This is a genomic window from Streptomyces sp. NPDC002845 (assembly GCF_053591955.1).
Window position 1 is genome coordinate 146,101 of sequence record NZ_JBSFUU010000006.1, and the last position, 56,874, is coordinate 202,974.

Here is a 56,874-nt window from a genome sequence, read left to right on the forward strand (position 1 = left end):
TCACGCCGAGGGGCTGGTCGGTGGTGTGGCGCAGGCGGGTGGTCGTACCGAGGGGCCCGGTGGCGGAGTGGCGCAGGTGGGCGGTCACGCCGAGGGGCTGGTCGGTGGTGTGGCGCAGGCGGGTGGTCGTACCGAGGGGCCCGGTGGCGGAGTGGCGCAGGTGGGCGGTCACGCCGAGGGGGCGGTCGGTGGTGTGGCGCAGGCGGGCGGTCGTGTCGAGGGGCCCGGCGGTGGGGTGGCTCAGGCGGGTGGCCAGGGCGCGGCGCCCGGCGGTGGCGTAGTCCCGCAGGGTGGTCGGACTGGGGAAACGTACGCGGCGGGCGCGGCCGACGGTGAGGCGGCGGGCGGTGGATTCGCCGACGGGCGGGACTCTTCCGGTGATTCCTGGGTCGGCGGGCCCGCCGAGGGGCAGGGGATCTCCGGCGTACCTCAGGGGTCGGGCGTCGACGGGTCGGTGCCTGCGGCAGGCGCGGTGCCGTACGGCGGTTCGGGTGTTGAGCGGGATTCTTCCGGTGGGGCTCGCGTTGGGGTGCCTGCCGATGGGCAGGGTGTCCCCGGTGAGCCCCGGCAGGCGGGTGTCGATGGGTTGGTGTTCCCGGCGGGGACGGCGGCGTCGTACGGCGGTTCGGGTGTTGCGCGGGAGCCTTTCGGCGAGGCTCGCGTGGGTTTGTACGCCGATGGGCAAGGCACCCCCGGTGCGCCCCGGCAGCACGGCACCGATGGGGCCGATGGGGCGCCGTTCGCGGGTGGCGGGCTTGCGGACGAGGCTGCTGCTGGGCGGGGTGCTCATGGAGTGCTGGGGCGAGCGCGGGCCGATGGGTCCCCCTTCGCCGCCGACCTCGTCCGAGCCCCAGCCGAACTCATGCCCGCCGTACGCCGGTTGCTGCGCGGGATTGTCGTGGTCGGCACCCTGGAGGACGCGGAGGACCTCGTCTACGCGCGGCCCGACCTCACCGCGGTCACCGCCGAAGGCGACCTGCTCGGGGCGCACTTCGCGCACGGCGGGTCGGCCGGGGCACCGAGCCTGCTCGAAGTGCAGGCGTCCGTCGACGAGGCGGCCTCCGAGCTGGAAGAACTCGCCGTGCGGTGCGAGGAGCTGACCGGGGCGCAGGAGCGGGCTGTCGAGCTGCGCAGGGAACGGGCGGCGCTTGTTGAGGAGCTGGGGGAACGGCGGCGCGCGGCCGAGCGGGAGAAGTCGGCGGTCGCGCAGCAGCTCGGGCGACTCGCCGGGCAGGCCAGGGGTGCCGCGGGCGAGGCCGAGCGCAGCACCGCCGCCGCCGCGCGGGCGCAGGAGGCGCTCGACAAGGCCGTGGAGGAAGTCGAGGAGCTCGCTGAACGGCTCGCTGTCGCCGAGGAACTGCCCGTGGAGGAGGAGCCCGACACCTCCGTACGGGACCGGCTCGCCGCCGATGGGGCCAACGCGCGGCAGACCGAGATGGAGGCCCGGCTCCAGGTGCGCACGCACGAGGAGCGGGTCAAGGGGCTTGCCGGGCGGGCCGATTCGCTGGACCGGGCTGCGCGCGCCGAACGAGAGGCGCGGGCGCGGGCCGAGCAGCGCAGGGCGCGGTTGCGGCACGAGGCCGCAGTCGCCGAGGCCGTCGGGAACGGCGCCCGGCAGCTGCTCGCCCACGTCGAGGTCTCCCTCGTACGCGCCGACGAGGAGCGCACCGCCGCCGAGGCCGCCAAGGCGCGCCGGGAGCAGGAACTCACCCAGGCCCGCAACGAAGGGCGTGACCTCAAGACCGAGCTCGACAAGCTGACCGACTCGGTCCACCGCGGCGAGGTGCTCGGCGCAGAGAAGCGGCTGCGGATCGAGCAACTGGAGACCAAGGCGCTGGAAGAGCTGGGCGTGGAACCGGCGGGGCTCATCGCGGACTACGGCCCCGACCAGCTCGTACCGCCGTCACCGCCCGCCGAGGGCGAGGAACTGCCCGAGGACCCGGAGCATCCGCGCAATCAGCCCAAGCCGTTCGTCCGTGCCGAGCAGGAGAAGCGGCTCAGGTCGGCCGAGCGGGCGTACCAACAGCTGGGCAAGGTCAATCCGCTCGCGCTGGAGGAGTTCGCGGCGTTGGAGGAACGGCACAAGTTCCTCAGCGAGCAGCTCGAAGACCTGAAGAAGACCCGCGCCGATCTCCTCCAGGTGGTGAAGGAGGTCGACGAACGCGTCGAGCAGGTCTTCACGGAGGCGTACCGGGACACGGCCCGGGAGTTCGAGGGGGTCTTCAGCCGACTGTTCCCGGGCGGGGAAGGGCGGCTCGTACTGACCGATCCCGACAGCATGCTCACCACCGGTGTCGATGTCGAGGCACGGCCCCCGGGCAAGAAGGTCAAGCGGCTGAGCCTGCTCTCGGGCGGTGAGCGCTCACTCACCGCCGTCGCGATGCTCGTGTCGATCTTCAAGGCCCGGCCCAGCCCGTTCTACGTCATGGACGAGGTCGAGGCCGCGCTCGACGACACCAACCTGCAACGGCTGATCCGGATCATGCAGGAACTCCAGGAGGCCTCGCAGCTCATCGTCATCACCCACCAGAAGCGGACGATGGAGGTCGCCGACGCGCTGTACGGCGTCTCCATGCAGGGCGACGGGGTGTCGAAGGTCATCAGCCAGAGGCTCCGCTGACGGCGAGCGCTTCGCGGCTTCTCTTCATACCGCGAGCTTCCCGTCGCTCGGGATAAGCCAGCGGCGGTTTCAGTCCGTGAGCCGGGGCAGCACCCGTTCCGCGAACAGACGCAGGCTCCGCCACCCCTCCTCGACCGGCATCCCGCCCGACAGCGGATGCAGTACGTAGTTGTCGAGCCCCTGCATCACGCACTCGTCCGGCGTGAGGATCCGGTACACGCCCTCCGCACGCAACTCGTCCACCGACGCGGCCGCCGACTTCACGGCCGACCGTACGTCCCCCGACTGCCAGGAGGCGTACGTCCGGGCCTCGTGCAGGAAGTGCTCGCCGTACTCGGCCCAGGCCCGGTCCGGATCCTCGGCGATGTGCAGCAGCGGGGTCTCGGCGGCGGGCATCATGGTCCAGCCCTCGGTGCCGTACTCGACGAGCCGCTCCTTGTAGTACGCCTCCAGCTCCGGCAGATGCGCGCTGGGAAAGAAGGGGAGCCCGAGGCGCGCCGCCCGGCGGGCCGCGGCTTTCGACGAACCGCCGACCAGGAGGAGGGGGTGCGGCTCGGTGAACGGGCGCGGGGTGACGCGGACCGTGCGCCCCCGGTACGTGAACGGCTCGCCGGTCCATGCCTCGATCACCGTCTCCAGCAGCTCGTCCTGCAACCGGCCGCGCCGCTTCCAGTCCACGTCGAAGAGGGCGTACTCCTCCGGCCGGTACCCGATCCCGACGACCGTGACCAGCCGCCCGCCGCTCAGCAGATCGAGTACGGCGATGTCCTCGGCCAGCCGCAACGGGTCGTGCAACGGGCCGATCACCGCCGAGACGGTCACCGCGATCCGCCCGCCCGTCGCCCGACCACCACCCCTCAACGAGGCGCTGCGCGCCGCCGAATCTCCTTGTGTCGCCCCGAACACCGCGCCCGCGAAGGCGAACGGCGAGGGCAGCCAGTTGTTGGCGACCCCGTGGTGCTCCTCGGTCTGCACGGTGGTGATCCCGCGGTCGTCGGCGTACGCGGCCATCTCGACGGCGGCCCGGTAGCGGGCGCTGAGCGAGGCGGGGGTGGCGTCGGGCTCGACGAGGTTGAAACGGACGACCGTGACGGGCATGAGGACCCCCTTCGGGCGGGTGTGGAGGGGGACGTTAGCTGACGGCTCGTCAGACATCCAGAGGCGCGGCGAGGCCGTGTCACGGTCCACCTCATGGGCCGTGACACGGCCTGGGGACGCTGCTCCACGTACCCGACGAGTCCAGCCGCATACTGGACGCGTTTTGAACCCTCCCCCTCGTAAGAGGGATTCCTGGCTCACGCCGCTCGGCCGCTCAGCGAGTGATCGAGTCTTACGCGATCGACACCAGCTGGGTTGGGACCAGCCCGGTGGGGTCTGTAGCCCCACGTGTACAACGAACGCCCGAGAGGGAGGTCACGCCATACTGGACCCGTTATGGAACTCATCCTTGCTCTAGTCATCGCCGTGGTCGTGCTCGGTGTGCTCGGCGGGCTTGTCGTCGGCAGCCGCAGGAAGAAGCCGCTGCCCCCGGCACCGCCCACGACGCCCGACATCACCGCCCCTCCGGCCGAGCCGCACATCGGCGACGAGGCCGAGACGCCGCGCGAAGAACCGCGCAGAACGATCGAGGAGGTGGACCTTCCCGACGCCACGGCGACCGCGCCGGCGGCTGTCGAGGAACTCCCCCCCATCGAGATCGAGGTCCCCGAGCCGACCGCCGGCCGTCTCGTGCGGCTGCGCGCCCGGCTCTCCCGCTCGCAGAACGCGCTCGGCAAGGGGCTGCTCACGCTGCTCTCGCGCGAGCACCTCGACGACGACACCTGGGAGGAGATCGAGGACACCCTCCTCACCGCCGACGTCGGCGTGCGGCCCACCCAGGAACTGGTCGAGCGGCTGCGCGAGCGTGTGAAGGTGCTCGGCACCCGTACGCCCGACGAGCTGCGCGGACTGCTGCGCGAAGAACTGCTCAACCTGGTCGGCACCGACCTGGACCGCACCGTGAAGACGGAGCCCGAGTCCAGCAAGCCGGGAATCGTGATGGTCGTCGGTGTCAACGGCACCGGCAAGACGACCACCACGGGCAAGCTCGCGCGTGTCCTCGTGGCCGACGGCCGCAGTGTCGTCCTGGGCGCGGCCGACACCTTCCGCGCCGCCGCCGCCGACCAGCTGCAGACCTGGGGCGAGCGGGTCGGTGCCTACACCGTGCGCGGTCCCGAGGCCGGCGACCCCGCCTCCGTGGCCTTCGACGCGGTCAAGGAAGGCAAGGAGATGGGCGCCGACGTCGTTCTCATCGACACCGCCGGGCGCCTGCACACCAAGACCGGCCTCATGGACGAGCTCGGCAAGGTCAAGCGGGTCGTGGAGAAGCAGGCGCCGCTCGACGAGGTCCTGCTCGTCCTGGACGCCACCACCGGGCAGAACGGGCTCGTCCAGGCCCGGGTCTTCGCCGAGGTCGTCGACATCACCGGCATCGCCCTGACCAAGCTGGACGGCACGGCCAAGGGCGGCATCGTGATCGCCGTACAGCGCGAGCTGGGTGTGCCGGTCAAGTTGGTCGGGCTGGGCGAGGGCGCCGACGACCTGGCCCCCTTCGAGCCGGAGGCGTTCGTGGATGCCCTTATCGGCGACTGAGCGCGCGTACGAGAGGTACGCCAGTGGAGTATGCGAGAAGGGTCCCGCCCCAGGTGCAGAGATGCTGTTGGTACCAACAGCATCGGTGCAGAGGGAGCGGGGCCCTTTCGTATCGACCGTCTTCTTCGTATCGACAGTCTTCGTTTCGTCGACGGTCTTCGTATCGGCGGATCTACGCCCGCGACCGGTGCGCCACGTAAGCCAGCGTGCCCAGCAGCAGGCGGGCCTGCGGGGGCCTGGTCGCCGAGTCCAGGGCGGGGGAGCGGAGCCAGCGGGCCGGGCCGAGGCCGGCGCGGTCGGAGGGTGGGGCCGTGATGTGGTCGCCCGGGCCCAGGGCGTGCAGGTCGAGGTACGGGTCGTCCCAGCCCAGGCGGTAGAGCAGCTCGGGGAGCTCGGCCGCCGCGCCCGGGGCGACGAAGAAGTGGGCGCGGCCCTCGGGGGTGGCGATGACGGGGCCCAGGGGGAGGCCCATGCGTTCGAGGCGGACCAGGGCGCGGCGCCCGGCGGCCTCGGCGACCTCGATCACATCGAAGGCCCGTCCCACCGGGAGCATGATGGAGGCGCCCGGGAACTGCGCCCACGCCTCGGTCACCTCGTCCAGCGTCGCGCCGGCGCGCACGGTGGCCGCGAAGTCGAGTGGATGCGCGCCGGGCGCGGAACAGTCGGCCTTGCCGCATGAACACGCGCCTGCGGCCGCCCGTGCGCCGGGCACCACGTCCCAGCCCCACAGCCCGGTGAACTCGGCCACGGTCGTGCACTCCGACGGACGGCCGCGCCGACGCGCGCCGGATCGCATGTCCCGAATGCCGCCGATCGTGAAGCCCATGCCCCCTCCAACGGGTCCCGCGCGCCGGTGGTTACGAGGCGGAAGCGGATAGTGACTCTGTGTTCCCGTCATCTGCCCGTTCATCCATGAGTACCGCCGGGCTGTGGCGGCGCTCAGGAGTACTCCGGGTCGTGCACTCGGCGACGCGCGCCCCTGTGTGCATCACTCCGCCCGTTCCCGGCCGTCATGTGTCAAGTGAATCGCGTACGGGCGACCGGGAGTTCATTCGAAGGGGTGGCGAATGGTGGCGTTTCCGGAATCGCCATGGCTGGAGCGGTGATCGTGGGATTACCGTGAGTGCACGAGTCCTGGGGACGCATGCACTTGTGGGTATGCCGGAGGCAAGTCGGCTTCCCGTTCGACGGCTGAGAACTGCCGGACGAGCAGCGGTGAGTACCGGCATTCTGGTAGGGCTTGGCGCACACAGCGCACAAGTGGGTTTCAGGGATGGGGGCGTTCCAGTGGGCGGCAACGGCGGAGGCGGGACGAACGCTGACAAGCGCCCCAATGGGCTGCTGAGCTCGTGGTTCGCACGCAGCGGCTGGTCGAAGGGCGAGCTCGCACGCCAAGTGAACCGCCGGGCCCGCCAGCTGGGCGCCAACCACATCTCCACGGACACCTCGCGCGTCCGCCGCTGGCTCGACGGCGAGAACCCGCGCGAGCCGATCCCGAGGATTCTCTCCGAGCTGTTCTCCGAGCGGTTCGGCTGCGTCGTCGCCGTCGAGGACCTGGGACTGCGTGCCGCCCACCAGTCACCGTCCGCCGCCGGCGTCGACCTGCCCTGGACGGGCCCGCAGACCGTGGCGCTGATCAGCGAGTTCTCGCGCAGCGACCTGATGCTGGCGCGGCGCGGCTTCCTCGGGACCTCGCTGGCCCTCTCCGCGGGCCCGTCCCTCATCGAGCCCATGCAGCGCTGGCTCGTGCCCTCGCCCACCCCGCCGCGCGAGGACCCCGAGCCCGCACCCGCCGCCCGCCGCCCCGGACGGCTCTCCACGCCCGAGCTGGAACTCCTCGAATCCACCACCGTGATGTTCCGGCGGTGGGACGCCGAGTGCGGCGGAGGTCTGCGCCGCAAGGCGGTCGTCGGCCAGCTCCACGAGGTGACCGACCTCCTCCAGGAGCCCCAGCCCGAGGCCACCACCAGGCGCCTGTTCAAGGTCGCCGCCGAACTCGCCGAGCTGGCCGGATGGATGAGCTACGACATCGGGCTCCAGCCGACCGCGCAGAAGTACTTCGTCCTCGCCCTGCACGCCGCCAAGGAAGCGGGCGACAAGCCGCTCGGCTCGTACGTCCTCTCCAGCATGAGCCGCCAGATGATCCACCTCGGCCGCCCCGAGGACGCGCTGGAGCTCATCCACCTCGCCCAGTACGGCAGCCGTGACTGCGCCAGTCCGCGCACACAGTCCATGCTGTATGCGATGGAGGCCCGGGCCTACGCCAATATGGGCCAGCCCGGGAAGTGCAAGAGGGCCGTCCGGATGGCCGAGGACATCTTCACCGAGGCCGAGGAATGGGACGCCCCGGACCCCGACTGGATCCGTTTCTTCAACGAGGCCGAGCTGCACGGCGAGAACTCCCACTCCTACCGCGACCTCGCCTATGTAGCGGGCCGCAGCCCCACCTACGCCTCCATGGCCGAACCCGTGATGCGGCGCGCCGTCGAGCTGTTCTCGCACGACACCGAGCACCAGCGGTCGTACGCACTCAACCTCATCGGCATGGCCACCGTGCACCTGCTGCAGCGCGAGCCCGAGCAGAGCGCGGTGCTGGCCAAACGGGCCATGGAGACTGCCAGGAAAGTGCGCTCCGAGCGCGTCAACACTCGTATCCGAAAGACCGTGGACACGGCCGTACGCGATTTCGGTGACCTCGCCGAGGTCGTGGACCTCACCGACCACCTCGCCGTGCACCTGCCCGAGACCGCCGAAGTGGTCTGAACCGCCCCCACACGGGGCCACCGGACCCCGGCCGCGGCCGGCCGACCCGACTGCCCGACTCGGCTCCCCCATGCCAGGTCATCGGTCGGCCGACCGCGTCCGGATCGCTTCCGTCGACGAAGGTTGCGCCACGATAACGATCGCGGCGCCCGACATCCGGCGGTTCATCGACCCGTAACACGCACAGGCCCTTCGTCATCTCCCCGCAACATATCGGCGCGTCCCGTGAAACGGGGCTGCGCCAATCTCCTTGGCACAGTCGGCCCTCCCCACAGCATCAGCATCCGCACGGGCCGTTCCGACGACGAGGAGATACCGGCATTGAACGGCACAGATACCGGATTCGTATTGATCAGTGCAGCGCTCGTCATGTTGATGACGCCCGGCCTGGCGCTCTTCTACGGCGGCATGGTGCGGTCCAAGAGCGTGCTGAACATGCTGATGATGTCTTTCATCTCGCTGGGCATCGTCAGCATCCTGTGGGTGTTGTACGGACACTCGCTCGCCTTCAGCGGCGGCGCCGAGGGCTTCATCGGAAACCTCGACATGATCGGGCTGAAGGGCGTCGACGTCGACACGACGATGGAGAGCTTCACCGGTAACGAGATCTCCGTCTTCGCCTTCTCTCTCTTCCAGATGCTGTTTGCCGTCATCACCGCGGCGCTCATGAGCGGCGCGCTCGCCGACCGCGTCAAGTTCGGCTCCTGGATGATCTTCATCGGCGTCTGGGTCACCGTGGTGTACTTCCCGGTCGCCCACTGGGTCTGGGGAGACGGCTGGCTCGCCAACCTCTCGCCGGGCGTCATCGACTTCGCCGGCGGTACCGCGGTCCACATCAACGCCGGTGTCGGCGCCCTCGCCGCGGTCCTGGTCGTGGGCAAGCGGGTCGGCTTCAAGAAGGACCCGATGCGGCCGCACAACATGCCGCTGGTCATGCTCGGCACCGCCCTGCTGTGGTTCGGCTGGTTCGGCTTCAACGCCGGTTCCGAGCTCGGCGTCGACGGCACCACCGCCCTGATGGCCATCAACACCCAGATCGCCACCGCCGCCGCCATCCTCGGCTGGCTGATCTACGAGCGCATCCGCCACGGCGCGTTCACCACGCTCGGCGCCTGCTCCGGTGCCATCGCCGGTCTCGTCGCGATCACCCCGGCCGGCGGCAACGTCAACGCCTTCGGCGCCATGCTCATCGGTGTCGTAGCGGGCGCGGTCTGCTCCTGGGCCGTCAGCCTCAAGTACAAGCTGGGCTACGACGACTCCCTCGACGTCGTCGGCGTCCACCTCGTCGGCGGTGTCATCGGCACCCTGATGGTCGGCTTCCTGGCCACCGGCGGGACCGGCGGCGGGGACCAGTTCCTGTCGCAGGCCATCGGTGCCTTCTCGGTCATGGGCTACACCTTCGTCGTGACCTACATCCTGGCCTTCCTCATCCAGAAGACGATCGGCTTCCGCGCCTCCGAGGAGGACGAGGTCGCCGGTATCGACCAGGCCTCCCACGCCGAGACTGCATACGACTTCAGCTCCGCGGCCTCCTCGCACATGGCCGCAGCCGCCCCCGCGCAGAGCAGCGCCGCTGCCAAGAGCAAGAAGGTTGAGGCATGAAGCTCATCACCGCAGTCGTCAAGCCCCACCGGCTCGACGAGATCAAGGAAGCCCTCCAGGCCTTCGGGGTCCACGGTCTGACGGTCACCGAGGCCAGCGGCTACGGTCGACAGAGGGGACACACCGAGGTCTACCGCGGTGCCGAGTACACGGTCGACCTGGTCCCCAAGATCCGTATTGAGGTGCTGGCCGAGGACGACGACGCCGAAGGGCTGATCGACGTCATCGTCAAGGCCGCCCGCACCGGCAAGATCGGTGACGGCAAGGTCTGGTCCATCCCGGTCGAGACGGCCGTACGGGTCCGGACCGGCGAGCGCGGCCCCGACGCGCTCTGACAGAGAGAAGAACAGGAGTCGCTGGGTGACGAGTACGGGCGTACGTACGGAAGCAGAGGACTCGGGACCCAGCGGCTACGCGGCGGCCCGGCTGCGCCTCCTCCAGGAGGGGGCGCGGTCCGGGCCGCCACGCCGTGCGGCTCTCGCCGAACTCACGGACGACTGGCTGTCGGGACTCTTCGACGCCGGAGCCGAGGGGCTGAGGGGAGTCTCCCTCGTCGCCGTCGGCGGCTACGGCCGCGGTGAACTCTCCCCACGCAGCGACGTCGACCTGCTCCTCCTGCACGACGACAGTGACACCGACGCGGTCGCCGCCCTCGCCGACCGCATCTGGTACCCGGTGTGGGACCTCGGCCTCGCCCTGGACCACTCCGTCCGCACCCCCGCCGAGGCCCGCAAGGTCGCGGGCGAGGACCTCAAGGTCCAGCTCGGCCTGCTCGACGCCCGGCACCTCGCCGGCGACCTGGGCCTCACCGCCGGGCTGCGCACGGCCGTCCTGGCCGACTGGCGCAACCAGGCGCCCAAACGCCTCCCCGAACTCCAGGAGCTGTGCGCCGAACGGGCCGAACGGCAGGGCGAGCTGCAGTACCTGCTGGAGCCCGACCTCAAGGAGGCCCGCGGCGGCCTGCGGGACGCCACCGCCCTGCGCGCGGTCGCCGCGTCCTGGCTCGCCGACGCCCCGCGTGAGGGACTCGACGACGCCCGGCGTAGCCTCCTCGACGTACGGGACGCACTGCACCTCACCACCGGCCGCGCCACCGACCGGCTCGCCCTCCAGGAACAGGACCAGGTCGCCGCCGAACTCGGCCTGCTGGATGCCGACACGCTGCTGCGCCAGGTGTACGAGGCCGCCCGCGTCGTGTCGTACGCCAGCGACGTCACCTGGCGCGAAGTGGGGCGCGTACTGCGGTCCCGCGCCGTGCGGCCGCGGCTGCGCGCCATGCTGGGGGGAGGGAAGCCGACCGCCGAGCGCTCCCCGCTCGCCGAGGGTGTGGTGGAGCAGGACGGCGAGGTGGTGCTCGCACGGGCCGCACGCCCCGACCGCGACGCCGTACTGCCCTTGCGCGCCGCAGCCGCGGCGGCCCAGGCCGGGCTCCCGCTGTCGCTGCACGCGGTACGCCGCATGGCGGCCGCCGCCCGCCCGCTGCCGACCCCCTGGCCCGCCGAGGCCCGCGAACAGCTGGTCACCCTCCTCGGCTCCGGCCGCCCCACCGTCGACGTCTGGGAGGCGCTGGAGGCCGAGGGCCTGATCACCCAGCTGCTGCCCGACTGGGAGCGCGTCCGCTGCCGCCCCCAGCGCAACGCCGTGCACATCTGGACCGTCGACCGCCACCTGATCGAGACGGCGGTAGGGGCCTCCGAGTTCACCCGCCGCGTCCACCGCCCCGACCTCCTCCTGGTCGCCGCGCTGCTGCACGACATCGGCAAGGGCTGGCCCGGCGACCACTCCGTCGCGGGCGAGATCATCGCCAAGGACGTCGCCGCGCGCATCGGCTTCGACCGCGAGGACGTCGCCGTACTCGCCACCCTCGTACGTCATCACCTGCTGCTGGTGGACACGGCCACCCGCCGTGACCTGGAGGACCCGGCCACCGTCCGTTCGGTCGCCGAGGCCGTCGGCTCGCAGGGCACCCTGGAGCTGCTGCACGCCCTCACCGAGGCGGACGCGCTGGCCACCGGGCCCGCAGCCTGGTCGTCCTGGCGTGCCTCACTCGTTGCCGACCTGGTCAAACGGGTCGCCGCCGTGCTCGCCGGGGACGCCCCCGAAGAGCCGGAGGACGCCGCTCCCACCGCCGAGCAGGAACGTCTTTCCATCGAGGCCTTCCGCACAGGCGGCCCGGTCCTGGCCCTGCGCGCCCAGACGGAACCCCCGGGCGAGGAACCCTCCGGCGAACCCGAGCCCCTCGGCGTCGAACTGCTCATCGCGGTGCCGGACCAGCCGGGTGTGCTGCCCGCGGTGGCCGGGGTCCTGGCCATGCACCGCCTGACCGTACGCACGGCGGAACTGCGGGCACTGGACCTGCCCGACGGCGTCCAGGGCTCGGTGCTGCTGCTGAACTGGCGCGTGGCAGCGGAGTACGGCTCCCTGCCCCAGGCCGCTCGCCTGCGCGCCGACCTCGTACGGGCCCTGGACGGCTCCCTGGACATCGCCGGGCGCCTGGCCGAGCGGGACGCGGCCTATCCACGGCGCCGGGGTGTCGTCGCGCCACCGGCACGGGTGACGGTCGCCCCGGCGGCTTCGCGGCACGCCACGGTGATCGAGGTACGGGCTCAGGACGCACCGGGGCTGCTGTTCCGGATCGGGAGGGCGCTGGAGGACGCGGATGTGCGGGTGCGGAGCATGCACGTCAGCACCTTGGGTGCCAACGCGGTGGACGCCTTCTACGTAACCACTGACAAGGGCGCCCCGCTGCCGGGCGAGGAAGCGGCGTCGGTGACGCGGAAGCTGGAGGAGATGTTGCGGGGGTGACTTCGGGGAATCTCGGTCGTTACACAGGGTGTCCCTGCCGATGCGGGGGTTGTCCCGGCCGACTCTCCGAGGCGGACATGGGCGCTACGTTGTCCCCGCCGACGCGGGGGTCTCTCCCCGCCCGCTGAATGCAGCGGGCGGGGACGATTGTCTTGTGGGTCCGGATACCCTGGAGGGCAGACCATACTGCTCCCGACTCCGAGGACCGACGCCACTGTGTTCGATACCCTCTCCGACCGCCTCAGCGCGACTTTCAAAAACCTCCGCGGCAAAGGCCGGTTGAGCGAGGCGGACATCGACGCCACGGCCCGCGAAATCCGCATCGCCCTCCTCGAAGCGGACGTGGCCCTGCCCGTCGTCCGGACGTTCATCAAGAACGTCAAGGAGCGCGCCCTCGGCGCCGAGGTCTCCAAGGCGCTGAATCCGGCCCAACAGATCATCAAGATCGTCAACGAAGAGCTCATTGCCATCCTCGGCGGCGAGACGCGACGACTCCGCTTCGCCAAGCAGCCCCCGACCGTGATCATGCTGGCCGGTCTCCAGGGTGCCGGTAAGACCACCCTCGCGGGCAAGCTGGGCCGGTGGCTGAAAGAGCAGGGGCACTCGCCGCTCCTGGTCGCAGCCGACCTCCAGCGCCCGAACGCCGTGAACCAGCTCAGCGTCGTCGCCGAGCGCGCCGGCGTGGCCGTCTTCGCGCCGGAGCCGGGCAACGGCGTCGGCGACCCGGTCAAGGTCGCCAAGGACTCCATCGAGCACGCGAAGTCGAAGGTCCACGACGTCGTGGTCGTGGACACCGCGGGCCGCCTGGGCATCGACCAGGAGATGATGCAGCAGGCCGCGGACATCCGCGACGCGGTCTCGCCCGACGAGATCCTCTTCGTCGTCGACGCCATGATCGGTCAGGACGCCGTCAACACGGCCGAGGCCTTCCGCGACGGTGTCGGCTTCGATGGTGTGGTGCTCTCCAAGCTCGACGGTGACGCCCGCGGTGGTGCGGCCCTGTCGATCCGCGAGATCACCGGCAAGCCGATCATGTTCGCGTCGAACGGCGAGAAGCTCGACGACTTCGACGCATTCCACCCTGACCGGATGGCCTCCCGCATCCTCGACATGGGTGACCTGCTCACCCTGATCGAGCAGGCGGAGAAGACGTTCAGCCAGGAAGAGGCCGAGAAGATGGCCTCCAAGCTGGCGTCGAAGAAGGGCCAGGACTTCACCCTGGACGACTTCCTGGCCCAGATGGAGCAGGTCAGGAAGATGGGCTCCATCTCGAAGCTGCTCGGGATGCTGCCGGGCATGGGGCAGATCAAGGACCAGATCAACAACCTCGACGAGCGGGACGTCGACCGCACGGCCGCGATCATCAAGTCGATGACCCCGGGTGAGCGCCAGGACCCGACGATCATCAACGGTTCGCGCCGCGCCCGTATCGCGCGCGGTTCCGGTGTCGAGGTCAGCGCGGTCAAGAATTTGGTCGAACGTTTCTTTGAGGCCCGCAAGATGATGTCCCGCATGGCCCAGGGCGGCGGGATGCCCGGGATGCCGGGTGTGCCGGGCATGGGTGGTGGCCCCGGCCGTTCGAAGAAGCAGCCCAAGAAGGCCAAGGGCAAGCAGCGTTCCGGCAACCCGATGAAGCGCAAGCAGCAGGAGCAGGAGGCCGCCGAGCGCCGCGCCGCCGCGGCCCAGGGCGGCAACGCCTTCGGCGTGCCCGGACAGCAGGGCGGTCAGGACTTCGAGCTGCCGGACGAGTTCAAGAAGTTCATGGGCTGACGCGACGGGGGGCGCCCTTCTCCAGAAGGGCGCCCCCCAATGCGACGACCGGGTCCCACGAGGGACCCGGTCGTCGCGTTTCGGCCTTGTGTGCGCTCACGCGCTCTTGGCGTCGAACTTCCAGATGTACGGCTCGCCGTCCTCCTCCGACCAGTGGACCTCGACGGTCTTGGCGTCGGCGGGGATCAGGTAGGTCTCGCAGAAGGTGTGGCTCTCGCCCTGCTTCCAGCTCTCGACGTCGTACGGGTCCTCGCAGCCCGGGTCGTCCTCGGACGCGCCGATGAGGATGGTGCCGCGCTGTCCGTCGGCCCAGATGGTGGTTTCGTCGTCCACGTCGGACGAGTCGGTGAGGGCGGGACCGCTCTTGTGCGTGTAGGTGACGTGCGCGACGGCCAGTACCAGACCCTCGGCCTTCTTCGCGTCCGCCACCGCCTTCTGCGCCTCGGCCTCGGTGCTGACGTCGACCTTCTCCGCCAGGATCTCGTAGCTGACCGTGCCGGGATCCTCTTCGACCTTCCCCGTGGCGCTCTCGCCGGCCTCCATCTCGCCGCCGGAGGTGGGCTCCGGGGACGGCGAGGCCTTGGCCTGAGGGGTGGCCGTGCTCTTCGCGTCGGCGCTGTCGTCGTCTCCGCCACCGCAGGCGGTGAGCGTCAGGGCGAGGACGGCGACGGGCGCGGCGAGGCGCAGCGCGGTCTTGTGGTGCAGCAAAACAGCTCCTGTATGCAAATGTGAGTTTCCCCCGAGCGGTTCGACAGGCTAGGGGAAGGGCGTGCAGTTCAACGAAGCAGGAGGCATGCCGCTTCGCTTTCTTCACACCATTCACACGTGCGTTTCCAGGAACTTTCCAACCCTGTCAGGGGGTGCGCGCGATCAGGTACCGGAACACATTCGGCATCCAGACCGTCCCGTCCCGCCGCTGGTACGGATGCAGCGCCTCGGTGAGCTCCTTGTCGACCTGGTCCTGGTCCGTGGCGGTGATGGCCGCGTCGAACAGGCCGGTCGACAGCAGGCCCCGCACCGCGTTGTCCACATTGGGGTAGCCGAACGGACATGCGACCCGCCCCGACCCGTCCGGCCGGAGGCCGGCGCGCTGGGCCACCTCTTCGAGGTCGTCCCGGAGGGCGGGACGCCAGCTGCCCGGACTGTGCAGGGGATCGGCCAGCTTCGTGGCGACCCGGAGCACGGAGGAGGTCGCACAGCGTTCCGGCGGGCCCCATCCGGCGAGGACGACCGGGGTTCCGCGCGCCACCAGCGGTGCCACGGAGGTGAGCTGTTCGGCCAGGCCCTCGGAGTCGCCCGCCACGCAGCCGATCGGCTCGAAGGCGGTCACGAGGTTGTAGCCGGGCTCGTCGGGTGCGCGGGCCGCGTCCTCAAGGGCACCGTCGACGATCCGTGTGTCGGCACGCGCGCGTGTGCCCCACGTCTCCGGCTGCAAACGCTCCCGCGCGAGTGCCACCCGTTCGGGTGCCGATCCGTCGGCACCGGTGACCGCGGCTCCCCGGGAGGCCGCCATCAGCAGGGCGAGCCCGGAACCGCATCCGAGCCCTAGCAGTCGCGTACCGGAGCCCACTTCGAGCCGTTCGTAGACGGCTTCGTAGAGCGGCACCAGCATCCGCTCCTGGATCTCGACCCAGTCACGCGCGCGTGCAGACTGATCCACCCGTGGCGGAGGCGTCGTCTCCGCGTGAGCAAGGTGCCGTCGCACGAGCGTAGGAGTCATATCGAAAGCGCCCCAATCCGCCGAGAGTTGCCGCTGTGCCCGTTTCCCATGGCCCCCGTACAGTGCGCTCGCACTCCCCCGTATGTCCCCCCGTATGCCAGGAAACTCCGCACCTGTCGTCGCGTCCAGGGGTTGTGGCGCCCGGTTTGCGCACAGGCCGTGCGTCCGGCGAGATTTCACATTCCGGCAACCTGTGCCCGTACCATCGCGCCATGGCAAAGGCACCCGTTCTCACGCCCCAGGCGGACGATTTCCCGCGCTGGTACCAGGACTTGATCACCAAGGCCGAGTTGGCCGACAACGGCCCGGTGCGCGGGACCATGGTCATCCGACCGTACGGGTACGGGCTGTGGGAGCGGATGCAGGCCGAGATGGATGCCCGGATCAAGGAGACGGGCACGCAGAACGCGTACTTCCCGCTGTTGATCCCGCAGTCGTACTTCACCAAGGAGGCCGAGCACGTCGAGGGCTTCGCGCCCGAGCTCGCGGTGGTCACGCACGGCGGCGGCAAGGAGCTGGAGGAGTCCGCGGTTGTCCGTCCCACCTCCGAGATGATCATCAATGACTACTTCTCGAAGTGGGTGCAGAGCTACCGTGACCTGCCCCTGCTGATCAACCAGTGGGCGAATGTCGTCCGTTGGGAGCTGCGGCCGCGTCTCTTCCTCCGTACGACCGAGTTCCTGTGGCAGGAGGGGCACACCGCGCACGCCACTCATGAGGAGGCCCGCGACTTCGCCGCCCGCATCCATCGCGAGGTCTACGAGGACTTCATGGTCAACGTCCTCGCGATGGACGTCGTCCCCGGCCGCAAGACCGTCAAGGAGCGCTTCGCCGGGGCCATCAACACCCTCACGCTCGAAGGCATGATGGGTGACGGCAAGGCCCTCCAGATGGCCACCAGCCATGAGCTCGGCCAGAACTTCGCGAAGGCCTTCAACACCCAGTACCTGTCGAAGGAAGGCAAGCAGGAGTTCGTCTGGCAGACCTCCTGGGGCTCGACCACCCGCATGATCGGTGCCCTGGTGATGTCGCACGGCGACGACAACGGCCTCCGTGTCCCGCCCCGCCTGGCGCCCGTCCAGGTCGTCGTCCTCGCGATCAAGGGCGACGATGCGGTTCTGGCCAAGGTCCGCGAGCTCGGCGACCGGCTGAAGGCGGCGGGTGTGCGTGTCCAGGTGGACGACCGTACGGACACGCCGTTCGGGCGCCGTGCCGTCGACTGGGAGCTCAAGGGTGTCCCCGTACGGATCGAGGTCGGCCCCCGTGACCTGGAGAACGGCACCGCGATGCTGGCCCGCCGCATCCGGGGCGCCAAGGAGCCGGTGGCGGTCGACTCGCTCGTCGGCCTGGTGCCCGCTGTCCTCGAAGAGGACCAGGCGCTGCTGCTGACGCAGTCGCGTGAGCGCCGTGAGTCCCGTACGTCGGACGTGTCGACGATCGAGGAGGCCGTCGAGGCCGCCACGGCCGGCGGCTGGGCGCGTGTCCCGTGGGCCGTGCTCGGTGAAGAGGGCGAGGCCAGGCTCGCGGAGCACGCGGCGACCGTACGGTGTCTGGTCGCCGAGGACGGGTCGGTGCCGGACACCGACGACGCACCCGGTAACGTCGCCGTCGTGGCGCGCGCTTACTAGGACAACCCGTTCCGTCGGGAGAGCGACCGAAACGCCCCTTGCGCATCTGATGACCACAGGTGCCCCGGCGTGCGGACATCGTCTACGCGCCGGGGCGTATCTGTTGCTACGTACCGCCTTGGTATGAGCTGTGAGGCTTCTCCGCAGATCAGCGCACCCGCCCTCGTCGGACCGCATCAGTGGCAACTGACGGGTAAGTGCAAATTATTTGAGATGGCCCGGAATCGGAACACAGCGGCACTCAGGCTCGTTGTCATTACGTGAGCACGACACAGACACCACCTGTTCTCGCCGCGGAGCTGGCAGAGGCGTGGGCCGACATTCAGCGGTACCACCCCGAGCTGCCTGACCTCGCCGCGCCAGAGTCCCTGATCGGGGAGTCGTCGTCCGCGTGTGGGCACGAGCTCTCCTTCGAGCGACTGCTCCATGAGGCAGTCCACGGCATCGCCGCCGCACGCGGAGTCCGCGACACCTCGCGCGCCGGCCGGTACCACAACCGCAGATTCCTCGCGATCGCCGAGGAGTTGGGCCTGGACCACCCGGAGGAGCCGCATCCCAGCAGCGGTTTCTCCCTGGTCACGCTCAACCCCGAGGCGAAGCGCCGCTATCGCCCGACCATCGAGCGCCTCCAGCGCGCCCTGAAGGCACACACGGCAGCCACGTCCGCCGACACCGCCCGCTCCTTCCGCGGTCCGGCCGCCCGTCACGGCTCCTCCGGAGGAGGCGTCCGCGTGAAGGCGGTGTGCGACTGCGGCCGCAACGTGCGGGTGGTTCCGTCGGTCCTGGCCCAGGCACCGATCGTGTGCGGCGGTTGCGGCAAGCCGTTCCGCATCCCGGAGGTCGTGGGCGCGGCAGGCTGACCGGCTCGTGTGATCAGACCCGGCATCTCGTGGGTGCCGGACGAACACGCGGCGCCGGCCGCCGGGGTGCCGCCGCGACGGCACCCGCCGTACGCACCCGGCATGGTCGTCTCCACGCCGGGTGCCGCTCAGGCGTGGGCGGACGCACCCTCGGCCGGAAGTAACCCGCAGGGTGTGGCAGAATGGCCAGCTGTACTCGACAGCCGCACAGGACCCCTCTCTCCTCCGGCTGACGCGTCCATCGGGCACTCGGGTACCGCAACCCCACGCGGCCGTCTCGCCGTGCCCAACCACGTCAAAACCAGGAGAACCCACTCCCGTGGCAGTCAAGATCAAGCTGAAGCGTCTGGGCAAGATCCGTTCGCCTCACTACCGCATCGTCGTCGCCGACTCCCGTACCCGCCGTGACGGCCGGGCCATCGAGGAGATCGGTCTGTACCACCCGGTACAGAACCCGTCGCGCATGGAGGTCGACTCCGAGCGCGTCGCGTACTGGCTCTCCGTCGGCGCCCAGCCGACCGAGCCGGTGCTCGCCATCCTGAAGAAGACCGGCGACTGGCAGAAGTACAAGGGCGAGCCCGCCCCGGCGCCGCTGCTGGAGCCGGCCGTCAAGTCCACGCGTCCGTCGTTCGAGGCTCTCGGCGGCGACGACGAGGGCAAGGGTGAGGCCATCACCCAGAAGAAGAAGGCTGAGAAGAAGGACGAGGCCGCCGCTGAGTCCTCGTCTGAGTCGACTGAGGCCTGAGCATGCTCGAGGAGGCTCTCGAGCACCTCGTGAAGGGCATCGTCGACAACCCTGACGATGTGCAGGTCGCCTCGCGCAACCTGCGCCGCGGGCGCGTGCTCGAGGTCCGGGTCAACCCCGACGACCTCGGCAAGGTGATCGGTCGCAACGGCCGCACCGCGCGTGCCCTGCGCACCGTCGTGGGCGCCATCGGCGGCCGCGGTGTCCGCGTCGACCTCGTTGACGTGGATCACGTCTGAGGCCGTGCGGCCGAGTCGCCGCCGCTCTCGCGGAGGCGGTCGCCGGCCGTCCGGGTTCCTCAATCAATGGCTGATGTATCGGGGCCGGAGGTGGTGCAAGCCGCCTCCGGCCCCGGGCACTTTCCCAAGCAGGAGCAAGACACGTGCAGCTGGTAGTCGCACGGATCGGCCGCGCCCACGGCATCAAGGGCGAGGTCACCGTCGAGGTACGTACCGACGAGCCGGAACTGCGGCTCGCCCCCGGCGCCGTCCTGGCCACCGACCCGGCCGCCACCGGCCCGCTGACCATCGAGACCGGCCGGGTGCACAGCGGCCGCCTCCTGCTGCGCTTCGAGGGGGTACGCGACCGGAACGCCGCAGAGGCCCTGCGCAACACCCTCCTGATCGCCGAGGTGGACCCGGAGGAGCTGCCCGAGGGCGAGGACGAGTACTACGACCACCAGCTGATCGACCTGGACGTCGTCACCGCGGACGGCGCGGAGGTCGGCCGTATCACCGAGATCTCGCATCTGCCCTCGCAGGACCTCTTCATCGTGGAGCGGCCCGACGGCAGCGAGGTCCTGATCCCGTTCGTCGAGGAGATCGTCACCGAGATCGACCTGGAGGAGCAGCGGGCCGTCATCGACCCGCCGCCCGGTCTGATCGACGATCGTGCTGAGATCGCGTCGTCGAGGGACGACGAGGCATGAGACTCGACGTCGTCACGATCTTCCCCGAGTACCTCGAACCCCTGAACGTCTCCCTCGTCGGCAAGGCACGCGCGCGTGGACAGCTGAATGTGCACGTGCATGATCTGCGTGCCTGGACGTACGACCGCCACAGCACGGTCGACGACACGCCGTACGGCGGCGGCCCCGGCATGGTCATGAAGACCGACCCCTGGGGCGACGCCCTGGACGACGTCCTCGCGGACGGCTATGAGACGGGCTCCCACGGGCCCGCCCTCATCGTCCCCACCCCCAGCGGCCGCCCCTTCACCCAGGCCCTGGCCGTCGAGCTCTCCGAGCGCCCCTGGCTGGTCTTCACCCCCGCCCGCTACGAGGGCATCGACCGCCGTGTCATCGACGAGTACGCGAACCGGATGCCCGTCTACGAGGTGTCCATCGGCGACTACGTGCTCGCGGGCGGCGAGGCGGCCGTTCTCGTCATCACGGAGGCCGTCGCCCGGCTGCTGCCCGGTGTCCTGGGCAACGTCGAGTCGCACCGGGACGACTCCTTCGCCCCCGGGGCCATGGCCAACCTCCTGGAGGGGCCGGTGTACACCAAGCCCCCCGAGTGGCGTGGACGCGGAGTCCCGGACGTTCTGCTCAGCGGCCACCACGGGAAGATCGCCCGGTGGCGCCGCGACGAGGCCCTTCGCCGTACGGCCGCGAACCGTCCCGACCTCATCGAGCGCTGCGACCCGTCCGTCTTCGACAAGAAGGACCGCGAGATGCTCTCCATCCTGGGGTGGGCGCCGGACCCCGAGGGGAAGGCCCACGGCCGATTTTGGCGCAGGCCAGAGGGCATGGAAGAATAGACCGCTGCTGTACGTCGTCCGGCGTGCGCCCCTGCCACAGGGGGACACGACGCCCGCCTCGACGCGGCAGCACCTCTCATACAAAACCCAGCTCCCGTTGATGACCTGTGGCATCAGCGAAGAAAGCAGACGAAATGTCTCACCTGCTCGACTCCCTCGACTCGGCGTCGCTGCGCAGCGACATCCCGGCCTTCCGCCCGGGTGACACCGTCAACGTCCACGTCCGCGTCATCGAGGGCAACCGCTCCCGTGTGCAGCAGTTCAAGGGCGTGGTGATCCGCCGCCAGGGCGCCGGTGTCCGCGAGACCTTCACGGTCCGCAAGGTCTCGTTCTCCGTCGGCGTCGAGCGCACCTTCCCGGTGCACACCCCGATCGTCGAGAAGATCGAGCTCGTCACCAAGGGCGACGTCCGCCGCGCCAAGCTGTACTACCTGCGCGAGCTGCGCGGCAAGGCGGCGAAGATCAAGGAGAAGCGCGAGAACTGAGCGCGCGCTTAAGTGTCCTAGGAGGGCCGGATACGATCTGGCCCCGATGGACACCGAAGCACAGCACGGGGAGCGCGACCGCTCTTCCCGCCCTTCCGCAGTCGAGACGTACTCGGGCCACTCCGGTCACACCCCGGAGGACGGCCCCGAGGAGACCTCGGCCACGGAGGAGCGGGAGGGACGGTCGCGTTTCGTGTTTCCGGCCAGGGCCGCCGACTGGCTCCCCGGCGGGCGGATCACCCTGACGGCGCTGGTCTGCCTGCTGTTCCTGCTGCTGCTCAGCACCTTTGTGATGCAGCCGTTCCAGATTCCCAGCAGCTCCATGGAGCGCGGATTGAGGATCGGGGACCGCGTTCTCGTAAATAAGTTGGCGTACCGTTTTGGTTCTGAGCCGCAGCGCGGTGACGTCGTTGTGTTCGACGGCACTGGCTACTTCGGGAACGCCGACTACATCAAGCGCGTCGTCGGTGTAGGGGGAGACCACGTGGTCTGCTGCGGCATGGAGGGGAGGCTTGAGGTGAACGGCCGGTCGGTCGACGAGTCGTCATTTCTGTACCCGGGGGACAGCCCGTCCGACGTGCCCTTCGACGTCGTCGTGCCCGGCGGCACCCTCTTCGTCCTCGGTGACCACCGAGGCGACTCCAGCGACTCCCGCGACCACCTCGGGTCACCGGGCGGCGGCATGGTCCCGGTGGACGCGGTCATCGGCCGCGCCGAGTGGATCGCCTGGCCGACCGACCACTGGACCCGGCTGACCCGGCCCGACGTCTACGCGCGCGTGCCCGGCGCCCCCGCGGCGCATCAGCGGACCAAGGCGGACGGTGCCCATGGGTAAGCGCGGTAAACCGCGCGGGGCCCCCGTCAGCCCCGCCGAAACCCTGCTGCCCACCGGAACCCGCCGGGCCGGCGGGGCCGCCCGGCCGAGCCGTGTCGAGCGGCGCAAGCTCGCCCGCAAGATCAAGCGGCGCAGGCGCCGTTCGGCCGTCAAGGAGATCCCGCTCCTCATAGGTGTCGCCGTCTTCATAGCCCTGGTGCTGAAGACCTTCCTTGTCCAGGCCTTCGTGATCCCGTCGGGCTCCATGGAGCAGACGATCCAGATCGGCGACCGCGTCCTGGTCGACAAGCTCACCCCGTGGTTCGGCTCCAAGCCGCAGCGCGGTGACGTCGTCGTCTTCGAGGACCCCGGCGGCTGGCTGGAGGGCGAGCAGACGACGCCTCAGCAGGAGGACCCGATCGTCATCAAGCAGGTCAAGCAGGGACTCCAGTTCATCGGCCTGCTTCCGTCGGAGGACGAACGCGACTTGATCAAGCGGGTCGTCGCGGTCGGCGGCGACACCGTCAAGTGCTGTGACACGCAGGGGCGCGTCACCGTCAACGGCATGCCGATCAATGAGTCGTACGTCCACCCCGGAAACCAGCCGTCGACGATCCCGTTCGAGGTGACCGTGCCCCCGGGGCGCCTGTGGGTCATGGGCGACCACCGCGCCAACTCCGCCGACTCGCGCTACCACCGCAGCGAGCAGTACAGCGGTACGGTCTCCGAGGACTCCGTCGTCGGCCGGGCCGTGGTCATCGCCTGGCCCCTCGGCCACTGGGGGCAGCTGGAGGAGACGGACACATATGCGTCCGTGCCGAGCGGGTCGACCACCGCCATGGGTACGTCGCATAGGGTGGCGTCCGCGGATCGATACGGATTGATCCCGCTCCCGAGCCCTGCGGAACTCCCGCTCGTTATGGGAGTGGTGGGCCTGCGCCGGATGCGGCGTGGGCGGCGGTACGGCGTGAGGAGTGGATGTGGGGGATGTGGCGGTCGGCGCACGGTCCGGGCACGGTGGTCCCGAAGAGCCGGAGCGGCCCGACGGAGCGGCTTCCCCGGCCGCGGAGGATGCCGTGAACTCCGAAGGTTCCGAGCGTTCCGGCGGTTCCGGAGGCGCGGACGGTTCCGAGGGCTCAGGGGGCTCCGGGGGTGACTCCCCGGGCTCGACGGACGGCGGGCAGGGGCGGGGGCCCCAGAAGAAGCAGCGGTCCTTCTTGAAGGAGCTGCCGATTCTCATCGGTATCGCTCTGGTGCTCGCGCTGCTGATCAAGACTTTCCTGGTGCAGGCGTTCTCGATTCCCTCGGACTCGATGCAGAACACCCTCCAGCAGGGCGACCGGGTCCTCGTCGACAAGCTCACCCCGTGGTTCGGCTCCGAGCCCGAGCGTGGCGAGGTCGTCGTCTTCCACGACCCCGACAACTGGCTGATCGGCGAGCCCACGCCCGACCCCAACCCCGCACAGCGGGTCCTGACCTGGATCGGCCTGATGCCGTCCGCCGAGGAGAAGGACCTCATCAAGCGGGTCGTCGGCGTCGCGGGCGACACCGTCGAGTGCAACGGCACGGGCCCGCTGAAGGTCAACGGCAAGGCACTGAACGAGCCGCATGTGTACCCGGGGAACACCCCGTGCAGCGTCGACGACCAGGGCGGCCAGTTCAAGGTGACGGTGCCCGAAGGCAAAATCTGGGTCATGGGTGACCACCGGCAGAACTCGCTGGACTCCCGTTACCACCAGAGCGACAAGAACGACGGCTTCGTGCCCGTGGACAACGTCGTGGGCCGCGCCATCGTGATCGCCTGGCCGCCCACGCGCTGGGACACGCTGCCGATTCCCGACACCTTCGACCAGGACCTCAGCGCCGCCGCCCCCGGCGCGCTCGGCCTCGCGGGCGCGGTCCCGCTGGTGCTGTGGCGCCGGCGCCGCCTGCTTACCGGCGGAAACCCGAGGGTTTCTGGCACGGGTACCGCCGGGTAGGGTGCGATCCCAGATCGCCGATCTTCCACGGCCCCGGGGTTTCGGGTCCGGCGGGCCGTGAGATCGATTCTCCGACGCGGGGGAGCACTGGGATGAGCGGGACGACACGTCGTACGGACGAGGGCCACGGACGGCTCGGCAGCACGCTGTCGGGGCTGGCCGTGGCCCTCGGCTGTGTGCTCTTTCTCGGGGGCTTCGCCTGGGGCGTGGTCGTCTACCAGCCGTACACCGTGCCGACCGACTCCATGGCGCCCACCATCACGGCCGGGGAACGGGTCCTCGCCGAGCGGATCGACGGCGGCGAGATCGAGCGCGGTGACGTCGTGGTCTTCCGGCAGGAGAGCTGGGGCGACATGCCCATGGTCAAACGGGTCGTCGCGGTCGGCGGCGACAAGGTCGCCTGCTGCACCGAGGGCAAGCTGACCGTCAACGGCAAGAAGATCGACGAGGCGTATCTGCCCGAGGGCCAGGACGCCGAGGCCATGGGCATCCCCGAGATCACGGTGCCCGAGGGACGGCTGTTCCTCCTCGGTGACGAGCGCAGCGGCTCCCTGGACTCCACGGCCCACCTCACGGAGGCCTTCAACGGCACGGTGGCGCGCAGCGCGGTGGACGCCCGCGTGGACGCCGTCGTCTGGCCCATGGACGGCATGCTGGCCCGCCCCACGGGCTTCGAGACCGTCGGCCCGCTGTCGTCCCCCGGCCCGCTGCGGCTGATCACCATCGCGATCGTGGTGGGCGCGGTGCTCGTCCTGGGCGGGGCGGCGTACGGTCCGGTCGCCAAGCGGGTGGGCAGGCGTGGCAAGCAGCGGACGGAGCTCGCCGGTGCGCGCTGAGGAGCCGCACGGCGTCTCGTACGACGGTGAGCCGAGCGCGTCGTACGGCGGCGGGCCGAGCGCGTCGTACGGCGGCGACGGGGGCCTGCGCAAGGTCGCCCGGGTCATCCTGCTGGACCCCCGGGAGCGCATCCTGCTGCTGCACGGGCACGAGCCGGACGATCCGGCCGACGACTGGTGGTTCACACCCGGCGGCGGCCTGGAGGGCGACGAGACGCGCGAGGAGGCCGCCCTGCGGGAGCTCGCGGAGGAGACCGGAATCACAGATGTCGAGCTCGGCCCGGTGCTGTGGCGGCGGGTGTGCTCCTTCCCGTTCGCCGGGCGCCGCTGGGACCAGGACGAGTGGTACTACCTGGCCCGTACGACCCGGACGGCGACCGCGGCCGCGGGGCTGACGGAGCTGGAACGACGCAGCGTCGCCGGGTCTCGCTGGTGGACGTGCGGGGAACTGGACCGGTCACATGAGACTGTGTATCCGACCAGACTCGCCGAGCTGCTGCGCAGACTGCTCGACGAGGGTCCCCCGGCCAGGCCCGTGGTCCTCGACACCGAAATCGTCTAGAAGCGCACGGGACTGGCGCACAATGGTGGGATCGCACGGCTGAAGGGGAACATGCCATGAGCGCCGAGGACCTCGAAAAGTACGAGACCGAGATGGAGCTGAAGCTCTACCGGGAGTACCGCGATGTCGTCGGTCTGTTCAAATACGTGATCGAGACCGAGCGGCGCTTCTACCTCACCAACGACTACGAGATGCAGGTGCACTCGGTCCAGGGCGAGGTGTTCTTCGAGGTGTCCATGGCGGACGCCTGGGTGTGGGACATGTACCGGCCGGCCCGGTTCGTGAAACAGGTCCGCGTGCTCACGTTCAAGGACGTGAACATCGAGGAGCTGAACAAGAGCGATCTGGAGCTGCCGGGTGGGTGAGCCCGTGCATGGGCAGGGGTGGGGATGGCGATCGCCGACATCGCCGCACTCGTGTGAGTGACGGAGATATCCACAACCGGCCGGTTGTCCACCAAGATCCACCAGCGGACTGATCTGCCCTCATCGTTGGCGCCGGAGGTGGTGCCGACATGAACAAGGCACGAGGCGCACTCGGCAGGTACGGCGAGGAGCTGGCCGCGCGGCGGCTGGCCGAGGCCGGGATGACGGTCCTGGAGCGCAACTGGCGCTGTGGCAGGACCGGTGAGATCGACATCGTGGCCCGCGACGGTGACGCGCTGGTCGTCTGCGAGGTCAAGACCCGCAGGGCGGGCGCGTTCGAACACCCGATGGCGGGCGTGACGACCGCCAAGGCGGAACGCCTGCGCGGCCTGGCCGAACGCTGGCTCCAGGAACACGGAGGCGCACCGCCGGGAGGCGTCCGCATCGACCTCGTCGGGGTTGTCCTGCCCAAGCGCGGCGCGCCCGTCGTCGAGCACGCGCGGGGGGTGGCCTGAATGGGATTCGCCCGTACGTGTTCCGTGGCCCTCGTCGGTGTCGAGGGCGTGGTGGTCGAGGTCCAGGCGGACCTGGAACCCGGGGTCGCGGCCTTCACGCTGGTGGGGCTGCCGGACAAGAGCCTGACGGAGAGCCGGGACCGGGTCAGGGCGGCCGTCGTCAACTCCGGAGCCGAGTGGCCCCAGAAGAAACTGACCGTGGGCCTCAGCCCCGCTTCGGTGCCCAAGGCCGGCAGCGGGTTCGACCTCGCCGTGGCCTGCGCCGTCCTGGGCGCCTCGGAGCGGATCGATCCGGGGGTGCTCTCCGACATCGTGATGATCGGGGAGCTGGGGCTCGACGGCCGGGTGCGTCCGGTGCGCGGCATCCTGCCGGCCGTGCTGGCCGCCGCTGACGTCGGCTACACGCAGGTGGTGGTGCCGGAGTGCTCGGCGGCTGAGGCCTCTCTCGTCCCCGGGGTGTCGGTGCTGGGCGTGCGCAGTCTGCGCCAGCTGATCGCCGTGCTCACGGACGAACCCGTACCGGACGAGGAACCCGACGAAGGCCGTCCGGACCCGCTGACGGCCGGGCTGCGCATGCCGGGCGCGGGCGCGGCCACGGGCATGCACAGCGTGGGGGCCGCGCAGCACGATCAGGGGCACGACCTCGCCGACGTCGTCGGCCAGCTCTCGGCGCGGACCGCGGTGGAAGTCTCCGCGGCCGGCGGACACCACCTGTTCCTGGAAGGACCGCCGGGCGCCGGCAAGACCATGCTCGCCGAGCGGCTGCCGGCCATCCTGCCGCGGCTCACCCGACAGGACTCGCTGGAGGTCACCGCGGTCCACTCGGTCGCCGGACTGCTGCCCGCGGGCAAGCCGCTCGTCGACATCGCGCCCTACTGCGCCCCGCACCACTCGGCCACGATGCAGTCCCTCGTCGGCGGTGGACAGGGCGTCGCACGGCCGGGCGCGGTCTCGCTCGCCCACCGCGGAGTGCTCTTCCTCGACGAAACTCCCGAGTTCAGCAGCCAGGCACTGGACGCGCTGCGCCAGCCCCTGGAGGCGGGGCACGTGGTGATCGCGCGCAGTTCGGGCGTCGTGCGGTTCCCGGCGCGGTTCCTGATGGTGCTCGCCGCCAATCCCTGTCCGTGTGGGCGTTTCTCGCAGCGGGACGACCTGTGCGAGTGCTCACCCGCCATGGTCCGCCGCTATCAGGCCCGGCTCTCCGGTCCGCTGCTCGACCGTGTCGACCTCAGGGTCGAGGTGGACCGTGTCACGCGTTCCGAGCTGACGGAGCGCGGGGCGCGGGGCGACTCCACGGCGACGGTCGCCGATCGGGTGCGGGCGGCCAGGGAGCGGGCGGCCGCGAGGCTGGCGGGCACTCCATGGCGGACCAACAGCGAGGTGCCGGGGCGTGAGCTGCGCAGCCGGTGGCACGCGGCGCCGGGAGCGATGGACGACGCCGAGCGGGGCCTGGAACGGGGCGTGCTCACGGCACGGGGGCTGGACCGCGTCCTGCGGGTCGCCTGGACCGTCGCCGACCTCGTGGGCCACGAACGCCCCGACGCGGGCGACGTCGGCCTGGCCCTGCAACTGCGGACCGGGGTTCCGCGCGGGGTGCCGATGGCGATCGGGGCACTGTCATGAGGCCCCGCGTCGGCACGGTGAGGGGAGGGCGGCCGTGACCCAGGGCGGGGTGCCGGAGACCGAGCGGCTCGACCGGGTCTTCCTCGCCCGAGTCGTCGAACCCGGGGACGAACTAGGCGGGCGCTGGCTGCGGGAGCTCGGCGCCCGGGAGGTCGTACGGCGGCTCACCGGTGGCGGGAAGCCGCTGCCGGGGGCGTCGGAGAAGCGCTGGGCGGGGCTGCGCGCCCGCGCCGAACGGGCCGAGCCGCAGCGGGACCTGGCACGGGCGCGGGCAGCGGGGGCGAGGTTCGTGGTGCCCGGCGACCCGGAGTGGCCCGCTCAGCTGGACGACCTGGAAGACGCCCGGCCGACCGGGCTGTGGGTACGGGGACGGGCCGGCCTGCGGATGTGGGCCCTGCGGTCGGTGGCCGTGGTCGGGGCGCGGGCCTGTACGGAGTACGGGGCTCACATGGCGGCCGTGCTGGGCGCCGGACTCGCCGAGCGGGGATGGGTCGTCGTGTCCGGCGGTGCCTACGGAGTCGACGGTGCCGCCCATCGCGGGGCGCTCGGGGCCGACGGGGCGACCGTCGCCGTGCTGGCCTGCGGGGTGGACCGGCCGTATCCGCGGGGGCACACCGAGCTGATCAGGCGTATCGCGGAACAGGGGCTCGTGGTGGGGGAGCTGCCACCCGGGGACCATCCGACACCCAGCAGGTTCGTCCTGCGGAACCGGGTCATCGCCGCACTGACGCGAGGCACCGTGGTCGTCGAGGCGGCCCACCGCAGCGGGGCCCTCGCCACGGCCCGGGCCGCGCAACGGATGGGGCGGTACACGATAGGAGTGCCCGGGCCGGCGACCAGTGGTCTGTCGGCGGGAGTGCACGAACTGCTGCGCGGGGACGCCGAGCTGGTGACCGACGCCGCCGAAGTCGCCGAACTGGTGGGTGACATCGGGGAGCTGGCACCGGACCGGCTCGGGCCGGTGCTGCCCCGCGATCTGCTCGACCCCGACGCCAGACACGTACTCGCCGCGCTCCCCGGGCGCGGGACGGCCACAGGCGACGAGATCGCCCGCGGCGCGGGCACGAGCGTCGACGACGCGGTCGGGAGACTGTACGAACTCCGAGCACTTGGTTACGTCGAACGACATGGCGACGGCTGGAAGTTGACACGCCAGGCGATGATCTCCGTCTCGCCGGATGGGAGGCGATGCTGACCGAGCGTGTTCGGCCGTCCGGGGGAAAGCCGATGGCCTTGGGAATTCCCGCAGTTGGCACCTCTGGACGGTCACGCACAGCGACCGGCATGACCGGGAGGAGCGCCCCGCAGAACGTATCCGCGTACGAGCGATCCCCCGCCCTTCGCGCACTGCGACGCTCCAGTCACGCTACGCTCACGAGGATTCCGAGGCAGACAGGCAACTCGGCATCAGACCGACAGCTCACCCAGGCACCACCAGTTCACGGCAGAACGGCACAAGGCGACGAATGCCCCAGCACACCTCCGGGTCGGACCGGGCGGCAGTTCCCCCCGCCGCTCGCGGCAGCGTGCGCCCGCCCGCCCCCTCGACGCTCGACGAGCTGTGGCGGTCGTACAAGACGACGGGCGACGAGCGGCTGCGCGAGCAGCTGATCCTGCACTACTCGCCCCTGGTCAAGTACGTCGCGGGCCGGGTCAGCGTGGGTCTGCCGGCCAATGTCGAGCAGGCGGACTTCGTCTCGTCGGGGGTGTTCGGGCTCATCGACGCGATCGAGAAGTTCGACATCGACCGGGAGATCAAGTTCGAGACGTACGCGATCACCCGGATCCGGGGCGCGATGATCGACGAACTGCGGGCGCTGGACTGGATTCCGCGGTCCGTACGGCAGAAGGCGCGCAACGTCGAGCGGGCGTACGCGACGCTGGAGGCGCGGCTGCGGCGCACCCCGACGGAGGGGGAGGTGGCCGCCGAGATGGGGATCGCGGTGGACGACCTCCACGCCGTCTTCAGCCAGCTGTCGCTGGCGAACGTGGTGGCGCTGGAGGAACTGCTGCACGTCGGCGGCGAGGGCGGCGACCGGCTGAGCCTGATGGACACGCTGGAGGACACCGCCGCGGACAATCCCGTGGAGGTCGCCGAGGACCGGGAGCTGCGGCGGTTTCTCGCGCGGGCGATCAACACGCTGCCCGAGCGGGAGAAGACCGTCGTCACGCTGTACTACTACGAGGGGCTCACGCTCGCGGAGATCGGCAATGTGCTCGGGGTGACCGAGAGCCGGGTGAGCCAGATCCACACCAAGTCCGTGCTCCAGCTGCGGGCGAAGCTGGCGAGTTTCGGTCGTTGACCTGGCTGGACGGCAACCGGTCGGGGGAAGCGGCTCCCCAGGTCAGCGGTCCGTCCGTACAGTGGATGCGTGCCAAGGATTCGAGCGGCCTCCGTGGCCGAGCACCGGTCGATGCAGCGAGCCGCCCTGCTGGACGCGGCCCGGTCCCTGCTGTCCGAGGGCGGGACGGAGGCGCTGACCTTCCCGGCCCTCGCCGAGCGGACGGGGCTGGCGCGGTCGTCCGTGTACGAGTACTTCCGTTCGCGGGCCGCCGTCGTCGAAGAGCTCTGCGAGGTCGACTTTCCCGTCTGGGCGGCCGAGGTCGAGGCCGCGATGGCCCTCGCGGAGAGCCCCGAGGGCAAGGTCGAAGCGTATGTGCGGCAGCAGCTCGCGCTGGTCGGGGACCGGCGGCACCGGGCCGTGGTCGCCATCTCCGCGAGTGAGCTCGATACGGGGGCGCGCGAGAAGATCCGCGCGACGCACGGTGGCCTGATCGCGATGATCGTCGAGGCGTTGGCCGCCATGGGGCACGCTGAGCCGCGGCTGGCCGCGATGTTGCTCCAGGGGGTTGTCGACGCGGCTGTCCGGCGGATCGAGCTCGGTGCGGCGGAGGAACCCTCGGCGATCACTGAGGCGGCGGTTGCGATGGCTCTGCGGGGGGTTCGAGGCTGAGGTCCTGTCCTTCGATGCCCTTCACTGGGGCTGAGCTCGGGGGTTGGGACGCTTACCGGCGCTTGCCGGGTGCCGCTCTCTTTGGGATGGGCGTCGCCCCAGCGGCACGATTGCCCGCAGCCAAGCAGGCTCGGCAGCCGTAGCCGCGCCGGCCACGGCTCGCAGATACCGCCCGCGGTCATTCGGGCACCCCGATCACCGGCAGCAGCCTCGACGGACCCCTTCGCAGCAGCCAGGGCGGTAGCAGTGACAGTGGGTCCAGGTAGGTCTCGGCTCTGAGCAGGCCCCAGTGGAGGCATGGCGTCGGGTGGCAGTGGGACGGGGTGGGTTCGAGGGTGCCCAGGGGGTCGCCCGCGGCGACCGTGTCGCCCTTGTGGACCGAGGGCTGGACGGGTTGGTACGTCGTCCGTAGGGGTGGGGCTCCGGTGCCCGTCAGTTCGACCGAGACGACGCCTCGGCCCGCGACCCTGCCCGCGAAGGACACCCGCCCCGCGGCGACGGCTCGCACTGGTGTGCCCGGGGCCGCGGCAAGGTCCACGCCCCGGTGGCCCCGCCCGTACGGCGTGGCCGGCGGCTCCCAGCCGCGTACGACCAAGGGGCGCAGGCCGACGGGCCAGGTCCGCCCGATGGCAGGAACCGTCGCCTCGGACGTCGGCGGGCCCGGCGGTGCACCCGGCTCGCCCGGTGTGCCGGTGCCGGGCCGCGCGTCCGGCCCGGGTGGTTCCGTCGCCTCTCGCGGTACGGCCGTCGCCGATGGCGTGGCCGGAAGGGCTGCCCCCAAGAGGGTGACCGCCAGGCCCAGCAGCACCGCCAGCCCCGTACGTACACGTCGTTTTGTCTGCCAGTCAGTTCGCCAGTGAGGTCGCTGGTGAGATCGCCTCCGAGTCATGGCAGAACCGTGCCGCAGCTCGGTCGATCATGGCCGGGATCTGTGGAGTACCGGTCGGTTGTGGATATCGGCGTCACCCGGCCCCTCGCCGGTCCCGTACACTTCTTGTGGCGATCCGGGTCACCGGGTCGACTTCGCACGCCCCGACACAAGGCCAGTACAGGCCGGTGTCAGCGCCTCTCGGTCCTTTGCGGCACGGCGCACGTGGGCGTCAGGCGCGGGCGCTATCCGGCATCCGCGGCACAACCGAGAAATTCAAGGAGAACGGCCATGGCCGTCGTCACGATGCGGGAGCTGCTGGAAAGCGGCGTCCACTTCGGTCACCAGACCCGTCGCTGGAACCCGAAGATGAAGCGCTTCATCTTCACCGAGCGCAACGGCATCTACATCATCGACCTGCTCCAGTCGCTGTCGTACATCGACCGCGCCTACGAGTTCGTCAAGGAGACCGTCGCCCACGGCGGCACGGTCATGTTCGTCGGTACGAAGAAGCAGGCGCAGGAGGCCATCGCTGAGCAGGCCACCCGCGTCGGCATGCCCTACGTCAACCAGCGCTGGCTGGGCGGCATGCTCACCAACTTCTCGACCGTCTACAAGCGTCTGCAGCGCCTCAAGGAGCTGGAGCAGATCGACTTCGAGGACGTCGCGGCCTCCGGTCTGACCAAGAAGGAGCTCCTGGTCCTCTCGCGTGAGAAGGCCAAGCTGGAGAAGACCCTCGGTGGTATCCGCGAGATGCAGAAGGTGCCCAGCGCCGTCTGGATCGTGGACACCAAGAAGGAGCACATCGCGGTCGGCGAGGCCCGGAAGCTCAACATCCCGGTCGTCGCCATCCTCGACACCAACTGCGACCCCGACGAGGTCGACTACAAGATCCCGGGCAACGACGACGCGATCCGCTCCGTCACCCTGCTCACCCGCGTGATCGCCGACGCCGTCGCCGAGGGCCTCATCGCCCGCTCCGGCGTCGCCGCCGAGGCGAAGGGCGAGAAGGCCGCGGGCGAGCCGCTCGCCGAGTGGGAGCGCGACCTGCTCGAGGGCGAGAAGAAGGCTGACGAGGCCGAGAAGCCGGCTGAGGCCGCCGCCGAGGCCCCGGCTGCTCCGGCTGCCGAGGCCCCGGCTGCCGACGCTCCGGCCGCCGATGCCGCCGAGCAGGCCTGACACCGGCCGTACGGCTGAGGTGACGGCGGGCGGCGCCGAGCGCGCCACCCGCCGTTCACCCGTAGCCCCCAGATCTTCGTAGCCCGTAGATCTTTGGTGGACGCCCGCCAAGCCGCGGCGGACGCCGACTTCGAGACTTCGAACTCCGAGAAGAGATTCACAGATCATGGCGAACTACACCGCCGCCGACGTCAAGAAGCTCCGTGAGCTCACCGGCGCCGGCATGATGGACTGCAAGAAGGCGCTGGACGAGGCCGACGGCAACGTCGAGAAGGCCGTCGAGGCGCTCCGCATCAAGGGCCAGAAGGGCGTCGCCAAGCGCGAGGGCCGTTCCGCCGAGAACGGTGCCGTCGTCTCGATCATCGCCGACGACAACTCCTCCGGTGTCCTCGTCGAGCTGAAGTGCGAGACGGACTTCGTCGCCAAGGGTGACAAGTTCCAGGCCGCGGCCAAGGCCATCGCCGAGCACGTCGCCAAGTCCTCCCCGGCCGACCTTGAGGCCCTGCTCGCCTCCGAGATCGAGCCCGGCAAGACCGTCCAGGCGTTCGTGGACGAGGCCAACGCCAACCTGGGCGAGAAGATCGTCCTGGACCGCTTCGCGCAGTTCGCCGACGGCTTCGTGACGGCGTACATGCACCGCACCATGCCCGACCTGCCGCCGCAGATCGGTGTCCTCGTCGAGTTCGACAAGCCGAACGCCGAGGTCGCCAAGGGCATCGCGCAGCACATCGCCGCCTTCGCGCCGAAGTACCTCTCCAAGGAGGACGTCCCGGCCGACGTCGTCGAGTCCGAGCGCCGTGTCGCCGAGGAGACCACCCGCGCCGAGGGCAAGCCTGAGGCCGCCCTGCCGAAGATCGTCGAGGGTCGCCTCAACGGCTTCTTCAAGGACGCCACGCTGCTCGGTCAGCCGTACGCGCTCGACAACAAGAAGTCCGTCCAGAAGGTTCTGGACGAGGCCGGTGTCACCCTGAAGCGCTTCACGCGCATCAAGGTCGGCATCTGAGTCCGTACCGCGATCGACGCGCGACCCGGTTAGGGTCGAAGCAGTCGTCCGCGTACGACGCCACGCGCGCGCGTGGCGGACGACAGCAGATCTGACGAGGAGGCCATTGCCGCGCATGGGATGCAAACCACCCACCGGCAATGGCCTTCTTCGTATGTGTGAAACGTAAAAGAGGCGAGATCTCCATGACGACCAAGGCCCAGAAGAGCGACGACGGCAAAGTACACGGCCGGTTTCTGCTGAAGCTGTCCGGAGAGGCCTTCTCCGGTGGCGGGGGCCTGGGCGTCGACCCCGATGTGGTGCACAAGATCGCCCGCGAGATCGCGGCCGTCGTGCGCGACGGCGCGCAGGTCGCGGTCGTCATCGGCGGCGGCAACTTCTTCCGCGGCGCCGAACTGCAGGTACGCGGCATGGACCGGGCCCGGTCGGACTACATGGGCATGCTCGGCACGGTCATGAACTGCCTCGCCCTCCAGGACTTCCTGGAGAAGGAGGGGATCGACAGCCGGGTCCAGACCGCCATCACCATGGGCCAGGTCGCCGAGCCGTACATCCCGCTGCGCGCCGTACGCCACCTGGAGAAGGGCCGTGTGGTCATCTTCGGCGCCGGGATGGGCATGCCGTACTTCTCCACCGACACCACCGCCGCCCAGCGTGCTCTGGAGATCGACGCCGAGGCCCTGCTGATGGGCAAGAACGGCGTGGACGGGGTCTACGACTCCGACCCCAAGACCAACCCCGAGGCCGTCAAGTTCGACTCCCTCAGCTACGGCGAGGTCATCACCCGCGACCTCAAGGTCGCCGACATGACCGCCATCACCCTGTGCCGCGACAACAAGCTCCCGATCCTCGTCTTCGAGCTTCTGGCCGAGGGCAATATCGCGCGGGCCGTCAAGGGTGAGAAGATCGGCACACTCGTGGGTGATCAGGGCAGCCGGGCCTGACGGGGGACGGACCCTGACCGGGGGATGGACAATGTCCTGCCGGTCGGGAACCGTGCAGGAATAAGACGCGACGCAGCCGGCCGCCGACCTGAACAGTGAACAGCAGCCGGGCCTACTCAAGACACGCAGGAGCAAGTGGTGATCGAAGAGACCCTCCTCGAAGCCGAGGAGAAGATGGAGAAGGCCGTCGTGGTCGCCAAGGAGGACTTCGCCGCGATCCGCACCGGTCGTGCGCACCCGGCGATGTTCAACAAGATCGTGGCCGACTACTACGGTGCACTGACGCCGATCAACCAGCTGGCCTCGTTCTCGGTGCCGGAGCCGCGCATGGCCGTGGTGACCCCGTTCGACAAGAGCGCGCTGCGCAATATCGAGCAGGCGATCCGCGACTCCGACCTGGGCGTCAACCCGAGCAACGACGGAAACATCATCCGGGTGGTGTTCCCCGAGCTCACCGAAGAGCGCCGCCGTGACTACATCAAGGTCGCCAAGACCAAGGCCGAGGACGCCAAGGTCTCCATCCGCTCGGTGCGCCGCAAGGCCAAGGACGCCATCGACAAGATGATCAAGGATGGCGAGGTCGGCGAGGACGAGGGCCGCCGTGCGGAGAAGGAGCTCGACGACACCACCGCGAAGTACGTCGCCCAGGTGGACGAGCTGCTCAAGCACAAGGAAGCGGAGCTTCTCGAAGTCTGATGAACGACTCTTCCTGGGGGGCGCCGCCACAAACCGGGTACTGGGACCCGTCCGACCAGGGGCCCGTCCAGGGGGCTGCCCCCGCGGGTCCGGCGTACGATGCGCCCGTGGACCGGCGTCCATTGGAAACCCAGCCCATGCCCATCGTGCCCGACGTACCCGCGCATGGCGGAGACCAGGATGACGACCGGGGGGCCGCTCGGCTGAGCGGCCCCCTGTTCCGAGACGAGACACCGCCGGCGCGGTCACACCGGGCCGCGTCGCAGAAGACGGAGCCCATGCCCGACGCCCCGCAGCCCGCCCCGCAGAAGAAGAGCGCGGGCCGTGACCTGGGCGCGGCCATAGGTGTCGGTGTCGGGCTCGGTGCGGTGATCACCGCGTCGTTGTTCATCGTCAAGGCCGCCTTCGTCGGCGTGATAGCGGTCGCCGTGGTGGTGGGCCTGTGGGAGCTCACGTCGCGGCTGCAGGAGCGCAAGTCCATCAGGGCGCCCCTCGTACCGCTCGCGGTCGGCGGCGCCGCGATGGTCGTCGCCGGGTATGTGCGGGGCGCCGAGGGCGCGTGGGTGGCGATGGCGCTCACCGCGCTCGCGGTCCTGGTCTGGCGCATGACAGAGCCACCGGAGGGCTACCTCAGAGACGTCACGGCAGGCGTCTTCGCGGCTTTCTACGTGCCGTTCCTGGCCACGTTCGTCGCGATGATGCTCACGGCCGACGACGGCCACCGGCGGGTCCTCACGTTCCTGCTGCTGACGGTCGTCAGCGACACGGGCGCGTACGCCGTCGGCTGGCGCTTCGGCACGCACAAGCTCGCCCCGCGCATCAGCCCCGGCAAGACCCGCGAGGGGCTGCTCGGCGCGATCACCTTCGCCATGGCGGCGGGCGCCCTGAGCATGGAGTTCCTGATCGACGACGGCACCTGGTGGCAGGGTCTCCTGCTCGGCCTCGCCGTCGCCGCCAGCGCTACGCTGGGCGACCTCGGCGAGTCCATGATCAAGCGGGACCTCGGCATCAAGGACATGGGCACGCTGCTGCCGGGGCACGGGGGAATCATGGATCGGCTGGATTCGCTGCTGCCTACGGCGCCGGTGGTGTGGTTGTTGTTCGTCGTTTTCGTGGGGTCCGGGTGACCGCGGCCCTGTCGTGAACCCGAGGAGCCCTCGTTCCCGTGACGGGACGGGGGCTTCTGTCGATGGCGGCCCGGCCGACCCGGTGGGACGATTTGGGTGTACGCCCTCAAAGGGAGTTCACCATGTCCACCATTCGAGAATCGATCGATGTCGACCGCAGCCCCGAAGACGTCTACGCGTACCTCGTCGACCCCTCCCACCTGCCCGAATGGCAGCTGAGCGCGATCGACGCGGAGCGGCTCGACGAGGGGCCGGTGCACGCCGGCTCCCGCGTCCGGGTCACCCGGCGCGTCGGCCGCCGCGAGCTGCCGATGACCATGGAGGTCACCGAGGATCACCCGCCGCACAGCTGGGACCTGCAAGGTGTCGACGGTCCCGTGAGGGGACACGTCCACGGTGAGATCGAGCCGCTCGACCAGGGCCGGCGCTCACGGGTGACACTGGCAGTCGACTTCGAAGGACACGGCATCGGCAAGCTCCTCGTGCCTCTCGTCGTCCGCCCCCAGGTCCGCAAGGAGCTGCCGCGCAACGAGCGGACACTCAAGGACCGGCTGGAGCGCAGCGTCGCGTAGATCGTCTTTCTCCTCTGGCTCACCCACTCGCACTGGTCGGCGGGCGGGTGAGCCGGGCCGGTCTGTTCATGGGCCAGGTCCGTGATCTTCGGCGACTGGGGTTGACAGACAGCAGGTACCCTGGGAGGGCTCGTGGCGTCCGGCTGCGGGCCCTTTCGTTCGTCCCCGCCCACGCGGGGGTTGTCCCGTGAGGTCTCCTGGCTTCGGCATTGCCCAGCCGTTGTCCCCGCCCACGCGGGGTGCCAGGCCCCGTCGTTATGAGGAGTTGCCCGACCGTGGCACGTCCAGCCCCCGGCGAGCTCGCTTTCGTCGCGCCCCGCGGAGCCAAGAAACCTCCCCGGCACCTCGCCGACCTCACGCCCGCCGAGCGGAAGGAGGCGGTGGCCGCGGTCGGGGAGAAGCCGTTTCGTGCGAAGCAGTTGTCGCAGCACTACTTCGCGCGGTACGCGCACGCCCCTGAGCAGTGGACGGACATCCCCGCCGGTTCGCGCGCCAAGCTGCAGGAGGCGCTGCTTCCGGAGCTGATGACGGTCGTACGGCATCTGTCGACCGACGCGGACACCACCCGCAAGACGCTGTGGCGGCTGTTCGACGGGACGCTCGTCGAGTCGGTGCTCATGCGGTACCCGGACCGGGTGACGATGTGCATCAGCTCGCAGGCGGGGTGCGGGATGAACTGTCCCTTCTGCGCGACGGGGCAGGCGGGGCTGGACCGGAATCTGTCCACCGCCGAGATCGTGCACCAGATCGTGGACGGGATGCGGGCACTGAGGGATGGGGAGATCCCGGGCGGTCCGGCGCGGCTCTCCAACATCGTGTTCATGGGCATGGGTGAGCCGCTCGCCAACTACAACCGGGTCGTCGGTGCCATCCGCCGGCTCACCGACTCCGAGCCGGACGGCCTCGGTCTGTCGCAGCGCGGGATCACCGTGTCGACGGTCGGGCTGGTCCCGGCCATCCACCGGTTCGCCGACGAGGGCTTCAAATGCCGGCTCGCGATCTCCCTGCACGCGCCGGACGACGAGCTGCGCGACACCCTCGTACCGGTCAACACGCGGTGGAAGGTGCGGGAAGTCCTCGACGCCGGGTGGGAGTACGCGGCCAGGTCCGGGCGGCGGCTGTCCATCGAGTACGCGCTGATCCGGGACATCAACGACCAGGCATGGCGCGGTGACCGGCTCGGGCGGCTGCTCAAGGGCAGGCCCGTGCATGTGAACCTGATCCCGCTGAACCCGACGCCGGGCTCGAAGTGGACCGCCTCGCGGCCCGAGGACGAGAAGGCGTTCGTCGAGGCGATCGCCGCGCACGGTGTGCCGGTGACGATCCGGGACACCCGTGGTCAGGAGATCGACGGGGCGTGCGGGCAGCTCGCGGCCACCGAACGGTAGTCTGACCCGCGTCAGTACGACGTCATGGCCGTACAACTGCATAGCAACTTCATATTCCGGTCATCTTCATCATCCGACAGGGGAGCGCCACAGCGCTGAGAGTGCGGGACAGCCCGCAGACCCTCTGAACCTCGCCCAGGTCATTCTGGGTAGGAAGTTCGGTCACCACTCAAGCTGTTGCGCCCTGCCCGGGAGCCGACGGAAACCCCTTCCGAGGTCCTGGGCAGGGCCGCGTCTCTTCCTGGTCACCCAGGAGGAATTCATTGAGCACCACCAGGAAGTTCGCCGCCGTGGGCCTGGGCCTCGTCACGCTGTCGGCCGTGTCCGCGTGCGGGTCGTCCGAAGACACCGGCTCGACGGACTCCAAGACCGTCACCCTCGTCAGCCACAACTCCTTCGCCGCCTCCGAGGACGTACTGAAGGCGTTCGAGCAGCAGTCCGGGTACAAGGTGAAGGTCCTTGAGGACGGCGACGCCGGGCAGGCCGTCAACAAGGCGATCCTCACCAAGGACAACCCGCAGGGCGACGTCTTCTTCGGCGTCGACAACACGCTGCTGTCCCGGGCGCTCGACAACGGGCTCTTCCAGCCGTACGAGGCCAAGGGGCTCGACCAGGTCGCGGAGGAGTACCAGGTCGACGAGGGCCGGCACCGGGTCACGCCTGTCGACACCGGTGACATCTGCGTCAACTACGACAAGGCGTACTTCACCGAGCACGAGCTCGAACCGCCGAACTCGTTCGACGACCTGGTCAAGCCCGAGTACAAGGACCTGCTCGTCACCGAGAACGCGTCCACGTCCTCGCCGGGTCTGGGCTTCCTGCTCGGCACGGCCGCCGAGTACGGCGACGACGGCTGGGCGGGCTACTGGGACAAGCTCAAGGCCAACGGGGTGAAGGTCGTCGACGGCTGGGAGCAGGCGTACAACGAGGAGTTCTCGGGGTCCGCCGGCGGCAAGCAGGCGAAGGCGGACCGGCCGCTGGTCGTCTCGTACGCCTCCTCCCCGCCCGCCGAGGTGATCTTCGCCGACCCGAGGCCGGAGACCGCGCCGACCGGGGTCGCGACGGGCACTTGCTTCCGGCAGGTGGAGTACGCGGGGCTGCTGAGCAACGCGAAGAACGCGGAGGGCGGCAAGGCGCTCATCGACTTCATGATCGGCAAGGCGTTCCAGGAGGACATGCCGATGAACATGTTCGTCTACCCGGTGCGGGAGGGCGCCCAGGTGCCCGAGGAGTTCACGCAGTACGGCCCGCAGGCGGAGGACCCCGAGACCATGGCCCCGGAGAAGATCGCCGACAAGCGTGACGACTGGGTCAAGTCGTGGACCTCGCTCGTACTGAAGTAACTGAAGTAAGGGTCCGCAGGGATCCCCGGGGGAGCGCGGCGAGGCTCGGGCTCATGGCCCTGCCCGTCGCGTTCTTCGGGGTCTTCTTCGCCTACCCCGTCACCGCGATCGTCGCGCGCGGGCTCAAGACCGACGAGACCGACGGCGGCTGGCAGTTCGGGCGGCTGGTGGACGTGCTGGCGCAGTCCGACATCCGGCATGTGCTGTGGTTCACCACCTGGCAGGCGCTCGTCTCCACCGCGCTCACGCTGCTGATCGCGCTCCCCGGCGCGTATGTCTTCGCGCGCTTCGATTTCAGGGGCAAGCAGGTGCTGCGGGCGGTCGTCACCGTCCCCTTCGTACTGCCGACCGTCGTCGTGGGGACCGCGTTCCTGGCTCTGGTCGGGCGTGGCGGTCTGCTCGACGAGCTGTGGGGTGTACGGCTGGACACCACCGTCTGGGCCATCCTGCTCGCGCACGTCTTCTTCAACTACGCCGTCGTCGTCCGCACCGTCGGCGGGCTCTGGTCGCAGCTCGACCCCCGCCAGGAGGAGGCCGCCCGGATGGTCGGGGCCTCGCCGCTGAAGGCCTGGCGGAGGGTCACCCTGCCGGCCCTGGCACCTGCCGTGGCCGCCGCCGCGCTGATGGTGTTCCTCTTCACCTTCACCTCCTTCGGTGTGGTCCAGATCCTCGGCGGGCCCACGTTCTCCACCCTCGAAGTGGAGATCTACCGGCAGACCTCGGAGATCTTCGACCTCTCCACGGCCGCCGTGCTGACGATCGTCCAGTTCGCGGCGGTGGGCGCGATCCTCGCCGTGCACGCCTGGACCGTACGGCGGCGGGAGACCGCGCTGCGGCTGGTGGACGCGTCGGCGACGGCCCGGCGGCCGCGCGGGGCGGGGCAGTGGGCGCTGCTCGCGGGCGTGCTCGCCACCATCGCCGTACTGCTTCTGCTGCCGCTCGCCGTGCTGGTGCAACGGTCGCTCGACGCACGGGGGTTCGCGTACTACAAGGCGCTGACCCGCGACGACAGCGGGGTCTTCCTGGTGGCGCCGATCGAGGCGATCGGTGTCTCGCTGCGGTACGCGCTCGCCGCCACCGTCATCGCCGTGGTGATCGGCGGCCTGGCAGCCGCTGCCCTGACCCGCCGTGCCGGTCGTCTCGTACGGGGCTTCGACGCGCTGCTGATGCTGCCGCTGGGCGTGTCCGCCGTGACGGTCGGGTTCGGGTTCCTGATCGCGCTGGACGAGCCGCCGCTGGACCTGCGGAGCTCGTGGATTCTGGTGCCGCTCGCGCAGGCGCTGGTGGGCGTCCCCTTTGTCGTACGCACCATGCTGCCCGTGCTGCGGGCGGTGGACGAGCGGCTGCGGGAGGCGGCGTCCGTGCTCGGGGCCTCGCCCTGGCGGGTGTGGCGCGAGGTCGATCTGCCGCTGGTGCGGCGGGCGTTGCTGATCGCGGCCGGGTTCGCCTTCGCCGTGTCGCTCGGGGAGTTCGGGGCGACCGTGTTCATCGCGCGGCCCGACAACCCGACGCTTCCGGTGGCCGTGGCGCGACTGCTCGGCCGCCCCGGAGCCCTCAACTACGGGCAGGCCATGGCCCTTTCGACGATCTTGATGGTGGTGTGCGCGGTGGCCCTGCTGGTGCTGGAGCGGCTGCGTACCGACCGGACGGGGGAGTTCTAGATGCTGCTGAGCCTTGAGGGCGCGACGGTACGGTTCGGTGGCCGGGCCGTCCTCGACGCCGTCGACCTCGATGTCGCCGAGCACGAGATCGTGTGCGTGCTCGGGCCGAGCGGGAGTGGCAAGTCGACGCTGCTGCGGGCGGTCGCCGGGCTGCAACCCCTCGACGGCGGGCGGGTGTTCCTCGGTGGCCGGGAGATGGGCGGCGTGCCCGCGCACCGGCGTGGGGTCGGCCTGATGTTCCAGGACCATCAGCTGTTCCCGCAGCGGGACGTGGGCGGGAACGTCGCGTTCGGGCTGCGCATGCGTGGCGCGGCGAAGGGCGAACAGGCCGTACGCGTACGCGAGTTGCTGGAGCTGGTCGGGCTGCCGGGAGCCGCCCGCAGAGGGGTCGGGGAACTCTCCGGCGGTGAACAGCAGCGTGTCGCCCTCGCCCGTGCCCTCGCCCCGCGGCCCCGGCTGCTGATGCTCGACGAACCGCTCGGCCAGCTCGACCGCTCGCTGCGGGAGCGGCTCGTCGTCGAACTGCGCCAGCTCTTCGGCGAGTTGGGCACGACGGTCCTCGCTGTCACGCACGACCAGGGGGAGGCGTTCGCACTGGCCGACCGGGTCGTGGTGATGCGGGACGGACGGATCGCCCAGTCCGGTACGCCCCTTGAGGTCTGGCAGCACCCCGTGGACGAGTTCGTGGCGCGCTTCCTCGGCTTCGACAACGTGGTCGCGGCGACCGTGAGCGGCGAGGCCGCCGACACGCCCTGGGGGAAGGTGCCGGTGCCCGAGGCCTCGCCGCAGGGGGCGGGCGCACTGCTGGTCAGGCCCGCGGGCGTACGGCTCGTGGGGCCGGAGGACGGGCTGCGCTGCACCGTGGCCGCACGCACGTTCCGGGGCACCCACGTCGCCGTACATCTGCAGCCCGAGGACGCGCCGCGCCTGGAGGCGGCCTGTGCGCTGCGGGAGGCTCCGGAGCCCGGGGACGAGGTCGGGGTGGCGTTCGACGCAGCCGAAATTGTCGTACTCGAAGGGGCTTGTGGCGCCTAAGGTGCGGATCATGATGAAGCCTGGGCAAGAGTGCCATGACCGCTACTGCGACGAGATCGAGCTTCAGGTACGGCAGTTGAGGGACGTCGTGACGTCCGGTGCCGATCTGTCGACGACCGTGCCGACCTGCCCCGACTGGTCCCTGGAGCAGCTCGTACGGCACACCGGCGGCGCCCTGCGCTGGGTGGAGCTGACCGTGCGGAGCCGGGCGGAGAAGGAGGTGCCGGAGGAGGAGGTGCCGCTGTTCGAGGGGCCCGAGGCCCGGGAGGACCTGGACGCGTGGCTCGCGGAGACCGGGGAGACGGTGGTCGCGGCCCTGCGTGAGGCGGGGCCCGACGCGCCGGTGTGGACGTGGGCCTGGGAGCACACCGCCGGCTTCTGGGCCCGCCGGATGACCCACGAGCTGACGGTCCACCGCGCGGACGCGACACTCGCCGCCGGGCTGCCGTACACGGTGGCGCCCGACATCGCCGCGGACGCGATCGACGAGTGGCTGGAGATCGTCGAGTTCGCGCAGCGGACGATGCCGGAGGACCCGGCGCACGAACTGCGCGGTCCCGGCCGCAGCCTCCATCTCCACGCGACCGACACCCCCGCCGGGTTGAACGCCGAGTGGCTCGTCGAGCTCACCGAGGAAGGCGTGCGCTGGCGCCGGGGCCACGAGAAGGCGACGGTCGCGCTGCGCGGGCCGCTCACCGAGCTGTTGCTCGCCTTCTACCGCCGACTCCCGCCGGACAGCGGGCGGCTGGAGGTGCTGGGGGACCGGGAGCTGCTGGAGTTCTGGCTGGAGCGGGCGACGTTCGCGTAGGCGTACGGCCCGCCTCCTCGGCAAAGAGGCGGAGAGGCGGGCCGTACGGTCAAGCGCGTTCGATCAGCGGGACGAGGCGCCACGGCGGCGCATGCCGTAGAAGATGGCGCCGCCGCCGACCGCGACCAGGGCGGCCGCGATTCCGGCGATGACACCGGTGTTGGAGCTCGCGCCGGTCTCGGCGAGGTTCGACTGGCCCTGGGGCTGGGGTGCGCCCTCGGGCGACGGAGCGTTGTCGTCCGTGGTGTCGGCGGGCGGGGTGCTCTCGGACGCCGACGGGGTGGGGGTCGGGTTCGGCGTCGGGGTGTCGTCTGTGGACTCGGACGGCTCGTCCGACGGCTCCGGGTTCTCCGGGGTTTCCGGGGTCTCCTCGGCCGGCGGCGGGTCGTCCGTCGTCTGGCAGGCGTCGGCGGGCGCGGTCAGCATCGGCAGGTCCGCGTTGACGTACGTGGCGGCGTAGATGTGGACGCGGTACTTGGCCTTCGGCTGCCAGTCCTCCTCGAAGGTGACGGTGACGCCCGCGGCGGTCGAGTCCTCGATCGTCTGGGTGCCGACCAGCTCCTCGTCCGCCCCGTTCTTCCGGAAGACACTGACTTCGGCTGTGACGCCCAGCGGGTCCACGTCGGTCACGCGGATGACGCCCCTGTCGCCTTCGCACTCGGCCACGGCGGAGAAGTCTTTGATGCTGCAGGCCATTGCGTCGCCCGCGACGCCGAGGACGAGCGCGGCGGAGGCGGAGACAACACCGAGGAAACGCACCGATCGTGCGGTACGGGGGAATGCACGGGACACTATGGACACGGTTGCCCTTCACGGGGATGCGCACATGCGGGGGGTTGGAGGACACCAGTGGGACGTTGGTATCCCCATGAGGTCCCCAGGTCTATAAGTGCGGGATAAGCACTGTCAATCCGGAGAGGTGGCCTCGCAGTTGGCTTTACCCTTTCATTAACCGCCGACAGGTTTTGTCGACCAATCCCCTAAGTCGCCGCAGAATTGTGAGAGTTCAACCACCGAGCCGTCCCAGCGCCTCCGGTGCCTCCTCGATCCGGTCCACCAACGCGATCCGCACCTCCATCGAGCGCTCCCGCGCAAGGGACTTCAGGAGGGGCCAGGCGGGCAGCCTCTCCGTCCAGTGGGTGCGGTCGACCAGGACCATCGGGGTGGGTTCGCCGCGGGACTCGTAGTAGTTGGGGGTCGCGTTGTCGAAGATCTCCTGGACGGTGCCGGCGGCGCCGGGGAGGAAGACGACACCCGCGTTGCAGCGGGCCAGCAGGCCGTCCTCGCGGGTGGCGTTGGCGAAGTACTTGGCGATGTGCGCGGCGAAGACGTTCGGGGGCTCGTGGCCGTAGAACCAGGTGGGGATGCCGACCGAGTCGCCGCCCTCGGGCCAGCGGGCGCGGACCTCGAAGGCGGCCGCCGCCCACTCGGTGATCGAGGGGGTGAACTTCGGTGCCTTGCCGAGGAGCTGGAGCGACTCGGCGAGCATCTCGTCGTCGTACGGGGCCGCGTACGCGCCGAGGTTCGCCGCCTCCATCGCGCCCGGCCCGCCGCCGGTGGCGACCGTGAACCCGGCGCGGGCGAGCGCGCGGCCGAGCCGGGCGGCACCCTCGTACGCCTCCGTGCCGCGCGCCATCGCGTGGCCGCCCATGACCCCCACCACCCGGGCGCCGACGAGGAGTTCGTCGAGCGCGTCCGAGACGGCGTCGTCGTGGATCGAGCGCAGCATCGACGCGAAGACGTCCCCGTCCGCCTTCGTCTGCTGGAACCAGGCGTACGCGTGGGCGTCGGGCGTCGCCTCGTAACCCTCGGCGAGCGAGGTGAAGAGCTCGTCGGGGGAGTAGAGCAGGCCCCGGTACGGGTCGAAGGGGAGGCCCGGAACCGGCGGGAACACCAGCGCGCCCGCGGACCGTACGTGGGCCGCCGCCTCGGGGGCCATCGGGCAGCCGAGGAAGACGGCGCCCTCGCAGCCGAGGGTCAGCAGGGTGGTCGTACGGTCCGTCAGGTCGACGGCCTGGACGCGGTAATGGGCGATCGAGCCGCGTGCCGAGACGACTTCGTCGAACTCGGTGAGCGACTCGATCTCGCGATCGTGAGCGGCGTGGAACGGCTGGGCGGGTGTCTGATGCACCCGCCCATGCTAAACACCGTGAAGAAAAGGGTCGCTCAGCCCTCGACCGCGGCCGGGTCCATCCACACGACCTCCCAGGTGTGACCGTCGAGGTCGTCGAAGGCGCGGCCGTACATGAAGCCGTGGTCCTGCGTCTCGCCGGATACGGAACCGCCCGCCGCGATCGCCCTGTCGACCAGCTCGTCCACCTTCTCGCGGCTCTCCGCGCTCAGCGCCAGCAGCACCTCGCTGGTCTTCGTCGAGTCCGCGATCTCCTTCTTCGTGAAATCCGCGTAGCGCTGCTTGGAGAGGAGCATCGCCACGATGGTGTCGCTGATCACGACGGAGGCGCAGTGCTCGTCGCTGAACTGCGGGTTGATCGTGTAGCCGAGCTCGGTGAAGAACTTCTTCGAGGCGTCGAGGTCGTTCACGGCCAGGTTCACGAAGATCATCTGCTGGTACATACGAGGTGTCTCCCATCGGTGTTGATCCGTTCGGTGGGGTAGACCGGGGGATCGCGGAGAACTCATCGCTCGGAGCGGATTTTTTTCGTACGAGTTTTCCGGCGCCACCGAAGCGGTCGGTCACGCCCCCAGTGGCAACGCCGCCAGCTCGGCGACCGTCCAGGTCAGCGGGCCGAACACGGCGAGCAGCACGCCCGCGCGGAGCAGGGCCGCACTGCGGAGGAGAGTGGCGGGCGCCCCGAGCCGCAGCAGCGCGGCCATGGTGTCCGCGCGGGCGTCGCGTGCCTCCATGGCGGCCAGCGCGAGCGTGAGAACGGTGCAGCCCGTCACCAGGGTGGCGCCCAGCGTGGTGAGCGGACCGATGTCGGGTCGCGCGCCGGAGTAGAGGGTCGCCATGGCGTACGCCGCCGAGGCCACCGCGCACACCACCCCGAGCGGGCGCCCGATCCGCCGCGCCTCCTCCTGGAGCACGCGCCCGGCGAGCAGCCGCAGCGCCCCCGGCCGTACGGACTGGAGCAGCCGTCCGCACAGGTGGGTCAGCCCGGGCGCGGCCAGGGCCAGCCCGAGCGCGGTGAGCAGCCAGCCGCCGAGCACTCCGGCCGGGCTGTCCACGGAGCCGCCGGGCAGCGTGAGCGCGGAGGCGGGGCCGGAGCGGCTCGCGTACGCCTCGACGGCGAGGCCCGCGGCGAGTACGGCGGTGCCCCAGGGGAGGCCGCCGGGGGCAGGCCGGGGCGCGGCGGGGCTCAAGGGGCCGTCCGGTTCGGCGGAGGCGGGTACGGCGGGCTCCTCGTCCTCACCGGCGTCGGCGAACTCACCCTCGTACCGGGTCGCACCACCACGCCCCCCGGCGCGCCCGCGGACGTCGAACGTGTCGTACGCCATGAAGCGGTTCCACGGTCCGGCCGGGCGGGGCCGGTCCTCCGGCGGCCGCAGGACCAGCGCGGTCGTCACGGAGGCGATGACCGGGACCAGCGCGAGCAGGGTCAGGGCGGCCGGCAGGGGCAGCGGCCGGCCGGCGGCGAGGGCGTCGGCCGCGTCGCCGTCGAACGGCAGGCCCGTGAGGTCGCCGCGCAGGTGGAGGAAGAAGAGCAGGGCGAGCATCGAGCCGAGCGTGGTGGACAGGGCCGTGGTGACCGCCGAGACGGCCATCAGGCGGCCGGGGCCCAGGCCGATGGCGGAGAGGCCGGGTCGTGGCCGGGTGCCCGGGTCGGCGCGGGCGACCGTGACCGCGAAGTACACCGTGGCGGCGGCGGGCGCGACGCACCAGCCCAGGCGGAGCAGCGAACCGGCGGTCGCGTCCGGGTGGGCCATGGCGTGGCCGAGCGCGCACAGCAGCAGGAACCCCGTGCCGCCGGACGCCGCGGCGACGAGGAGGCGGCGGAGCTGGACGGCCGGGTGGGACCGGCGGGCTAGACGGAGAGCGAGCACGCGGCCCGGCCTTCCGGTTCGGCGCGGCCTTCCGACGGGGCGGCGGACGGCAGGTGGACGGTGTTCACACGGCGTCCGTCGAGCAGCGACACCGTGCGGTCGGCGAGCCCGGCGGTGTCCGCGTCGTGCGTGGCCAGCACGACCGTGATGCCGTGCGAGCGGGCCGCCGTGGTGAGGGTGCGCAGGACGTGGGCGCGGTCGGCGCGGTACAGGGCGGCGGTCGGCTCGTCGGCGAAGAGCACGGTGGGGGAGCCGACCAGGGCGCGGGCGACGACCAGCCGCTGGCGCTCGGCCTGGAGCAGGGCGTGCGGGCGTTTGCGGGCCGAGCCGCCGATGTCGAGGCGCTCCAGCCACTCCAGGGCGGCGGTCTTGGCGGCCCGGCGTCCGCTGCCGCGCAGCATCAGCGGCAGGGCGGCGTTCTCCCAGGCGTTCAGCTCGGGGACGAGGACCGGCTCCGGGTCGATCCAGCCGAAGCGGTCGCGGCGCAGCCGTTCGCGGGTGAGCGGGCCCATGGTGTGCACGGGCGTGCTGTTGAACCACACCTCGCCCCGCTGCGGCAGCAACTGCCCCGACAGGCACCGCAGGAGCGTGGTCTTGCCGCTGCCGCGCGGCCCGCTGACGGCGAGGATCTCTCCTTCGCGGACGCCGATCGACACACCCTGGAGGGCGGGCGTGCCGTCGTGCGCGTAGGTCAGCGTGCGTGCCCAGAGCACGTCGTTGTCCGGCGGGGCCACCATGGGCGTACACCTCGGTTCAGATCGCGAATGCCGTGGGGAGTCCCCCGTCCGGGGGAACGAAGGCAGGGGCTGTCGGTCACGGGCACCGCCACGGGCGGGCTGCGTCGCACGCAGCGCGTCGCGAGAACCAAGCACGCGCTACCTCCTAGGCATTCTGCCGACCGGGCCGGTCTCGACCCGGCTGGTGCTGATCGCGTAGGACTCGATCGTTCGCTGAGCGGCCGAGCGGCGTGAACCAGGAATGCCCCTCGCCGCGAAGGGGAGGAGTCAAAGGGCACGCTAGGGAGCCAGGGCCGGAACACTGGACAGCACGCGGCCCGGGTGCACCCGTACCACTCGCATGGGTGCACCCGGGCCGTGTGAACCGCCGGGGGCTACAGCTTGGTCCACGCCTCCGTCAGCGTCGCGCGCAGGATCTGCTCGATCTCGTCGAACGTCTCCTGATGGGCGATCAGCGGCGGGGCGATCTGGACGACGGGGTCGCCGCGGTCGTCGGCGCGGCAGTACAGGCCGTTGTCGAAGAGGGCCTTGGAGAGGAAGCCGTAGAGGATGCGCTCGGTCTCCTCGTCGTTGAAGGTCTCCTTCGTCGCCTTGTCCTTCACCAGCTCGATGCCGTAGAAGAACCCGTTGCCGCGGACGTCGCCGACGATCGGCAGGTCGTACAGCTTCTCCAGGGTGGCCCGGAACGCGCCCTCGTTGTCGAGGACGTGCTGGTTCAGGCCTTCGCGCTCGAAGAGGTCGAGGTTGGCCAGGCCCACGGCCGCGGAGACCGGGTGGCCGCCGAAGGTGTAGCCGTGCAGGAAGGTGTTGTCGCCCTGGTAGAAGGGCTCGGCGAGGCGGTCCGAGACGATGCAGGCGCCGATGGGGGAGTAGCCCGAGGTCATGCCCTTGGCGCAGGTGATCATGTCGGGGACGTAGCCGAACTTGTCGCAGGCGAACATCGTGCCGAGCCGTCCGAAGGCGCAGATGACCTCGTCCGAGACCAGCAGGACGTCGTACCGGTCGCAGATCTCGCGCACCCGCTGGAAGTAGCCGGGCGGCGGCGGGAAGCAGCCGCCGGCGTTCTGCACCGGTTCCAGGAAGACGGCCGCGACGGTCTCCGGGCCCTCGAAGAGGATCTGCTGCTCGATCTGGTCGGCGGCCCAGCGGCCGAAGGCCTCCGGGTCGTCGCCGTGGATCGGCGCGCGGTAGATGTTGGTGTTCGGGACCTTGTGCGCGCCCGGGACCAGCGGCTCGAAGGGCGCCTTCAGGGCGGGCAGGCCCGTGATGGACAGGGCGCCCTGCGGGGTGCCGTGGTAGGCGACGGCGCGCGAGATGACCTTGTACTTGGTGGGCTTGCCGGTCAGCTTGAAGTACTGCTTGGCGAGCTTCCACGCGGTTTCGACCGCCTCGCCGCCGCCGGTGGTGAAGAAGACCTTGTTCAGGTCGCCGGGCGCGTGGTGCGCGAGCCGCTCGGCCAGCTCGACGGCCTTCGGGTGGGCGTAGGACCACACCGGGAAGAAGGCCAGCTCCTGGGCCTGCTTGAACGCGGTCTCCGCCAGCTCGGTGCGGCCGTGGCCCGCCTGGACCACGAACAGGCCCGCGAGACCGTCGAGGTAGCGCCTGCCCTTGTCGTCGTAGATGTACGTGCCCTCGCCCCGGACGATGGTGGGGACGGGGGAGTTCTCGTACGAGGACATGCGGGTGAAGTGCATCCACAGGTGGTCGTACGCGGTCCTGCTGAGGTCCTTGGGGGTGTCGGTACTCACGGTTATCGGGTTCCCCACATGTAGGTCTGCTTCTTGAGCTTCAGGTAGACGAAGCTCTCGGTGGAGCGCACTCCGGGGACGGCCCGGATGCGTTTGTTGATGACCTCCAGGAGGTGGTCGTCGTCCTCGCAGACGATCTCCACCATCAGATCGAAGGAACCGGCGGTCATCACCACGTACTCGCACTCGTCCATGGCGGTCAGCGCATCGGCCACGGCCTCCACGTCGCCCTCGACATTGACGCCGACCATCGCCTGCCGACGGAAGCCCACGGTGAGTGGGTCCGTGACGGCGACGATCTGCATCACGCCCTGGTCGAGCAGCTTCTGGACGCGCTGGCGCACGGCCGCTTCGGAGAGGCCGACGGCCTTGCCGATCGCGGCGTACGGCCGGCGGCCGTCCTCCTGGAGCTGTTCGATGATGGCGAGGGAGACGGCATCCAGATGGGACGTGCCGTTTCTGGACTCGCGGGAGTCCTTCTGGTCTGCGCTTCGACTGGCCACGAGGTCACTGTGCACGACGTCTCGACAGTTCCGCAAGGCCGTACCGATGAATTTCGTTGTTTTCGTAGTCGAGACTTGCGGATTCCGTAGCTGTGGCGGGAGTGGGGCTGTTGAAAACGTGGAGCGGCGGACTAGGGTGGGTGTCTCAAGGAATGGACAGTTCGACCTGACAGGAGGCCGGCAGTGAGCACCGAGCTGCGTCGTCTGCGCTACTACATCAATGGTGAGTTCCGGGACGCCGCCGACGGACGGACCACCGAGGTGGTCAACCCCGCGACGGGCGAGGCGTACGCGACCGCGCCGCTGTCCGGGCAGGCCGACGTCGACGCGGCGATGGCAGCGGCCGCCGCCGCCTTCCCGGGCTGGCGCGACACGACCCCCGCCGAGCGACAGAAGGCCCTCCTGAAGATCGCGGACGCCTTCGAGGAGCGCGCCGAGGAGCTCATCGCGGCCGAGGTGGAGAACACGGGCAAGCCGACCGGGCTCACCCGGTCGGAGGAGATCCCGCCGATGGTCGACCAGATCCGCTTCTTCGCGGGCGCGGCGCGGATGCTCGAAGGCCGGTCGGCCGGTGAGTACATGGAGGGGATGACCTCCATCGTCCGCCGCGAGCCGGTCGGCGTCTGCGCGCAGGTCGCGCCCTGGAACTACCCGATGATGATGGCCGTGTGGAAGTTCGCCCCGGCCATCGCCGCGGGCAACACCGTCGTGCTCAAGCCGTCGGACACCACGCCCGCGTCGACGGTCCTGATGGCCGAGATCATGGGCGCGATCCTGCCCAAGGGCGTCTTCAACGTCATCACCGGCGACCGTGACACCGGCCGGCTGATGGTCGAGCACGACGTGCCCGCGATGGCCTCCATCACCGGCTCCGTGCGCGCCGGAATGCAGGTCGCCGAGTCCGCGTCGAAGGACCTCAAGCGCGTCCACCTGGAACTGGGCGGCAAGGCCCCGGTCGTCGTGTTCGAGGACACCGACATCGCCAAAGCCGTCGAGGACATCTCGGTGGCGGGCTTCTTCAACGCCGGCCAGGACTGTACGGCGGCCACGCGCGTCCTCGTCCAGGAGGCCATCCACGACGAGTTCGTGGCCGCGCTCGCCAAGGCCGCCGCCGAGACGAAGACGGGGCAGCCGGACGACGAGGACGTGCTGTACGGGCCGCTCAACAACCCCAACCAGCTCCAGCAGGTCAGCGGCTTCATCAAGCGGCTGCCGGCGCACGCCAAGGTGGAGGCCGGCGGCCACCAGGTCGGCGAGAAGGGGTACTTCTACGCGCCGACCGTCGTGTCCGGGCTGAAGCAGGACGACGAGATCATCCAGAAGGAGGTCTTCGGGCCGGTCATCACCGTCCAGTCCTTCACGGACGAGACCCAGGCCGTCGAGTGGGCGAACGGAGTCGAGTACGCCCTCGCGTCGTCCGTGTGGACCAAGGACCACGCGCGCGCGATGCGGCTGTCGAAGTCCCTCGACTTCGGCTGCGTGTGGATCAACACGCACATTCCGCTGGTCGCGGAGATGCCGCACGGTGGATTCAAGAAGTCCGGGTACGGCAAGGACCTGTCGGCGTACGGGTTCGACGACTACACGCGGATCAAGCATGTGATGACGTCGCTGGACGCGTGATCCGTCGAGGCACGCGCGTGGCCCCGGGCGGGAGCCGAACCCCCGGGGCCACGCCGTGGTCTCAGACCCCGAGTACGCCGGTGACGAGGGACGGGCGGTCACCCTCGTCGTTGCGCTGCCCGCGCTCCGGGCGGACACGCTCGTGGGCCTCGTCGCAGCCGGGGCGGTCCGGGAGCTTGGGGCGGTCGGGCAGGTCGTCCCCGTCCGGGTGGGAGAGGCCGGCCTTCTCCATGATCGGCGCGCACTCCTTCAGGGCGTCCCGGAAGCCGTCGAGGGCGTCCCTGTCGAGGTCGCGGAGCCTGCCCTCCATCGTCACTTCGAGGCGGACCTCGCCGTCGTCGTCCTTGTACGCGCGGAAGTCGGGGTAGACCTCCTGACCCTCGTCGCGCACGCACGCGGCGAAGTCGTCGTTCGCCTCGTTGACGTCGTCGGGAGCGCTGTCGGTGGGCTCGTACCGCAACCCGAACCAGTGGCCCCCGTGGTGCCGTCCGGAGTGCGGGGACGGCTCGGACGTACCGCCCGAGCCGTCGGGCGACTCGGACGACTCGGACTCCGTGGCCGCCGACGCGCTGACCGTGCCGAGCGTGGCCGCCGTGATCAGGGCGCAGGCCAGGGCGAGACGCCGGGCGCGGGTCGCCAGTGCGGGCATGGGGTTCCTCCTACCGTGCTGTGGTGGTGCTGTCGGCGTCCACGGAAGCGCGCGGGCGGTTACGGCACGGGAACGGTCGGCCTTACGCCTGTGTAACCGCCCTCGGGGCACACTTGCCGTATGCGTGTGCTGGTGGTCGAGGACCACGAAGAACTCGCCGAGACCGTCGCCGCGGGACTGCGCAGGGAGGGGATGGCGGTCGACCTGGCCTTCGACGGTCCCACGGCGCTGGAGCGCGCCCAGGTCAACGGCTACGACGTCGTCGTACTCGACCGTGATCTGCCCGGCATCCACGGTGACCAGGTGTGCCGGACGCTGGCCGGGGGCGGCTGCCGGGCGCGGGTGCTGATGCTGACGGCGTCCGGGACGGTGGCCGACCGGGTGGCGGGGCTCGGGCTGGGAGCCGACGACTATCTGCCCAAGCCGTTCGCGTTCGCCGAACTCGTCGCTCGCATCCGGGCGTTGGCGAGGCGCGCGTACTCCGCGCTGCCGCCGGTACTGGTCCGGGGCGAGCTGCGGCTCGACCCGGGGCGCCGCGTGGCCACCCGGGCGGGAGACCAACTGCCGCTCAGCCCCAAGGAGTTCGCCGTACTGGAGCTGCTCATGGCCGCACAGGGCGGTGTCGTGTCGTCCGAGGAACTCCTCGAACGGGCCTGGGACGAGGCGGCGGACCCCTTCAGCCAGACGGTGAAGGTGACCGTGAGCCGGCTGCGGCGCAAGCTCGGGGAGCCGCCGCTGATCGAGACGGTCGAGCGGGCGGGATACCGGATCTGATGGCGGGGCCGGGCTTCGTGCGGGGGCCGCACAGCATCCGGTGGCGGCTCACCCTGCTCTACAGCGCGCTGTTCGCGGTCGCCGGGGCCGTACTGCTGGCCTTCACCTATGTGCTCGCGGTGAGCGACGAGCCCACGATGGTGCACGGCGAGGGGCCGATGGCCGTCCCCGGGGGGCACCGGGTGCCCGGTGCGCCGGAGGTCGCCGAGTACGTGGCCCAGCGGCTGGAGCTGCTGCGTGACGAGCAACTCCGGGATCTGCTGGTCCAGTCGGGCGTGGCGATGGCGGTGATGACGGTGGCCTCGGTGGCGCTGGGGTGGCTCATGGCCGGGCGGGTCCTGGCCCCGCTCCGCACGATGACCGAGGCCGCCCGCCGTATCTCCGCCGACAACCTCCACGAACGGCTCGCCGCCCCCGGCCCCGACGACGAGCTGAAGGCCATGGCGGACACCTTTGACGACGTACTGGCCCGGCTGGAGGGCGCGTTCGAGGCGCAGAAGCAGTTCGTCGCCAACGCCTCGCACGAACTGCGCACCCCGCTCACGCTCCAGCAGGCCGTCATCGACGTGGCGCTCGCCGACCCCGACGCCTCCCCGGAGGCGCTGCGAGCCGCCTGCCTGCGGGTGCGGGCGGCCGGGCAGGAACAGGAGCGGCTGATCGACGCCCTGTTGACGCTGGCGCGCAGCCAACGCGGGCTGCAGAGGAGGGAATACGCCGACTTCGCGGACCTCGCCGCCGTCGTGCGAGCACGCCTGCCCGCCGACGGCCCCCGCGTCGAGGCCGACCTCGGTCCGGCCCCGTTCCTCGGTGATCCCCAGCTGATCGAGCGCCTCGTGGTCAACCTCGTCGACAACGCCGTACGCCACAACCATCCCGACGGGGAGGAGAGTTGGGTACGGCTATGGACCGGGCTCGACGACGGCGCGCAGCCCGTCCTGCGGATCGCCAACAGCGGGCCGGTGATCCGGGCCGACGAGGTCCCGGGGCTGTTCCAGCCCTTCCGGCGGCTGGCCCCGGGGCGGCGCACCCGCTCGCGGGACGGACTCGGGCTCGGCCTGTCCATCGTCTCGGCGGTCGCCACCGCCCACGACGCGACGGTGGCGGCCTGGCCGCGCGCGGAGGGCGGGCTGAGCGTGGAGGTGCGGTTGCCGGCGGCGGCGCGGGTGGCTGGGGTGGGGGAGGAGGGGGTGCTTTTGAACGCGTTCAAGTAGGGGCGTGCGCTCCCGCCATGAGGGACAGAGCCGCCCTGCTCACGGGCATCCGCGCGTGGTTGGTCCTCTTCGTCGTCTGCCTGGTGCTCAGCGGTGCCACGGCCTTCCCCCTGGTCCATGAACTGCGCTGGACCGAGGACCTGTTGCGCGCGCTCTCCGTCGGCGACCACCTGCCGGGCCTGACGGACTGGATCGAGCGGGTCCGGATCGGCCTCGACGAGACCGACGCCGAGCACCCCTCCCTCCTCTACGGCACTGCGAGTGAGCCGAAGGGGCGCGCCTGTGTCGAGAGGTCGAGCGCGCGGAGGCCCGAAGGGTTGAGCACGGTCGGGCTCTCGACACAGGCTTTGGCGCCCGGAGGCGAGCCGGGTAAGAAGCGGACTGGCTGGCCTTCGCGCACCTGGTGATCGCGGTCGCCTTCTACGGGCCGTACCGCGATCCGGTCCGCAACATCTGGGTGATCGAGTTCGGGATGATCGCCTGCGCGGGGATCATCCCGCTCGCGCTGATCTGCGGGCCGATCCGCGGGATTCCCTTCTGGTGGACGGTGATCGACATGTCGTTCGCGGTGTTCGGGGTGATCCCGCTGTACGTCGTACGGCAGAAGATCAGGAGGCTGGAGGCGCTGACGGCACCGGTGGCCACCCCGGTCCTCGGCCGACAAGCACCTCTCAGTGGCTGATCGCCGCCTCCACGATCCGCTGGGCCACCGGGTTCATGTCCTCGCTCTTCGCGTTGGTCGCGTTGACCGAGTACACGAGCGTGGTGGACAGGTCGCGGGTGGCGGCGATGACGGTGTTGTAGCCGGGGCGGGCGCCCGACTTGAGCCATACGACGCGGCCGTCGGGCAGCGGGAAGCGCTGGAGGCCCGCGCTCATGGTCGCGTCGGGGATGTCCGGGACCGTGAACATCTCCTTCAGTTGCGGCTGCGGTACGACCTCTCCGCGGAACAGCGCGACGAGGAACCGTTCCAGGTCCGCCGTGGTCGAGATCATGTCGCCCGCCGCCCACCGGTCGGACATGTTCCACTCGGTGGCGTCCACCAGCCTGCCGTCGGTGAGGATTTGGTAGCCGCGGTTGTGCGGGCCGTGGATCCGGGGGTCGGGGCCGCCGGGGAAGGAGGTGTGGCGCATGCCGACCGGCTTGAACACCCGTACGTACGCCTGGTGTTCGTACGAGTCGCCCGTCACCTTCTCGATCAGCATGCCGAGCACGGTGTAGTCGATGTTGCCGTACGTCTGGAGCCGGCCCGGCGCGTGGGCGGGGCCCTTGGCGACGGCCCCGGCCACGACCTGCTCCGGGGTCAGCGTCTCGAAGCGGTTCTCGTATCCCTCGCCGTCGGACGCACCGGTGGACGGGCCCGCCTTGAGTCCGCTGGTGTAGGTCAGCAACTGCCGTACGGTGATGGGATCGAAGGCGTCCGACAGCAGGCCCGGCAGATACGTCTGCACGTATCCGTCCAGGTCGACCTTCCCCTCGGCGGCGAGCTGCAGCACGATCGCCGAGGTCACCACCTTGGTCGTGGAACCGGCCCGGAACCGCCCGTGCTCCAGCGCCGGGCGCATCGTGCGCAGGTCGCGCACACCGGCGCTGCCCCGCCAGGTCCCGTCACTGCCTCCGACCCGTACGAGCGCGGCCGTCGCGTCGGCGTCCGGGAGTCCGGCCAGGGCCTCGCAGAGGGCGGCGGCGTTCGGGCCGGTGGGGGAGCAGCGCGCCGGTGGCGGCGCGGTGGCGGTGGAGGCGGCGGCGACCGCCGGGACGGCGGCCAGGCCCAGGGTGAGGGCGGCGAGGGCGACGGCGGTGCGGGTGCGTGGGCGGGTGCGGATGGGCATCGGCAACTCCCGTGCGGTGAGGGGGTGTTGATGTTCATCCTGTGGCCGTACGGCGATGCTGCGGATCGTCGGCGAGGAGGGCTCCGGCCCTGGTGCGGGGATCAGGGGCACCCTTAGGGGCTCCGAGGCCCCGAAG

53 protein-coding genes and 3 pseudogenes are annotated in these 56,874 nt (G+C 70.4%); 41 read left to right on the top strand and 15 right to left on the bottom strand.

Annotated elements, in window-relative coordinates; all coding sequences use genetic code 11:
- The coding region (locus ACWD3C_RS06350; RefSeq protein ID WP_451140787.1) for a hypothetical protein at positions 1-790 on the bottom strand (790 nt) is incomplete at its 3' end.
- Here ACWD3C_RS06350 and ACWD3C_RS06355 point away from each other — a divergent pair.
- A pseudogene (locus tag ACWD3C_RS06355) lies at positions 713-2,620 on the top strand (chromosome segregation protein SMC); the annotation flags it as partial. The gene ACWD3C_RS06350 and the pseudogene ACWD3C_RS06355 sit on opposite strands and share 78 nt — an antisense overlap.
- A gap of 69 nt (positions 2,621-2,689) precedes the next feature.
- Here ACWD3C_RS06355 and ACWD3C_RS06360 read toward each other — a convergent pair.
- On the bottom strand, positions 2,690-3,718 hold the full coding sequence (locus ACWD3C_RS06360; protein WP_451140661.1) for an LLM class flavin-dependent oxidoreductase: 1,029 nt from the start codon (positions 3,716-3,718) through the stop codon (positions 2,690-2,692).
- Between the two features lie 336 nt (positions 3,719-4,054).
- Here ACWD3C_RS06360 and ftsY point away from each other — a divergent pair, with 336 nt between their 5' ends.
- The gene (gene ftsY, locus ACWD3C_RS06365) at positions 4,055-5,251 is read left to right on the top strand and encodes a signal recognition particle-docking protein FtsY (RefSeq protein WP_451140663.1); all 1,197 of its coding nucleotides are present in this window, start codon (positions 4,055-4,057) and stop codon (positions 5,249-5,251) included.
- 172 nt (positions 5,252-5,423) lie between these two features.
- On the opposite strand, the gene ACWD3C_RS06370 is transcribed toward ftsY, so the two are convergent.
- Positions 5,424-6,077, bottom strand: coding sequence for a bifunctional DNA primase/polymerase (locus tag ACWD3C_RS06370; protein ID WP_451140665.1), 654 nt, complete (start codon positions 6,075-6,077; stop codon positions 5,424-5,426).
- Between the two features lie 461 nt (positions 6,078-6,538).
- Between ACWD3C_RS06370 and nsdA the strand changes: the two genes are divergently transcribed.
- From nsdA to ffh, 5 genes are all read left to right on the top strand, one after another.
- The gene (gene nsdA / locus ACWD3C_RS06375) at positions 6,539-8,014 is read left to right on the top strand and encodes a transcriptional repressor NsdA (protein ID WP_451140667.1); all 1,476 of its coding nucleotides are present in this window, start codon (positions 6,539-6,541) and stop codon (positions 8,012-8,014) included.
- A gap of 321 nt (positions 8,015-8,335) precedes the next feature.
- Positions 8,336-9,616 carry an ammonium transporter gene (locus ACWD3C_RS06380; RefSeq protein WP_451140669.1) on the top strand — a complete coding sequence of 427 codons (1,281 nt, stop codon included), beginning with the start codon at positions 8,336-8,338 and terminating at the stop codon, positions 9,614-9,616.
- Positions 9,613-9,951 (top strand): P-II family nitrogen regulator, encoded by a 339-nt coding sequence (locus ACWD3C_RS06385; protein WP_164411711.1) that lies wholly within the window; start codon positions 9,613-9,615, stop codon positions 9,949-9,951. The genes ACWD3C_RS06380 and ACWD3C_RS06385 overlap by 4 nt, the downstream gene beginning before the upstream one ends.
- A gap of 25 nt (positions 9,952-9,976) precedes the next feature.
- Positions 9,977-12,421 (top strand): [protein-PII] uridylyltransferase, encoded by a 2,445-nt coding sequence (locus ACWD3C_RS06390; protein ID WP_451140671.1) that lies wholly within the window; start codon positions 9,977-9,979, stop codon positions 12,419-12,421.
- Positions 12,422-12,637: 216 nt separating this feature from the next.
- The gene (ffh, locus tag ACWD3C_RS06395; RefSeq protein ID WP_451140673.1) at positions 12,638-14,191 is read left to right on the top strand and encodes a signal recognition particle protein; all 1,554 of its coding nucleotides are present in this window, start codon (positions 12,638-12,640) and stop codon (positions 14,189-14,191) included.
- Between the two features lie 96 nt (positions 14,192-14,287).
- Here the strand turns inward: ffh and ACWD3C_RS06400 are convergent, their stop codons facing one another.
- A complete protein-coding gene (locus ACWD3C_RS06400; RefSeq protein WP_451140675.1) occupies positions 14,288-14,899 on the bottom strand; it encodes a hypothetical protein in 612 nt (203 codons plus the stop codon).
- Between the two features lie 145 nt (positions 14,900-15,044).
- Positions 15,045-15,911, bottom strand: a complete 867-nt coding sequence (locus ACWD3C_RS06405; RefSeq protein ID WP_451140677.1) for an SAM-dependent methyltransferase — start codon at positions 15,909-15,911, stop codon at positions 15,045-15,047.
- Between the two features lie 212 nt (positions 15,912-16,123).
- Here ACWD3C_RS06405 and proS point away from each other — a divergent pair, with 212 nt between their 5' ends.
- The 18 genes from proS (at position 16,124) to ACWD3C_RS06495 (ending at position 31,035) form a co-directional block, all read left to right on the top strand.
- Complete coding sequence (gene proS / locus ACWD3C_RS06410) at positions 16,124-17,539, top strand: proline--tRNA ligase (protein ID WP_451140679.1); 1,416 nt, start codon at positions 16,124-16,126, stop codon at positions 17,537-17,539.
- A 260-nt stretch (positions 17,540-17,799) separates the two neighbouring features.
- A complete protein-coding gene (locus tag ACWD3C_RS06415; protein ID WP_451140681.1) occupies positions 17,800-18,399 on the top strand; it encodes a hypothetical protein in 600 nt (199 codons plus the stop codon).
- Positions 18,400-18,718: 319 nt separating this feature from the next.
- Positions 18,719-19,144: a 30S ribosomal protein S16 gene (rpsP, locus tag ACWD3C_RS06420; protein WP_451140683.1), complete on the top strand. Its 426-nt coding sequence runs from the start codon at positions 18,719-18,721 to the stop codon at positions 19,142-19,144.
- A 2-nt stretch (positions 19,145-19,146) separates the two neighbouring features.
- Entirely contained in the window at positions 19,147-19,383 is a 237-nt protein-coding gene (locus ACWD3C_RS06425) for an RNA-binding protein (protein ID WP_451140685.1), read from the top strand.
- 143 nt (positions 19,384-19,526) lie between these two features.
- The gene (rimM, locus tag ACWD3C_RS06430; protein ID WP_451140687.1) at positions 19,527-20,072 is read left to right on the top strand and encodes a ribosome maturation factor RimM; all 546 of its coding nucleotides are present in this window, start codon (positions 19,527-19,529) and stop codon (positions 20,070-20,072) included.
- A complete protein-coding gene (gene trmD / locus ACWD3C_RS06435) occupies positions 20,069-20,902 on the top strand; it encodes a tRNA (guanosine(37)-N1)-methyltransferase TrmD (RefSeq protein ID WP_451140689.1) in 834 nt (277 codons plus the stop codon). Before rimM ends, trmD begins: the two co-directional genes overlap by 4 nt.
- Before the next feature lie 134 nt (positions 20,903-21,036).
- Positions 21,037-21,387, top strand: coding sequence for a 50S ribosomal protein L19 (gene rplS, locus ACWD3C_RS06440; RefSeq protein ID WP_451140691.1), 351 nt, complete (start codon positions 21,037-21,039; stop codon positions 21,385-21,387).
- A gap of 46 nt (positions 21,388-21,433) precedes the next feature.
- The gene (lepB, locus tag ACWD3C_RS06445) at positions 21,434-22,222 is read left to right on the top strand and encodes a signal peptidase I (RefSeq protein ID WP_451140693.1); all 789 of its coding nucleotides are present in this window, start codon (positions 21,434-21,436) and stop codon (positions 22,220-22,222) included.
- Positions 22,215-23,357 (top strand): signal peptidase I, encoded by a 1,143-nt coding sequence (gene lepB, locus ACWD3C_RS06450; protein WP_451140695.1) that lies wholly within the window; start codon positions 22,215-22,217, stop codon positions 23,355-23,357. The genes lepB (ACWD3C_RS06445) and lepB (ACWD3C_RS06450) overlap by 8 nt, the downstream gene beginning before the upstream one ends.
- Positions 23,278-24,180, top strand: coding sequence for a signal peptidase I (gene lepB / locus ACWD3C_RS06455; RefSeq protein WP_451140697.1), 903 nt, complete (start codon positions 23,278-23,280; stop codon positions 24,178-24,180). Before lepB (ACWD3C_RS06450) ends, lepB (ACWD3C_RS06455) begins: the two co-directional genes overlap by 80 nt.
- A gap of 92 nt (positions 24,181-24,272) precedes the next feature.
- The gene (gene lepB / locus ACWD3C_RS06460) at positions 24,273-25,016 is read left to right on the top strand and encodes a signal peptidase I (protein WP_451140699.1); all 744 of its coding nucleotides are present in this window, start codon (positions 24,273-24,275) and stop codon (positions 25,014-25,016) included.
- A gap of 85 nt (positions 25,017-25,101) precedes the next feature.
- Positions 25,102-25,578 carry an NUDIX hydrolase gene (locus ACWD3C_RS06465; protein ID WP_451140779.1) on the top strand — a complete coding sequence of 159 codons (477 nt, stop codon included), beginning with the start codon at positions 25,102-25,104 and terminating at the stop codon, positions 25,576-25,578.
- Positions 25,579-25,634: 56 nt separating this feature from the next.
- A complete protein-coding gene (locus tag ACWD3C_RS06470) occupies positions 25,635-25,943 on the top strand; it encodes a DUF2469 domain-containing protein (protein ID WP_003965949.1) in 309 nt (102 codons plus the stop codon).
- 149 nt (positions 25,944-26,092) lie between these two features.
- Positions 26,093-26,458, top strand: coding sequence for a YraN family protein (locus ACWD3C_RS06475; protein ID WP_451140701.1), 366 nt, complete (start codon positions 26,093-26,095; stop codon positions 26,456-26,458).
- The gene (locus ACWD3C_RS06480) at positions 26,459-28,081 is read left to right on the top strand and encodes a YifB family Mg chelatase-like AAA ATPase (RefSeq protein WP_451140703.1); all 1,623 of its coding nucleotides are present in this window, start codon (positions 26,459-26,461) and stop codon (positions 28,079-28,081) included.
- Between the two features lie 34 nt (positions 28,082-28,115).
- A complete protein-coding gene (gene dprA / locus ACWD3C_RS06485; RefSeq protein WP_451140705.1) occupies positions 28,116-29,276 on the top strand; it encodes a DNA-processing protein DprA in 1,161 nt (386 codons plus the stop codon).
- A gap of 271 nt (positions 29,277-29,547) precedes the next feature.
- Positions 29,548-30,384: an RNA polymerase sigma factor WhiG gene (gene whiG, locus ACWD3C_RS06490; RefSeq protein WP_451140707.1), complete on the top strand. Its 837-nt coding sequence runs from the start codon at positions 29,548-29,550 to the stop codon at positions 30,382-30,384.
- Positions 30,385-30,477: 93 nt separating this feature from the next.
- Positions 30,478-31,035 carry a TetR/AcrR family transcriptional regulator gene (locus ACWD3C_RS06495; protein ID WP_451140781.1) on the top strand — a complete coding sequence of 186 codons (558 nt, stop codon included), beginning with the start codon at positions 30,478-30,480 and terminating at the stop codon, positions 31,033-31,035.
- 178 nt (positions 31,036-31,213) lie between these two features.
- On the opposite strand, the gene ACWD3C_RS06500 is transcribed toward ACWD3C_RS06495, so the two are convergent.
- On the bottom strand, positions 31,214-31,843 hold the full coding sequence (locus ACWD3C_RS06500) for a murein hydrolase activator EnvC family protein (protein ID WP_451140709.1): 630 nt from the start codon (positions 31,841-31,843) through the stop codon (positions 31,214-31,216).
- Between the two features lie 351 nt (positions 31,844-32,194).
- Between ACWD3C_RS06500 and rpsB the strand changes: the two genes are divergently transcribed.
- From rpsB to ACWD3C_RS06555, 11 genes are all read left to right on the top strand, one after another.
- A complete protein-coding gene (gene rpsB / locus ACWD3C_RS06505; protein ID WP_451140711.1) occupies positions 32,195-33,082 on the top strand; it encodes a 30S ribosomal protein S2 in 888 nt (295 codons plus the stop codon).
- A gap of 166 nt (positions 33,083-33,248) precedes the next feature.
- Positions 33,249-34,085 (top strand): translation elongation factor Ts, encoded by an 837-nt coding sequence (gene tsf / locus ACWD3C_RS06510; protein WP_451140713.1) that lies wholly within the window; start codon positions 33,249-33,251, stop codon positions 34,083-34,085.
- Positions 34,086-34,270: 185 nt separating this feature from the next.
- Complete coding sequence (gene pyrH / locus ACWD3C_RS06515; RefSeq protein ID WP_451140715.1) at positions 34,271-35,029, top strand: UMP kinase; 759 nt, start codon at positions 34,271-34,273, stop codon at positions 35,027-35,029.
- 138 nt (positions 35,030-35,167) lie between these two features.
- Entirely contained in the window at positions 35,168-35,725 is a 558-nt protein-coding gene (gene frr, locus ACWD3C_RS06520; protein ID WP_451140717.1) for a ribosome recycling factor, read from the top strand.
- Entirely contained in the window at positions 35,725-36,852 is a 1,128-nt protein-coding gene (locus ACWD3C_RS06525; RefSeq protein WP_451140719.1) for a phosphatidate cytidylyltransferase, read from the top strand. Before frr ends, ACWD3C_RS06525 begins: the two co-directional genes overlap by 1 nt.
- Before the next feature lie 122 nt (positions 36,853-36,974).
- The gene (locus ACWD3C_RS06530) at positions 36,975-37,424 is read left to right on the top strand and encodes an SRPBCC family protein (protein WP_451140721.1); all 450 of its coding nucleotides are present in this window, start codon (positions 36,975-36,977) and stop codon (positions 37,422-37,424) included.
- 257 nt (positions 37,425-37,681) lie between these two features.
- Positions 37,682-38,812, top strand: coding sequence for a 23S rRNA (adenine(2503)-C(2))-methyltransferase RlmN (gene rlmN / locus ACWD3C_RS06535; RefSeq protein WP_451140723.1), 1,131 nt, complete (start codon positions 37,682-37,684; stop codon positions 38,810-38,812).
- A 263-nt stretch (positions 38,813-39,075) separates the two neighbouring features.
- Positions 39,076-40,155, top strand: coding sequence for a thiamine ABC transporter substrate-binding protein (locus ACWD3C_RS06540; protein ID WP_451140725.1), 1,080 nt, complete (start codon positions 39,076-39,078; stop codon positions 40,153-40,155).
- Positions 40,131-41,816 (top strand): ABC transporter permease, encoded by a 1,686-nt coding sequence (locus ACWD3C_RS06545; protein WP_451140727.1) that lies wholly within the window; start codon positions 40,131-40,133, stop codon positions 41,814-41,816. Before ACWD3C_RS06540 ends, ACWD3C_RS06545 begins: the two co-directional genes overlap by 25 nt.
- Positions 41,817-42,851: an ABC transporter ATP-binding protein gene (locus tag ACWD3C_RS06550; protein ID WP_451140729.1), complete on the top strand. Its 1,035-nt coding sequence runs from the start codon at positions 41,817-41,819 to the stop codon at positions 42,849-42,851.
- 10 nt (positions 42,852-42,861) lie between these two features.
- A complete protein-coding gene (locus ACWD3C_RS06555) occupies positions 42,862-43,659 on the top strand; it encodes a maleylpyruvate isomerase family mycothiol-dependent enzyme (RefSeq protein WP_451140731.1) in 798 nt (265 codons plus the stop codon).
- Positions 43,660-43,722: 63 nt separating this feature from the next.
- Here ACWD3C_RS06555 and ACWD3C_RS06560 read toward each other — a convergent pair whose 3' ends face one another.
- The 7 genes from ACWD3C_RS06560 to ACWD3C_RS06590 form a co-directional block, all read right to left on the bottom strand.
- The gene (locus ACWD3C_RS06560) at positions 43,723-44,418 is read right to left on the bottom strand and encodes an LAETG motif-containing sortase-dependent surface protein (protein ID WP_451140733.1); all 696 of its coding nucleotides are present in this window, start codon (positions 44,416-44,418) and stop codon (positions 43,723-43,725) included.
- 247 nt (positions 44,419-44,665) lie between these two features.
- Positions 44,666-45,790 carry an LOG family protein gene (locus ACWD3C_RS06565; RefSeq protein WP_451140735.1) on the bottom strand — a complete coding sequence of 375 codons (1,125 nt, stop codon included), beginning with the start codon at positions 45,788-45,790 and terminating at the stop codon, positions 44,666-44,668.
- A gap of 35 nt (positions 45,791-45,825) precedes the next feature.
- Positions 45,826-46,233 carry a VOC family protein gene (locus ACWD3C_RS06570; protein ID WP_451140737.1) on the bottom strand — a complete coding sequence of 136 codons (408 nt, stop codon included), beginning with the start codon at positions 46,231-46,233 and terminating at the stop codon, positions 45,826-45,828.
- Between the two features lie 120 nt (positions 46,234-46,353).
- Positions 46,354-47,661, bottom strand: coding sequence for a hypothetical protein (locus ACWD3C_RS06575; protein WP_451140739.1), 1,308 nt, complete (start codon positions 47,659-47,661; stop codon positions 46,354-46,356).
- Positions 47,643-48,398 carry an ABC transporter ATP-binding protein gene (locus ACWD3C_RS06580; RefSeq protein WP_451140741.1) on the bottom strand — a complete coding sequence of 252 codons (756 nt, stop codon included), beginning with the start codon at positions 48,396-48,398 and terminating at the stop codon, positions 47,643-47,645. Before ACWD3C_RS06580 ends, ACWD3C_RS06575 begins: the two co-directional genes overlap by 19 nt.
- A 374-nt stretch (positions 48,399-48,772) precedes the next feature.
- A complete protein-coding gene (locus ACWD3C_RS06585; protein WP_451140743.1) occupies positions 48,773-50,146 on the bottom strand; it encodes an aspartate aminotransferase family protein in 1,374 nt (457 codons plus the stop codon).
- A gap of 2 nt (positions 50,147-50,148) precedes the next feature.
- Positions 50,149-50,664: an Lrp/AsnC family transcriptional regulator gene (locus ACWD3C_RS06590; protein WP_451140745.1), complete on the bottom strand. Its 516-nt coding sequence runs from the start codon at positions 50,662-50,664 to the stop codon at positions 50,149-50,151.
- Positions 50,665-50,832: 168 nt separating this feature from the next.
- On the opposite strand from ACWD3C_RS06590, the gene ACWD3C_RS06595 reads away from it, so the two are divergent.
- Positions 50,833-52,272, top strand: coding sequence for a gamma-aminobutyraldehyde dehydrogenase (locus tag ACWD3C_RS06595; RefSeq protein ID WP_451140747.1), 1,440 nt, complete (start codon positions 50,833-50,835; stop codon positions 52,270-52,272).
- 61 nt (positions 52,273-52,333) lie between these two features.
- Here the strand turns inward: ACWD3C_RS06595 and ACWD3C_RS06600 are convergent, their stop codons facing one another.
- Entirely contained in the window at positions 52,334-52,921 is a 588-nt protein-coding gene (locus ACWD3C_RS06600) for a hypothetical protein (RefSeq protein ID WP_451140749.1), read from the bottom strand.
- 120 nt (positions 52,922-53,041) lie between these two features.
- On the opposite strand from ACWD3C_RS06600, the gene ACWD3C_RS06605 reads away from it, so the two are divergent.
- The 4 genes and pseudogenes from ACWD3C_RS06605 to ACWD3C_RS06620 all read left to right on the top strand — a co-directional run.
- A complete protein-coding gene (locus ACWD3C_RS06605; protein ID WP_451140751.1) occupies positions 53,042-53,695 on the top strand; it encodes a response regulator transcription factor in 654 nt (217 codons plus the stop codon).
- Positions 53,695-54,906 (top strand): sensor histidine kinase, encoded by a 1,212-nt coding sequence (locus tag ACWD3C_RS06610; protein ID WP_451140753.1) that lies wholly within the window; start codon positions 53,695-53,697, stop codon positions 54,904-54,906. The genes ACWD3C_RS06605 and ACWD3C_RS06610 overlap by 1 nt, the downstream gene beginning before the upstream one ends.
- Positions 54,907-54,923: 17 nt before the next feature.
- A pseudogene (locus tag ACWD3C_RS06615) lies at positions 54,924-55,163 on the top strand (hypothetical protein); the annotation flags it as partial.
- Between the two features lie 122 nt (positions 55,164-55,285).
- Positions 55,286-55,588: pseudogene (locus ACWD3C_RS06620) on the top strand (hypothetical protein); the annotation flags it as partial.
- Here ACWD3C_RS06620 and ACWD3C_RS06625 read toward each other — a convergent pair.
- Entirely contained in the window at positions 55,578-56,738 is a 1,161-nt protein-coding gene (locus tag ACWD3C_RS06625) for a serine hydrolase domain-containing protein (RefSeq protein WP_451140755.1), read from the bottom strand. The pseudogene ACWD3C_RS06620 and the gene ACWD3C_RS06625 overlap by 11 nt on opposite strands.
- Positions 56,739-56,874 lie beyond the last annotated feature (136 nt).

Excerpts from the sequence above, each read along its gene's own strand:
- ACWD3C_RS06360 (WP_451140661.1), bottom strand. The coding sequence starts at position 3,718 with ATGCCCGTCACGGTCGTCCGTTTCAACCTCGTCGAGCCCGACGCCACC.
- ftsY (WP_451140663.1), top strand. The coding sequence starts at position 4,055 with ATGGAACTCATCCTTGCTCTAGTCATCGCCGTGGTCGTGCTCGGTGTG.
- ACWD3C_RS06370 (WP_451140665.1), bottom strand. The coding sequence starts at position 6,077 with ATGGGCTTCACGATCGGCGGCATTCGGGACATGCGATCCGGCGCGCGT.
- ACWD3C_RS06385 (WP_164411711.1), top strand. The coding sequence starts at position 9,613 with ATGAAGCTCATCACCGCAGTCGTCAAGCCCCACCGGCTCGACGAGATC.
- ACWD3C_RS06405 (WP_451140677.1), bottom strand. The coding sequence starts at position 15,911 with ATGACTCCTACGCTCGTGCGACGGCACCTTGCTCACGCGGAGACGACG.
- proS (WP_451140679.1), top strand. The coding sequence starts at position 16,124 with ATGGCAAAGGCACCCGTTCTCACGCCCCAGGCGGACGATTTCCCGCGC.
- ACWD3C_RS06425 (WP_451140685.1), top strand. The coding sequence starts at position 19,147 with ATGCTCGAGGAGGCTCTCGAGCACCTCGTGAAGGGCATCGTCGACAAC.
- trmD (WP_451140689.1), top strand. The coding sequence starts at position 20,069 with ATGAGACTCGACGTCGTCACGATCTTCCCCGAGTACCTCGAACCCCTG.
- rplS (WP_451140691.1), top strand. The coding sequence starts at position 21,037 with ATGTCTCACCTGCTCGACTCCCTCGACTCGGCGTCGCTGCGCAGCGAC.
- lepB (WP_451140693.1), top strand. The coding sequence starts at position 21,434 with ATGGACACCGAAGCACAGCACGGGGAGCGCGACCGCTCTTCCCGCCCT.
- lepB (WP_451140695.1), top strand. The coding sequence starts at position 22,215 with ATGGGTAAGCGCGGTAAACCGCGCGGGGCCCCCGTCAGCCCCGCCGAA.
- lepB (WP_451140699.1), top strand. The coding sequence starts at position 24,273 with ATGAGCGGGACGACACGTCGTACGGACGAGGGCCACGGACGGCTCGGC.
- ACWD3C_RS06470 (WP_003965949.1), top strand. The coding sequence starts at position 25,635 with ATGAGCGCCGAGGACCTCGAAAAGTACGAGACCGAGATGGAGCTGAAG.
- ACWD3C_RS06475 (WP_451140701.1), top strand. The coding sequence starts at position 26,093 with ATGAACAAGGCACGAGGCGCACTCGGCAGGTACGGCGAGGAGCTGGCC.
- ACWD3C_RS06480 (WP_451140703.1), top strand. The coding sequence starts at position 26,459 with ATGGGATTCGCCCGTACGTGTTCCGTGGCCCTCGTCGGTGTCGAGGGC.
- whiG (WP_451140707.1), top strand. The coding sequence starts at position 29,548 with ATGCCCCAGCACACCTCCGGGTCGGACCGGGCGGCAGTTCCCCCCGCC.
- rpsB (WP_451140711.1), top strand. The coding sequence starts at position 32,195 with ATGGCCGTCGTCACGATGCGGGAGCTGCTGGAAAGCGGCGTCCACTTC.
- tsf (WP_451140713.1), top strand. The coding sequence starts at position 33,249 with ATGGCGAACTACACCGCCGCCGACGTCAAGAAGCTCCGTGAGCTCACC.
- pyrH (WP_451140715.1), top strand. The coding sequence starts at position 34,271 with ATGACGACCAAGGCCCAGAAGAGCGACGACGGCAAAGTACACGGCCGG.
- ACWD3C_RS06525 (WP_451140719.1), top strand. The coding sequence starts at position 35,725 with ATGAACGACTCTTCCTGGGGGGCGCCGCCACAAACCGGGTACTGGGAC.
- ACWD3C_RS06530 (WP_451140721.1), top strand. The coding sequence starts at position 36,975 with ATGTCCACCATTCGAGAATCGATCGATGTCGACCGCAGCCCCGAAGAC.
- rlmN (WP_451140723.1), top strand. The coding sequence starts at position 37,682 with ATGAGGAGTTGCCCGACCGTGGCACGTCCAGCCCCCGGCGAGCTCGCT.
- ACWD3C_RS06550 (WP_451140729.1), top strand. The coding sequence starts at position 41,817 with ATGCTGCTGAGCCTTGAGGGCGCGACGGTACGGTTCGGTGGCCGGGCC.
- ACWD3C_RS06555 (WP_451140731.1), top strand. The coding sequence starts at position 42,862 with ATGATGAAGCCTGGGCAAGAGTGCCATGACCGCTACTGCGACGAGATC.
- ACWD3C_RS06570 (WP_451140737.1), bottom strand. The coding sequence starts at position 46,233 with ATGTACCAGCAGATGATCTTCGTGAACCTGGCCGTGAACGACCTCGAC.
- ACWD3C_RS06580 (WP_451140741.1), bottom strand. The coding sequence starts at position 48,398 with ATGGTGGCCCCGCCGGACAACGACGTGCTCTGGGCACGCACGCTGACC.
- ACWD3C_RS06600 (WP_451140749.1), bottom strand. The coding sequence starts at position 52,921 with ATGCCCGCACTGGCGACCCGCGCCCGGCGTCTCGCCCTGGCCTGCGCC.
- ACWD3C_RS06605 (WP_451140751.1), top strand. The coding sequence starts at position 53,042 with ATGCGTGTGCTGGTGGTCGAGGACCACGAAGAACTCGCCGAGACCGTC.
- ACWD3C_RS06610 (WP_451140753.1), top strand. The coding sequence starts at position 53,695 with ATGGCGGGGCCGGGCTTCGTGCGGGGGCCGCACAGCATCCGGTGGCGG.
- ACWD3C_RS06625 (WP_451140755.1), bottom strand. The coding sequence starts at position 56,738 with ATGCCCATCCGCACCCGCCCACGCACCCGCACCGCCGTCGCCCTCGCC.